This window comes from Nonomuraea sp. NPDC048881, assembly GCF_040649795.1.
Taxonomy (GTDB): domain Bacteria; phylum Actinomycetota; class Actinomycetes; order Streptosporangiales; family Streptosporangiaceae; genus Nonomuraea.
Window position 1 is genome coordinate 1 of the sequence record NZ_JBEZGC010000005.1, and the last position, 53890, is coordinate 53890.

The window sequence follows — 53890 nt, forward strand, 5'->3', positions numbered from 1 at the left end:
AACCAGTCGAACGACTCGGTCTGCAGAGCGAGAAGATCAGGAACTTCGAGGGGCTCCTGGATGCGCGCGAAAGAGACGCGACGGGGACCAGCGGGTACGGCGGAGGCGTTGCGCGAGGCTGCCAACAGATGTCCTTCCGAGGGCTCGCGGCGGACTGACTACACGCACGCCAGACAACCTCGCAACGTGAGCAAGCATCACGGGTCGTCAAAGGGCAGCGCAAAGGGGCAGTGTAGCCGAACGGCACACGCCTGTCCACTTCGCTCTCGCTGCATGCTCCACGTTGGTCGCAGCATCGCCCGTTCAGCCGCAAACGTCAAGCCCGCGAGCCCGACTTTTAGCCGCCTAGAGGCCCGGACGCTGGAGTTTTCTCCCCAGTGTGATCGGGCGCCTACCGCCAGGCCCAAGACGATACCCGCGATCGTGGGCGGTTAACGCTCCGTCACCCCGGGGGTCGAACCCATGCCGACCGCCGGTGTAGCTGTGACTGGAGTACCCCTATCAAGGGCTTCACCAAACCTGATTTTTGGTAACAATTGAAGGTAGCGGCACGCCCGGCGGCTCAAGCCGTTCCCAGCAGCGTGGACAGCCCCTCGACCAGCCATCGCCCGTCTTGCCTGACCATGACGAACCGGGCTCGGTTCTGGGTCACCTGTTGCTGAGGCCTGTCCTGGTTCGGCACTACTTTTACCGTAACCATGTTCACGAACAACAGGACCTCGACCCTGTCGGGCGTGGCGCGCTCGACGCCGGCGTCCACCACGGCCGCCGTGCGCACGGTCTTCTCGGCCTTGGCCTTGGACACCAGCGACGTGGTGAGCTCCTTGTAGTGCCTGGTCAGCTCGCCCGTCGTGTACGCCCCGGCCCTGGCCAGGTCGGCCTCCACCGAGCGGTAGTCGTAGGAGAACATGTCGGGGGCGACCTGGCGGGCCGTCGCCATCGCCTCGGCCCCGGCCCCTTCGGCCCCCCGCAGGTCACGCAGGTCGAACCACATCCTGGGCACCAGCACACCCGCGACGATCACCAGGACGCCGAGCAGCACCACAGTGACGGTTCTCACACCACCTGCACCACCTTCGACACCAGCCACACGCCGCCGGCCTTGGTCACGTCCATCGTCCAGCGGTAGAAGCGCTCCTGGGGCGGGCTCTTGGAGCCGTCCCAGCGGATCTCGGCGTCGGCCACCACCAGCACCTTCGCAGTGCCGCCGGACATCGACACCAGGCCGGTCGCGCGCAGGACGCCGTGCTGGACGACCTTGTTGGCGACCGTGGTGCTCTTGAGCTTGCCCGCGATGGCCTGGTAGCCGGTTCTGGCCCCGCCCGTGCAGGTGTCGAGGATGCGCTGCACGTCGGCGTCGACGGTCCTGTAGTCGAGCGAGACCAGGTTCTTGGCGTGGGTGCCGGCCGCGAGCAGCGCGGCCTGCCGGTCGTCGGCCAGGGCCTGCGCGTCACGCGCCTGGAGGGAGATCCACACGCCGGCGGCGACGAGCGCCGCCAGCGTCACGCTGAGGGCGGCCACGAGGATGCGTGCCGGGCGCGCGGGAAGTGCTCCCACCTGTGCTCACCCCTTCCGGCCGGTCGCCGGATCATAACCCGCGAGCCAGTCCTGAAGCCCTGGAATCGACGGAGGCGGTTGGGGAGCGGGGGCGTTGCGGGCGCCGCGCACGCCGGTCGCACTGCCGCGCGGCTCCCTGCAGAACGCCTCCGGGTCGGGCGGCCGGGTGCGGACGTCGTGGGGCTGCCGCCTGCGTACGCCCTCGTAGCCGCGGGTGCACGGCCTGGGGACGTTGAGGTCGAGGTCGAGGCCGAAGTGCAGGCCGTCCCGGTCGACCACGGAGAAGGCGCCCGCGACGGCGGCCGGGTAGCCGATCAGGAGCTGCCGGAGGGCGGTGACCCGGGCGGAGACCGTCCGGCCGCCGATCACCAGGTGGGTCAGCAGCGGGCGCAGGTGAGGCGCGACGCCGTCGGTCAGGCGTTCGAGCGACTCGGCCGCGCGCGGGGTGCGGCCGATCACGTGGGCGAGGTCGCCGCGACCGTCGCGGAGCGAATCGGTCAAGCTCGCCAGATTCCCGGCGAATGCCTTCAGATGGCTCCCAGAGGCCCGCTGAGCGTCGAGCACGGTCTCCCCGTCGTGCAGCACCGCGACCGTCTCGGGAAGGACGCTCTCGGCCTGTCCGAGCAGCTTCTCGCCCGCGTCGGCCAGCCGTCGCAGGGCCGGCCCGTTGCCGCCGAGCCCCTTGTCCAGCTCGGTCACGACCGTCTCCAGGTCGCGCGGGTCGATCGAGGCCAGCAGGCGGTCGGTGTCGCCGAGCAGCTTGGACGTGGGGACCGGCAGCCGCGTGTGCGCGCGGTCGATCACGTCACCCTCCCGCAGGTACGGCCCCGCGCCCCCGGCGGGCCGCAGGTCCAGGTACTGCTCCCCCACCCCCGACCGGTTGGCCACCACCGCCAGCAGGCCGCGGGCCGGGACCGGGTCGCCGGACCCGAGCCTGACCACGGCCCGCGCGCCGTCGCCCGCCACCGCCAGCGACTCCACCCGGCCGATCGGCACCCCTCGGTAGGTCACCTCCGAGCCGTCGAACAGCCCGCCCGCGTCGGCCAGCTCGACCGTGACCCGGTAGGCGGGGTCGAACAGGTCGGCGCCGACCCGGGCGTACCTGACCAGCGTGTACGCCACCGCCACCACCCCGATCAGCGCGAACGCCACCAGCCTGACGGTCATCGCGCACCGCCGAGCAGGTTGCGCAGCGTGGCGCCGGGCGAGGCGTCGACGGTCAGGTCGGTGTTGGCGTAGTCGCCGCGCAGCATGGACGAGGCCGACCCCGGGAACGGGAACGTGATCGCGGTCGCCAGCCCCGACGCGACGCTGTCGCGCGCCCGGTCGAGGTTGAGCAGGAGCTCGCGCAGGTGGCGGAGGTCGGCGAGGGCGTCGGCCTGGGAACGCTCCACGACGCGGGTGGCGGTGCGGCCGAGCCGGTCGAGGGCGGCGAGCATGGCGGTCAGGCCCGCGCGCTGGCCCTTGAGCAGGGCGACGGCCGGGCCGATCTCGGTGGCGGTGGCCCTGATCGTGGCACGCTGGGCGGCCAGGGTGCCGGTGAGGCCGTCGAGGGCGTCGATCAGCCGGACGATCTGCTTCCTGGAGCCGTCGAGCCCCGCGGCGAACGCGCCGAGCCTGCGCAGCAGGTCCTTCAGCCGGGCCGAGCGGCCGTCGAGCACGTCGGCCAGCTCACGGTCGACGGTCGCGAACTGGTCGAGGCCGCCGCCGTCGACCAGCAGCGAGGCGGCCGACAACACCTCCTCGACCTCGGCCGTCGTGCTCGTCCGGGCCACCGGGATCGGGCCGCTCAACCGCCCGCGCCCGGCGGGCAGCAGTTCGACGAACTTCTCCCCCAGCAGGCTCGTCTGCGAGATCGCCGCCGAGGTGCGGTCGGGCAGGGCGACGTCGCCGCGCACCTGGCAGACCACGTCGGCCCGCCAGTCGTCGCCCAGCTCCACGCCGGTGACCTCGCCCACGGTGACGTCGTCGACCTTGCACGGCGAGCGCGGCACCAGGTCGAGCGCGTCGGCGAACCGGATGGTCACCGCGTACGGCCGCGCGCCCAGGTCGGCGCCGCCGGGCAGCGGCAGCGAGGCCACCCCCTCGAAGCCGCAGCCGGCCAGGGTCGCGAGCAGCAGCGCCAGGACGAGCGGGCCTCTCATCGCACGGGTCCTTCCGGCAGGGGGTCGGGCGGCCGGATCGAGGCGGGCAGCGGGACCAGGTTCTGGATGATCGTGTCGAACCAGCGCCCGTTGCCGGTCGCGTCGGCGAGCTGCCGGGTGAACGGCCCGAGCAGGGCCAGCGACCGGTCGAGGCTCTCCTCCTGGCGGCGCAGCACCGCGACGAACGAGCGCAGCCGTTCGAGCGCGGGTCGCAACGTGGTCCTGTTGTCGGCGACCAGCCCGTCGATCTGCCCGGCCAGCACCACCGTGTTGACCAGCAGCCCGTGGACGACGGCCCGCCGCGCGGAGACCTCGCGCAGCAGCAGGTCGCCGTCGGTGACCAGGCCGTGCAGGTCGGCGTTGCGGCGGGCCAGCAGGCCGGTGACGGTACGGGCGTGGCCGACCAGGTCGTGGAGGCGGGCGTCGCGGGCGGCGACGGTACGCGAGAGCCTGCCGAGCCCGCGGAGGGAGGCCCGGATCTCCGTCGAGGAGCCTTCCATGGTCTGCGACAACACGGTCATGGCCGCGGCCAGGGCCCGCTCGTCGACGCGTCCCGCGGCCGCGCCCAGGTCGGCGACGGCGGGCGCGACCTCGTAGGGGACGCTGGTGCGCGACAGCGGGATCTGCCCCTGGAGCCGGCCGCCGCCCTCGGGGACGAGCATGACGAAGTGGGCGCCGAGCAGGGTCTTGATCCGGATGTCCGCCCTGGTCAGCGAGCCGAGCCGGACGTCGTCGGCCACCCGCAGATCGACGCGGACGTGGTCGCCTTCGAGATCGACGCCGGTGACCTCCCCGACCTTGACCCCGGCGATCATCACGTCGTCGTGCTCGCGCAGGCCCGCCGAGTCGGCGAACGCGGCCGAGTACGTGCTGCCGCGCGGCAGGCCGCCGACCGCCAGGGCCGCCACGACCAGCGCGAGGGCCACGACGATGCCGCCGACGCCCAGCGGCACGGGATCGCGTCTCCTGAAGGGGGTCAGTGGCATCGCGGGCTCCCGTTGACGATCTTCGGAGTGCGCACGCCGCCGCTCCTGACCGTGAGCGAGCAGAGGTAGAAGTTGAACCAGGATCCGTAGGAGGAGGCCCGGACGAGCCGGCCGAGACGGTCGGGGGCGCGGGCGAGGGTGTCCTCGACCAGGGCGCTCCTGGCGTTGAGCGCCTTGAGCAGCCCGTCCGCGTGCCGGACGCTCGCCCGCAGGTCGGGCCGGGCCCTGCGGACGAGGTCGCCGGTGACGGCGGTGAGACGGTCGAGGGTGGCCAGCGAGTCGCCGATGGCCTCGCGGTCGCCGGCCAGGCCGCCGATCAGGGCGCGCAGGTCGATCAACAGGCGGTCGTAGTCGTGCTCCCGGCCGGCGATCTCGCCGAGCACCGTGCCGAGGTTGGTGATCACGCGGCCGATCACGGCGTCGCGGTCGGCGAGCGTGCCGGTGAGGGAGGCGATGTGGCCGAGCAGGGCCTCGACCGTGCCGCCCTCGCCCTGGAGCACCTGGACGATCTGCCAGCTCAGCTTGTTGACGTCCTGGGGGCGGATGGCGTTGAGCAGCGGCCTGAAGCCGTTGAACAGGGCCGTGACGTCGAGGGCCGGGCGGGTGCCGGCCACGCGGGCGCCCGGCGGCAGCAGGCCGGGGCCGCCGGCGCCGGTGGACAGCGTCAGGTAGCGGTCGCCGACGAGGTTGCGCCACCGGACGGCGGCCACGACCGAGCGGGGCAGCGCGGTGGTGCGCCGTACGGAGAAGGCGACCTCGGCCTGGACGCCCGCCAGCGTGACGCTCTCGACCCGGCCGACCCGCACGCCGGCGATGCGCACCTCGTCGCCCTCGCGCAGCCCCGAGGCGTCGGTGAACAGGGCGTGGTAGACGACCGCGGCGGTGAAGCGGGCGCCCGAGATCGTGATCGCGAGGGTGGCCACGCACAGGGTGGTGACGAGGGCGAAGACGGCCAGCTTGAGCGCCGGCCCGAGCGTGGTCATCGCAGCATCAGCCTCGCCAGGTCGGCCGTGCCGTCGTCGAAGCGCACCCCCGGGAAGGGCACGGGCGCGTGGTCGGGCAGGCCGTAGCAGGCCGGGCCCCTGCGGTCGGCGTAACGCGGGGTGTCCCTGCCGGGTTCGTACGGGTGCGCCGGCCGGACGATCTCCAGCACCGCCTTCGCGCTGCCGTGGCCGAAGGCGTCGTCCAGCAGCGGCCGGAGGCGGTCCAGGCCGCGCAGCACGCACGGGATGACGGGCGCGTGATGGGCGGCCACGTCGAGGGCCGGGCGGACGACGTGCGACAGACCGACGATGCCCGGCTCGTCCGTGGTCAGCAGGCGGTCGGTGGCGGTGGCGGCCCGGGTGACGGCCGCGCCGGCCGGGCCGATGGGGGCGGCGGTGAGGGTGCGGCTGATCGCGGCGCTGTTGGCGAGGGTGCGCAGCAGGTCGGGGGCGGCCTGGCCGTACCGGGCGGTGACGTCGGCGAGCTTGGCGATGTCCCGCTTCAGCACCGGCAGGTGGGGCTGGAGGCGACGCAGGTAGGCGTCGGTTCTGTCCAGGGTCGTGCCGAGCCGGGCGCCGCGGCCGTCCAGGGCGGTGGCCAGGGCGTTCAGGACGGCGTTCAGGCGTTCGGGGTGGACGGCGCGCAGGTGGGCCAGCAGGCGGTCGAGGATCTCGGTGATCTCGACGGCGGCGGCCGATGACCTGATCACGTCGCCGTCGCGCAGCGGGCCGTGCGGCGAGCTGGGCGGGATCAGGGCGACGTACTTCTCGCCGAACAGGGTCTTGGCGCGCAGCTCGGCGGTGGAGGCGCGGTCGACGTCGTGGTCGAGGGCCAGGGTGAGGCGGGCGCCGTGGTCGGCGGGCGCCAGGTCGGCCACCTCGCCGACCACGACCCCGTTGACCTTGACGTCGGCCCGGCGGTCGAGCTGCAGCCCGGCGGCCGGCAACAGCAGCGTGACGTGCCGGGCGGTGGAGAACGCCTTCGTGTAGACGGCCAGCGTCAGGGCCGTGAAGGCGGCGATGATCGCCAGGAGCGCGGCGCCGTGTCTCATCCGGCCAGCCTCACCGTCGTGGTCGTGCCCCAGATGGCCAGACCGAGCAGGAGATTGGCGACGTTGACCGTCACCAGCACCGCGCGCACGGCCCGCCCGACCGCCACGCCGACCCCGGCCGGCCCGCCGGTGGCGTGGAAGCCGTGGTAGCAGTGGATGAGGATCACCAGGACGGCGAAGACCATCGCCTTGCCGAAGGACCACAACACGTCGTAGGGCGACAGGAACAGCTCGAAGTAGTGGTCGTAGGTGCCCGTGGACTGGTCGTGCAGCACGGTCACGATCAGACGGGTGGCGACGTAGGAGGCGAGCAGGCCGAGCACGTACAGGGGCATGACGGCGGCGAAGCCGGCGATCAGCCGCGTGGTGACCAGGAACGGCACCGGCGGGACCGCCATGACCTCCAGCGCGTCGACCTCCTCGCCGACCCGCATCGCGCCGAGCTGGGCGGTGAACCCGCAGCCCACGGTGGCCGACAGGCCGATGGCGGACACCAGCGGGGCGATCTCGCGGGTGTTGACGTAGCTGGACAGGAAGCCGGTGAAGGCCGAGCCGCCGATGCGGTCGAGGCCGGTGTAGCCCTGCAGGCCGACCTCGGTGCCGGTGAAGAAGGTCATGAAGGCGACGATCGTCATCGTGCCGCCGATCACCGCCAGGCCGCCGCTGCCCAGCCCGACCTCGGCCAACAGCCTGAGCACCTCGCGCCGGTAGCGCGCGCCGGCCGGGAGGGCCCTGATCGCCCTGGCGTAGAACTCGCCCTGCCGGTCGAGCGCCCTCATGACCGCACCAGCTCGTTGTAGACCGCGCTGATCAGGAAGTTCTCGGCGAACAGCAGCAGGGCGGCGAACACCACGGCCTGGTTGACCGCCTCCCCGACGCCCTTGGGCCCGCCCGCCGCGCCCAGCCCCTTGTACGCGGCGACGAGGCCCGTCGTGACCCCGAAGACCAGCGCCTTGCCCTCCGACACCCACAGGTCGGAGACCTCGGCCAGGGCGTTGAACGACTGCAGGTACGCGCCGGGCGAGCCGCCCTGGACGACCACGTTGAACAGGTAGCCGGCGACCAGCCCGACCGTGACGACCAGGCCGTTGAGCAGCGGCGCCACCAGCGCGCAGGCGGCGACCCTGGGCACGACGAGCCGGTGGAGGGGGTCCACAGCGAGCACCTCCATGGCGTCGATCTCGTCCCTGATCCGGCGGGCGCCGAGGTCGGCGCAGATCGCGCTGCCGGCCGCGCCCGCGATCATCAGCGCGGTCACCACCGGGCCCGCCTCGCGGACGATGCCGAGCACGGCGGTGGCCCCGGTGAAGGACTGGGCGCCGAACTGGCGGATGAGGTTGCCGGTCTGCATCGCGAGCACGGCCCCGAAGGGGATGGCGACCAGGGCGGTGGGCAGGGCGCTCACGCTGACGATGAACCACGCCTGCCGGACGAGCTCGCGCACCTGGAACGGCCGTCGCGCGGCGGCCCTGGCGGTGTCGAGCGACATGGCGACGAACCGCCCGACCTCCGCCGTCACCATGTGCGGCCGATCGAACGCATGCAGTCACCGTCATAGGCCGCGCGGAAGTGCTTCTCGGTCGGATTCATGATCTAGGCGACGCCGTCCGCGTGGGCGGCGACCAGCCTGGGGTACTCCTCCAGCCAGTCGCGGCCGCGTTCGTCCACGAACGAGCCCTGCGGCGGGGTCACGCCGTGGGCCGCCAGCCATCGGCCGGGCGGCTGCTGCGACCGGCGCAGCACGTTGCCGCTCGGCATGAGCTGCGGCGGGATCGGCGGCAGCCCGCCGGGGTCGTGGCCCATCCTGGCCTCGGCCTCCAGCTCGGAGACGTCCTTCTCCTCCGACATGCCGATCGGGCCGTGCCTGCGGGCGTTGAGGAACTGCCGCACCACCGGCTCGTCGCTGGACAGCAGCATCTCGCGCGGCCCGAACATGACCAGCTCGCGGCGGAACAGCAGCCCGATGTTGTCGGGGACCGTGCGGGCGGTGTTGATGTCGTGGGTGACGATCAGGAACGTGGCCTCGATGTCGGCGTTGATGTCGACGATCGTCTGGTTGAGGAAGGCGGTGCGGACCGGGTCGAGGCCGGAGTCGGGCTCGTCGAACAGGATGATCTCGGGGTCGAGCACCAGCGCCCTGGCCAGGCCGGCGCGTTTGCGCATGCCGCCGGAGATCTCGCCGGGCAGCTTGCCCTCGGCGCCGACCAGCCCGACCAGGTCGATCTTGTCCATCACGATCCGGCGGATCTCGGCCTCGGTCTTCCTGGTGTGCTCGCGCAGCGGGAAGGCGATGTTGTCGTAGAGGTTGAGCGAGCCGAACAGGGCGCCGTCCTGGAACAGCACGCCGAACAGCCGGCGCAGCTCGTAGAGCTTGCGTTCGGGGCAGCTCGCCAGGTCGTGGCCGTCGATCCAGATGTGGCCGCGGTCGGGACGCAGCAGGCCGACCAGCGTCTTGAGGAAGACGGACTTGCCGGTGCCCGACGGGCCGAGCAGCACCGAGATCTCACCCGCGGGCAGCGTGAGCGAGACATCCTTCCAGATGACCTGCCGACCGAACGACTTGGTCAACCCCTCGACCACGACCTCGACGCCCACTGGCCACCTTCCCGATCACAGGGAGCACTCAGGGGATAACGTGCCGCACACTTTACTTCCAGGATGGACTCGCGGTGGCGGCGTTCCGAGGAATTGGAACCGGTTCCAATAACTTGTTACTCGGCGCTCAGGAGACGTCGGGTCCGGTAAGAGCGCGCAGGCTCGGGCGCAGCAGCCGGGCGATGCGCTCCGGCGGGGCGTCGCGCAGCTCGGGCAGTTCGAGCAGCTGGTGGCCGACGGTCACGCCGAGCAGGATCGTGGTCATCAGGGCCGCGCGCAGGCGGGCGTCCTCGCCCGGGATCGAGGCGGCGAGCCTGTCGACCTGCCGGGCGAGCGCCTCGCGGGCCGCCGTGCCCGCCTCGGGATGGGTGAGCATCGAACGCATCATCGCCAGCGAGCTCTGGGGCAGCTCGCCCATCTTCACGTCGAGGGTGCCGAGCAGGTGCTCGACCAGTTCCTCGGGGGTGGCGGCGGCCTCGGGGGCGGGCGTGGCGCGCACGGCGGCCCTGAAGAGCTCCTGCTTGTTGCCGAAGTACTGCATGACCAGGGCCGGGTCGACCTCGGCGGACTTCGCGACCGCCCTGATGGTGGCGCGCTCGTAGCCGACTTCGGCGAACAGCGCCCTGGCCGCGTCGAGGATCCTTCCCTCGGTTCTGCGCCGCCGTTCGGCACGGGGAAGCACTCGCTCGCTCACGGTCCGACTCTACCCGTGTTGACCGTTCGACCGAATTCGCTCTACGCTCGTTGAGTCAACGAGTGTTGAGCGAGATGTGAGGGGTTGTGGTCATGACCGTCGAGGAGATCGTCGGCGCCTTCCACGGCGCGATGCTGCACAAGTCGGCCGACGAACTGGCCGACCTGTACGCGGAGGACGGCAGGCACGAGTTCCCGTTCGGCGGGCTGCCGCCGTACGAGGGGCGGGAGGCGGTGCGGGCGGGGTACCGGGCGTCCTGGGGCCTCTCCCCCGCCGTGCCGCAGGAGGTGGAACGGGTCGCGTTGCACCGTACGGACGATCCCGAGGTGGTGGTCGTCGAGCAGAACGCGCACGTCAAGGTGGGCGAGCGGGCGATCGTCATCCCGGGGCTGCTGATGCTGCGGATCAGGGACGGCCGGATCGTCCACTGCAAGGACTTCATGGACGCGAGCGCCATCGCCAAGGTCCGCGAGGCCGCCCACGAAATCGGGATCACTTCCGGCTGAGGTCGAAGACCGCGATGCCGCCGCCGGTTGGCCGGGCGATGAGACGCGGAGGAGAATGTCCCGTTACATGCGAAAAGAGGCGGTCACACCCGGCACCAGGGTGTGTCCGCCTCTTCCGAAGAGCTGTGTGAAGTGGGAAGTTACTTCACGGTCACGGTGGCGCCGGCGCCCTCAAGGGCAGCCTTGGCCTTCTCCGCCTGCTCCTTGTTGACCTTGCCGTCGAAGACCGGCTTGGGAGCGCCGTCCACCAGGTCCTTGGCCTCCTTGAGGCCCAGGGACGTGAGGGCGCGGATCTCCTTGATGACCTGGATCTTCTTGTCGCCGGCGGCCTCGAGGATGACGTCGAACTCGTCCTGCTCCTCAACGGCGGCGGCCTCGCCACCGCCACCGGCGGCGGGGGCGGCGGCGACCGCGACGGGGGCGGCGGCCTTGACGTCGAAGACCTCTTCGAAGTTCTTCACGAACTCGGACAGCTCGAGGAGGGTCATCTCCTTGAACGCGTCGAGCAGCTCGTCGTTGCTGAGCTTCGCCATGATGCTTTTCCTTACGTTTAGGACTTGCAGAAAACTAGGAACGGGACCGCGGAAGTTGCGGCAACCCCCGTGTTACTCGCCCGCTTCTTCGCGCTTGGCACGAAGGGCGTCGGCCAGCTGAGCCATCTGCGTGGGCAGCGCGGCGAAAACCGCGGCGGCAGCGCTCTGCTTCGCCTTGAGAGCACCGGCGAGCTTAGCGAGGAGGACCTCGCGGGACTCGAGGTCGGCGAGCTTGGTGATCTCGGTGGCGTCGAGCGTCTTACCGTCGAGCACACCACCCTTGATCACCAGAAGGGGATTGGCCTTGGCGAAGTCACGCAGACCCTTGGCCGCCTCGACAACGTCGCCGTTGACGAAGGCGATCGCGGTCGGGCCCGTGAGCAGGTCGTCGGGGAACGACAGACCGGCTTCGTTGGCCGCGATCTTGGTCAGGGTGTTCTTCGCCACGGCGAACTTCGCATTCTCACCAAGAGCAACGCGCAGCTGCTTGAGCTGAGCGACGGTGAGACCGCGGTACTCGGTCAGAACGGCGGCGCTGCTGCCTTCGAACTCGCTCTTGAGCTCGGCAACGGCTGTCGCCTTATCCGCCCTCGCCATGGGCCTCCTTCCAGGTGTGCCGCCGGCGAAGGCTCCTGGAAATGAGAACAGCCCCGGGCGCAGGGGCGCACGGGGCTCACATATGGAACTGCACCATATGGGAAACTCGCATCACACCTGCGCGGGCCGTCCACAGAACGTGGATCCTTCGGTCGCCAGGACTGATGCACCTGACGACGACCGGCGGTCTTCGGCAACGACCAGAGTACGTGCTGGTCGCCGAGTTTCCAAATCGGTCCTCAGTTGACGGTCGTCTTCGGCAGCTCACCGACCTGGTCCGCGGGCGGGGCCTCGACCTTGACGGGCTCGTTGAAGCCCTTGAACAGCAGGGTGGCGTCCAGCGTCGCGCCCTCCTTGGAGCCGTTCAGGGTGAGCTTGCGGGGCAGACCGTCGCCGGCCACCCAGATGTCGAACTTGACGTCCTTGAGCTCGGCGAGGTTCGTCCTGGCCTGCTGCTGCTTGTCGGCGGGCAGCTGACCGACGGCGGCGTCCACGGGGAACGTGCCGGTGTAGTGGGTGGTGTCCGCGCCGTTGACGCTCTCGGTGCCGACCTGCTTCACGTCCTTGGACACGGTGACCAGCTTGGTCACGTTGGCGAGGTCGAACTGCTGGATCTGGCTGAGGTACTGGTTGACCTGGTTCTGGTCGCCCACTTCGTTGAGCGCGACCTTGATCCACGGCTTGGTGGCGCCGACGAGCTGCTTGAGTGCCTCGACCTTCACATAGACGGTGTCGCCCTGGAGGACGGCGCGCACGCCGCCCGGCAGGTTCCGGCCGCCCATGTCGACGGTGTCGAGGGTCAGGTCGACGGCGAGCTGGGGCTTGCTCTGGTAGAGCATGCGGCCCTGCACCTTGCCGTTGCCTTCTTGGGGGTGCGTCACGTTCGCGACGGCGTCCACCGTGTAGCTGGTGACCTCTGCGGTCTTCTGCGCGGCCTGCGCAAGCACCTCTGAGGCGGCCAGGTTGACCTGGATGGGCTGCACGTTCGTACCGCACCCGGCGACCGAGGCCGCGATGAGAGCAGCTCCGGCCACGGCGGTGGCGAGACTTATCCTGCGCTTCAGCATGTTTTGACCCTACGGTTGGCTTGTCCCATCGTGGCGACTTCCCCGCATAAATCGGGGAAAACCCAGGGTTCTCCCCCACAGGCTGTGCACGATTTCTGCACAACCCCGCTCACCTGGAGAGATCATCCGGGCCGAAAACCCGGACGAGACGGCTCCGACCCGGTGCCCGGCGGCCCCCGGACAAAGGGAGGCCCGGTGCCCGTCGGCACCCGGACAAAGCGAAAGGCCCCCGCCTGAGACAGGCGGGGGCCTTTCGAAGAACGTGCGGCCGTTACGCGTCGAGCTCGGCGGTCAGGCCACGGGTGAGGTTGGGGTCGACGGGGACGCCGGGGCCCATGGTGGTGGAGAAGGTGACCTTCTTCAGGTAACGCCCCTTGGCCGCCGACGGCTTGAGACGCAGCACCTCGTCAAGGGCGGCGGCGTAGTTCTCGATGAGCTGACGCTCGGGGAACGACGTCTTGCCGATGATGAAGTGCAGGTTGGCCTGCCGGTCGGTGCGGAACTCGATCTTGCCGCCCTTGATCTCCGTCACGGCCTTGGCGACGTCGGGCGTCACGGTGCCGGTCTTGGGGTTGGGCATGAGACCGCGCGGGCCGAGCACGCGGCCCAGACGGCCGACCTTGCCCATGAGGTCGGGGGTGGCGACCACGGCGTCGAACTCGTTGAGCCGGTTGCCCTTGGCGATCTCGTCGATCAGCTCGTCGGCGCCGACGATGTCGGCGCCCGCCTCGCGGGCTGCCTCGGCACGGTCACCGGTCGCGAAGACCAGGACCCGGGCGGTCTTACCGGTGCCGTGCGGGAGGTTGACCGTGCCGCGCACGATCTGGTCGGCCTTGCGAGGGTCGACACCCAGCCGCAGCGCCACTTCCACGGTGGCGTCGAACTTGGTGGTCGACGTCTCCTTGGCCAGCTTCGCGGCGTCGGCGGGCGTGTAGAGCTTGTCGCGGTCGACCTTGGCCGCCGCGTCCTTGTGCGCCTTGCTGCGCTTCATGTCTGTCTCCTTGTGGTACGCGGGCCGGGACCCGGCCCTCCCACGGATCTGGGAAAGGTCTTAGTCGGCGATCGTGATGCCCATCGACCGGGCGGTGCCGGCGATGATCTTCTCTGCAGCCTCGACGTCGTTGGCGTTGAGGTCGGGCATCTTGGTCTCGGCGATGCTGCGCAGCTGCTCGCGCGTCAGCCGGCCGACCTTGTCCTTGTGGGGGACGGCGCTGCCCTTGTCGAGACCCAGGGCCTTCTTGATCAGCTCAGGCGCCGGGGGCGTCTTCGTGATGAAGGTGAAGCTGCGGTCTTCGAAAATGGTGATCTCAACGGGGATGATGTTGCCCCGCTGGGACTCCGTAGCAGCGTTGTACTGCTTGACGAAGTCCATGATGTTGACGCCGTGGGGACCGAGGGCGGTACCGACCGGCGGAGCGGGCGTGGCCTGGCCAGCGGGGAGCTGGACCTTGACGAGCGCCGCGATCTTCTTCTTCGGAGGCATGAGTCCTTCTCCGGGTCCTGATCGTGATGCCGTCCGGACGCGGATGCGCCCGGACATGTCGGAAGGCCACCCTTCGCGAAAGGCGGCCGACCGAACGTCTAAGTGTAGGTGATCGTCTTAGATCTTCGAGACCTGGTTGAACGAGAGCTCGACCGGGGTCTCACGACCGAAGATCGAGACGAGCACCTTGAGCTTCTGCGACTCGGGGCTGATCTCGCTGACCGAGGCGGGCAGGGTGGCGAAGGGGCCGTCCATGACCGTGACGGACTCGCCGATCTCGAACTCGACCGTGGGGCCGCTGGCCGCCTTGGTGGTGGCCTTCTTGGCCTCCTCGGTCGGCTCGGGCGCCAGCAGCTTGGCGACCTCGTCGAGGCTGAGCGGGCTCGGCTTGTTGGACAGGCCGACGAAACCGGTCACGCCGGGCGTGTTGCGCACGGCGGCCCAGGACTCGTCGGTCAGCTCCATGCGCACCAGGACGTAGCCGGGCAGCACGCGCTCCTTGACCGGGACCTTCTTGCCGCTCTTGAACTCCTGGACGGTGTGCGTGGGCACCTCGACCTGGTAGATGTAGTCCTCCATGTTGAGCGACACGTTGCGGCTCTCGATGTTGGACTTCACGCGGTTCTCGTAGCCGGCGTAGGAGTGGATCACATACCACTCGCCGGGGAGCCCGCGCAGGGAGCTCTTGAACTCCTCGACCGGGTCGACGTCGGGCAGGATCTCGGCCTCCGCGTCGGCGGGGGCCTCCTCCGACTCTTCGACCTCGTCGGTCTCGTCGGCCTCCTGGAGAGCCGCCTCGACGCCTTCGTCGCGAGCCTCACCCAGCTCGTCGCCCCATTCGTCGGTGGCCTCTCCCAGCTCGTCGTCGCCCCGCTCGTCGCGGGGTTCCTCGGCCGGAACAGAAGACTCGGACACGTGACCTTTCCTCATTTCCTCGAATCGAATGGTGTCGCCGTCAGCCGACACCACACGGTGTCGAGCTAGGCGGGATCACTCCCCGCCGAAGACGCGGAGGACGGCCCAGCCCAGAGCGGCGTCGAGCCCATAAACGATCGCCACCATGATCAGAACGAATACCAGAACGACCGTGGTGTAGGTGATGAGATCCTTGCGTGTCGGCCAGATGACCTTGCGGAGCTCGTTGACGACCTGCCGGTAGAAAAGGGCAGGTGAAGTGCGTGTCTTCTTCTCGCCACTGGGCTTGCCTGCGGTCTCGCCGCGCGTGTCGATCGCCACAGTCCTCACCTGAATCTGTCGTATCCAACGCAGTTTTGCGGCGCGCTTACACGCCATTATTGCGCGGACCGCACTCGCAGGGCACGAGGGACTCGAACCCCCAACCGCCGGTTTTGGAGACCGGTGCGCTACCAATTGCGCCAGTGCCCTATGTCGTCAACCACACTACCCTGATTGACTCACTGCCTGGACCGAACCGCTCGCCGACATGCGGCGGAAGGACCAGGCGAAAGCATACGGGGGATTGCCCGGTACGTCGAACCCAAACCTGATCGCCCAGGTCACGCCCGCGTGGGAGCATGGGAGGCATGTCCACGCGACCCCGTATCTCCGCAAGAATCTCCGCGATTTCCGAGTCCGCCACGCTCGCGGTGGACGCCAAGGCGAAGGCGATGAAGGCCGCCGGCCGCCCGGTCATCGGCTTCGGCGCCGGCGAGCCCGACTTCCCGACGCCCGGCTACATCGTCGAGGCGGCGGTCGAGGCGGCCCGCGACCCGCGCAACCACAAGTACACGCCGGCGGGCGGCCTTCCCGAGCTGAAGCAGGCCATCGCCGACAAGACGCGGCGCGACTCCGGCTACTCCGTCGAGCCGTCCCAGGTGCTCGTCACCAACGGCGGCAAGCAGGCCGTCTACGAGGCGTTCGCCACGCTGCTCGACCCGGGCGACGAGGTCATCGTGGTCGCCCCCTACTGGACGACCTACCCCGAGGCGATCAAGCTGGCCGGTGGCGTGCAGGTCGACGTGGTGACCGACGAGTCCACGGGCTACCTGGCCGGCGTCGGGCAGCTCGAAGCGGCCCGTACCGAGCGTACGAAGGTGCTGCTGTTCGTCTCGCCGTCCAACCCGACGGGCGCGGTCTACTCGCGCGAGGAGACCGTGGCGATCGGCCGGTGGGCGGCCGAGCACGGGCTGTGGGTGGTCACCGACGAGATCTACGAGCACCTGGTCTACGGCGGCGCCGAGTTCACCAGCATCGCCACGGCCGTGCCCGAGCTGGGCGACCGGGTCGTGATCCTCAACGGCGTGGCCAAGACGTACGCGATGACCGGATGGCGGGTGGGCTGGCTGATCGGCCCGGCCGACGTGGTCAAGGCCGCCGCCAACCTGCAGTCGCACGCCACCTCCAACGTGGCCAACGTGTCGCAGAGGGCCGCGCTGGCCGCGGTCTCCGGCGACCTGTCGGCCGTGGCGGAGATGCGGTCGGCCTTCGACCGGCGGCGCCAGACCATGGTGCGGATGCTCAACGAGATCCCGGGCGTGTTCTGCCCGGAGCCGAAGGGGGCGTTCTACGCGTACCCGTCGGTCAAGGGGCTGCTGGGCAAGGAGCTGCGCGGCCGGCGGCCCGGGTCGTCGGCGGAGCTGGCCGAGCTGATCCTGGAGGAGGCCGAGGTGGCGGTCGTGCCGGGCGAGGCGTTCGGCACCCCCGGCTACTTCCGGCTGTCCTACGCCCTCGGTGACGACGATCTGGTCGAGGGCGTCAGCCGGATGGCCAAGCTGCTGTCCGAGGCTCACTGAGCGACTCAGGAAGCGGCTCAGGGAAGCGGCTCAGGAGGCGGCGGGTCTGACGGCGGCGGCGGTCTGGCGGAGCTGGGCGGTCATGCCGGGCGTGGCGGCGAGGTAGACGGCCGTGCCGGGGCTCTCCAGCCACATGAAGTTGCGCAGGCCGTCGCGGCTCGTCCAGCGCAGCGCGGGTTTGCCGCGGTAGGCGGTCAGGGTCGAGCGGGCCACCAGCGTGGCGAACTGCTCGGCCGTCCGCACGCCGCACACCACGCCCACCCGTAGTTGCTCGTCCTCGTCGTCGCGCCACATCACGCCCCTGACCGTGAGCCGCCTGGCGAGCGCGCCCAGTCGGCCGAAGGTGCCGGCGCGGGCCAGGGGCGGGGGCGCGCCGGGGATCTCCAGCCTGGTCGATCCGCAGGCCAGCGTGACGGGTTTCCCGGTCGCCGGCTCGCTCGCCGACGGCGGCGGCGGGGTGGTGCTGGGCGGTCGCGGCGTGTCGCCGCCGCACCCGCCCGTGCCCGCGGCCAGCGCGAACGTGATGAACACCGCTGCCGGGCGCCGCATCGTCCCCCCATGACTCGTGGGATCAACCAGGGAAAAGGCTCCTAGTCTCCTACAGGAGCGCGGGCCGAGGCGGCAATAGGCAGCAGCTCGTCGCCGAGTGAGTCGCTCACCCGGATCCAGGCGCCCGTGCCGGGGCGTTCCAGCCAGGCGATCACCCTGCCGCCGCGCGGATGCGCGCCGACCACCGCGGGCCGGCCCCTGATCGTGGTCTCGCGGGGGTCCAGCACGCCGGCGTGCGCGCGGTAGGTGTCCCAGTCGGCGGCCACCGTGCCGTGCTCGACCTGGGCCTCCACGTAGCGCTTCGCGGTGCCGTACCTGGCCCGGACGCCGTCGGGGGCGACCGGGCCGCCGCCGCTGCGGCGCAGGCCGCGGGGCAGGTAGGTGAGCCAGAGGTCGTCGGAGACGACCGCCAGCGGGGCCCCGGCCCGCGCCGCCGCCGCGGCGCCGGAGCCGGACGGCGCCTTCAGGGGCGGCGGGGGCACGTACGACGAGCCCGCAGAAGGCGGGTGCGGACGGCCGAAACCCGAATGGAACAGGGCGTAGATGGCGAGAGCGGTCACCGCGAACGCCAAGCCGGCGAGCAGCGCGCGCCGGCCCTGCCCCGCGACGCCCGCACCCTCAGGGATCATGGACGGTTGATCCCCCGATCCGGCCGATCTCTACCGTGCCGATGCCGGACCCGCAGCCTTGGGCGACATGCGAATCCGCACCTGGGGCCAGTGGCAAAATATGGAAATGCACCGGCCCCTGCACACGCTGCCCAAAGCCCATCTCCACCTGCACTTCACCGGCTCCATGCGGCACTCGACGCTGATCGAGCTGGCCAGGGAGCAGGGGCTGCACCTGCCCGACGCGCTGGAGCAGGACTGGCCGCCGCGGCTGCGGGCCACCGACGAGCGCGGCTGGTTCAGGTTCCAGCGGCTGTACGACATCGCCAGGTCCGTGCTGAGCCGTCCCGAGCACGTCTACCGGCTGCTGCGCGAGACGGCCGAGGACGAGGCGGCGGCCGGTTCCCGGTGGCTGGAGATCCAGGTGGACCCGTCCGGGTTCGCCGCGCGGTTCGGCGGGCTCACGGCCACGCTGGAGCTGATGCTCGACGCGGCGCGGCAGGCCGCCGAGCACGCCGGGGTGCACATGCCGGTGATCGTGGCGGCCAACAGGACCAGGCATCCGCTCGACGCGAACACCCTGGCCAGGCTCGCCACCCAGTACGCCGACCGGGGCGTGGTGGGCTTCGGCCTGTCCAACGACGAGCGGCGCGGCGCGGCGCGCGACTTCGAGCGGGCCTTCCGCATCGCCAAGCGCGGCGGGCTGCTGGCCGTGCCGCACGGCGGCGAGCTGCTCGGGCCGCGCAGCGTGAGCCAGTGCATCGACGACCTGGGCGCCGACCGGGTCGGGCACGGCGTGCGGGCGGCCGAGGACCCGTGGCTGATGCAGCGGCTGGCCGACCGGCAGATCTGCTGCGAGGTGTGCCCGACGTCCAATGTGGGGCTGGGGGTGGCCGAGCGGGCGGCGGACGTGCCGCTGCGGCGGCTGTTCGACGCCGGGGTGCCGATCGCGCTGGGCGCCGACGACCCGCTGCTGTTCGGCACCCGGCTGCTGCGCCAGTACGAGCTGGCCAGGGAGGTCTACGAGTTCTCCGACGCCGAGATCGCCGAGCTGGCCCGGCAGTCGATCCGGTCCTCGACCGCGCCGGAGGCGGTGCGCAAGGAGCTGCTCAAGGGCGTGGACGACTGGCTGACCGGCTCACCGGAGTGACCCGGCGATGCGCACCGCCCGTTCCCTGGTGCCCGCGCCCTCCAGGCGGTAGGTGAGCGCGTCCCGCTGCCAGACGAGGGTGGGGGCGGCCTGGCGCAGGGGGATCTCGGTGCCGTCCTGGCGGCGGATGTAGCCGAGCGGGTGCGCGCCGGGGATCCACCAGGCCGTGGTCCCGGCCATCTCGACGTAGTCGGGCCAGGGCGGGCCGAGCTTCTTGAAGAAGAACGGGTCCACGCCGCCCTGGAACTGGTCGAGCCGGACGCCGTCCGGCCAGAACATCGACACCAGCCGGCCCTGGTCGGCGACGGTGGCGCGGGCGGGGGGCCCGAGCTCGGCCGGGGTTCTGACCTGGAACCTCACCAGGCCGGGCAGGTCGTCCGGGGCCACCGGGTGCTCGCCGGGGAGGTTCGCGGTGGTCCGTACCGGGGTGGGTGGTGTGTCGCCGAGCTGCAGTTCGACGCCGGCCAGGCGGAGGACCCGGGCCACGGCGGCGCGGCCCTGGGGGGTGGCGGCCGTGACGGCGACGACGGCCAGCACGACGGCCGCCACGATCCGCCACCGCGCCCGCCGAGTCCGCCGTGTCGGCCGTGTCCGCCGCCCGCGCTTCTCAGGCTGGAGCTCCAGGCGGGCCCGGACGGCGGCGGCGACGTCGTCCGGCGGCGGGGACGGGGTGTCGAGGAGGGGGCCGAGGGCGGTCAGTTCGGCTTCCAGGTCGTCGAAGGGGTCATGCGAGTTCACCGCCCACCTCCTCCCTCAGCCGGGCCAGCCCCCGATGGGTGCTGGACTTGACGGTACCGACCGGCCAGCCGAGCACCTGGGCCGTCTCGGCCTCCGACAGTTGCAGGAAGTACCGGCACACGACCGCCTGGCGTTCCCGCTCGGGCAGGCCGCGCACGGCCGCCAGCAGCCGGGCCCGCCGGTCGGTGGCGACGGCCGCGCCCGCCGGGTCGTCGGGGGCCACCGGACCTGCCGGGTCGGCGGCGGTGAGCCGTACGGCGAGGTCGGAGCGGCGCCCGCGGGCCCGGGTCAGGTTGTGCGTCTCGTTGGCCACGATCCGCAGCAACCAGGGCCGGAAGGGCGCGTCCCGCCGGAACTTGGGCAGATGGCGGAAAGCCTTGACGAACGCCTCCTGCACGACGTCCTCGGCCTCGTCGCCCGCGCCGAGCATGGCGGCGGTGCGATGGGCGAGCGCGCTGTACCTGGCGACCAGGACCTCGTAGGCCCCCAGGTCACCGTCGAGCGAGCGGGCGATCGCCTCGTCGTCGTCCATGGCGTGTCAGATTCCATCGCATCCGCCCGCGCCCGGGGAAGGGTGTTTCACGCATCAGGTCATCCTCAGGGGCATTAGACTCGTGCAATCCGTCTGCCCCTCAAAGGAACGGGACTATGTCTTCTGGGTATGACCGTGTAGTGCAACCGGCGGCCGGTGACGAGGCCCTGGAGAACCACCTGGGTGGGGACGAGGCCAAGAACTATCGGCAGTACGAGTTCGACATGGTCGCCCCGCACGTCGGCCGTTCGATGCTGGAGATCGGCTCCGGGCTGGGCCACTTCGCCGAGCAGTTCCTGCCGCGGCTCGACCGCCTGGTCGTCAGCGACTTCGACCCCTACTGCGTCGAGCAGCTGGAGAAGCGCTTCGAGGGCCGCGACGACATCGACGTCCTGCAGTTCGGCCTGCCGACCGAGATCCCGCTGAAGGACAAGGTCGACACCGTCGTCATGATGAACGTGCTGGAGCACATCGAGGACGACGCCGAGGCGCTGCGCTCGCTGGCCCGCGTCACGCTGCCCGGCGGCCGGATCATCATCTGGGTGCCCGGCTACATGCAGCTTTACGGAGACTTCGACCGCAAGGTCGGGCACGTCCAGCGCTACACGCCGAAGACCCTGCGCGCCACGGTGGCCAAGGCGGGGCTCGACATCGACGTGCTCAAGCCGATCAACTTCCTGGGCGGCATCGCCTGGTGGGCGGCGGTCCGGCGGGGCGGCGTGGGCTACCCCGACCCGCGGCTGGTCAAGATCTACGACCGCACGGTGGTCCCGGCCACGCGGCTGATCGAGCGGTTCATCACCCCGCCGTTCGGCCAGACGGTGTTCTGCGTGGCCCGCGTCCCGCAGAAGTAGCCCGCGGAAGTGGGCCCGGCCGCCACCCGGTGGGTTGGTGGCGGCCGGACGTCTTCTACTTGATCGAGCCGGCGGTCAGTCCGCCGACGACCTTCCGCTCGATCAGCGCGAACAGGATGATCACCGGGATGGTGGCGATCACCGAGCCCGCGAAGAGGTTCTGCCAGTCCACCTGGTACTGGCCGATGAACGAGTTCAGCGCGACCGTGAGCGGCTGGTTGGCCGGGGTCGTGGTCAGGGTCAGGGCGACCACGAACTCGTTCCACGCCGCGATGAACGTGAAGATCAGCGCGGTGATCACGCCCGGCATGGCCAGCGGCAGCGTGATCCGGAACAGCGCGCCGAAGCGGCCGTTGCCGTCGATGAAGGCGGCCTCCTCCAGCTCACGCGGGATCGAGGCGAAGTAGGCGTTCAGGATCCACACCGCGAACGCCAGGTTGAACCCGCCGTTGACCAGGATCAGCGACCAGATCGAGTCCACCAGGCCGAACTGGTAGAACTCGCGGTAGATGCCGACGAGCATGGCCGTGGGCTGGAACATCTGGGTGATCAGCACCAGGATCAGGAACGCCGTGCGCCCCCGGAACTTGTGCCGGGCCGAGTAGTACGCGGCCGGCAGCGCCACGAGCAGCACCAGGATCGTCGAGCCGCCGGCGACCTTGAGCGTCACCCACAGGTTCCCGGCCAGGCCGCTGGTCCAGAAGTTGGCGAGGTTCGACCACACCCACTCGTCGGGCCAGAACGTCACCTCGCGCAGCGAGTCCTGCGACCGCAGCGAGGTCAGCAGCATGACGAGGTACGGGAACAGGAAGACGAACGCGACGAGGTAGGCCGCGGCCGCCACGATCACGGTCTTGAGCCTGGGCATGCGGCGCTGCGCCCGTCCGCGGTGGCCGGGCTGGTGGCGTGTGCCGGCCTTGGACATGGTCTGCACGGCCATCACGCCACCTCCTTGTTCCAGCGCGACACCTTGAGGAAGATCATGGTCAGCACGATGACCATGCCGAAGTTCACCACGGACATCGCGGCCGACTCGCCGATGTTCGAGCCCTTGAGGATGAACATGAGGATGGTCGAGGTGGCCGTCGAGTAGCCCGGCTGGCCGTGGGTCATCGCCCAGATGATCGGGAAGCTGTTGAAGACGTTCATCACGTTGATCAGCGCGGCGACGGTGAGCGCGGGGCGCAGCAGCGGCAGCGTGATCGACCAGTACGTCCTGAGCTTGGTGGCGCCGTCCATCTTGGCCGCCTCGTAGACGTCGGCGGGGATGGTCGCGAGCCCGGCCAGCAGCGCGTACGTCGTGAACGGCACCGAGACGAAGACCGCCACGAACACCAGCCACGGCATCGCGCTGGAGGCGTCGCCGAGCTGGTCGGCGGAGGCGCCGCCCATCGCGTCGATGAACCCGAGCTTGACCCTGATCTGGTTGATCACGCCGACCTCGGGGTCGAGCATCCACTTGAAGATGATCGCCGTCATCAGCACCGAGGCCGCCCAGGGCGCGATGAGCGCCCAGCGGGCGATCTTGCGACCGGGGAAGCGCTGGTTGAACAGCTGGGCGAGGGCGAGCGAGATCAGCACGGTGAGCGCGACGACCGCGACCACCCAGATCACGCTGCGGATCATGATGTCGGCGAAGTCCTTCTCACCGAACAGCTTCGTGTAGTTGTCCGGGAAGTTGTCTCCCTGGACCACTCCGAACCGGCTGATCTTGAGGAACGACGACCGGATCATCTCGATCACGGGCCAGAGCACGACCAGCGCGATCAGCACCACGGCCGGCCCGATCCAGGCCAGGGGTTCGAAGGCGCGCAAGCTTCTCATGAGGAACCTTCCATGACGGTGGAGCCGGCGCGGGGACGCGACCCGCGCGCCGGCTCCACAGACACCCGCTGGATCAGCTGGCTTCGGCGGTCTTCTGCAGCTCGCCGAGGACCTTGGCAGGGTCGTCCTTGACGGCGCCGCCGATGGTCTGCTTGATCGCCGGGTTCACCTCGGCCCACTTCGGGTCCTGGAACGGGTAGAAGCTGGCGTTGGGCAGCGCGTCGAGGAACGGCTTGAGCTTCTCGTCACCCGACAGCTTCTGGATGCCGCCGTTGGTGACGGGCAGCAGCTTGTAGGTGTCGGAGATCTTCTGCGCCGCGTTGCCGGTGTAGAAGAAGTCGAAGAACTTCTTGATCTCGGCGGCGTGGCCGTTCTTGTTGAACGCCATGATCCAGTCCATGACGCCGAGGGTGGTGTCGAGCGGGCCGGACTTGCCGGGGATCGCCGTGACGCCGTAGTTCTTCAGGCCGGCCGCGTCGAAGATCGGGATGGACATGGGTCCGCCGTTGACCATGCCGACCTTGCCGGCGCCGAAGTCCTCCCAGACCGTCTTGCGGTCCTTGGTGCCCGGGTTCGGGGTGGTGAGGCCGGCGTCGACCAGGCCCTTCATGTAGGTGAAGGTCTCGACGTTCTGCGGGGAGTTGATGGCCCACTTGCCGGAGGCGTCCTTGTAGCCGCCGCCGTTGCCCAGCATCCACAGGAACGACTCGCCCTGAGCCTCTTCCTGGCCCAGCGGGAGGCCGAACGGCTGGCTCACGCCGGCCTTCTTCAGCTTCTCGGCGGCGGCCTTGAGCTCGTCCCAGGTCTTGGGCGGCTCGGCGATGCCGGCCTTGGTGAACAGGTCCTTGTTGTAGAACAGCGCGCGGGCGGAGGAGACGAACGGGATGCCGTAGCCGGTGCCGTCCACCTTGCCGAAGTCGGCGAACTTCTGCAGCATGTCGCCGGAGACGTTCGGGGACAGGACCTCGTCGACCTTGTAGAGCAGGCCGTCCTTGACGAAGCCGGAGTAGTCGCCGGTCTGCAGGATGTCGGGCACCTGGCCGTTCTGGACCATGGTGGCGACCTGCTTGTCGATGTCGTTCCAGTTGATGACCTGGACGTCGACCTTGATGTTGGGGTTGGCCGCCTGGAACTCGTCCACGACGCCCTTCCAGAACGTCTCGCCCGAGTTCGGCTTGCCGGGGCCGTCGCCGTAGTCGGCGGCGACCATCTTGAGGGTGACCTGGCCGCCGCCCGAGGCCTGGGTGTCGTTCCCGCCGCCACCCGAACCGCCGTCGGAGCCGCAGCTGGACAGGACCAGCATGGTGGCAAGGCCGAGAGCGGCGCCGCCCACAAGCTTCATGTTCACTGGTGATACCGCCTTCTCGTCGGACGGGTCGCTGGTCCGTACCAGCCACCTGACCCCGTCCAAAGGGATGAGGGGTGCGAGAGCCACAGCTCAACGCGTTTGCGCCAGAGTAAGCCCGTGTTCAGCAGCCGGTCTATACCGGCTGGTATCGGTTTGAAAACACTCAGGGCAGAAAAAGCTCACAACCGGTCTAGACCGGGCGTCACAGGATCTTTCTCCGCACGTTCTCGCCGCCGTCCGGCGTGCCGATCCACGGGCCCTCGATGGACGGGTCGAGGATGCCCTCCTCCAGGAACTCGTAGCGGCCGTCGAGCACGTACCGGGCCAGGCGCGCGTCCTGCTCGTCGCTGTTGTCCCAGAGCTCGTCGAACAGCGTGCGGACGCGGCGCCGGGCCTGGCGGCAGAAGGTGTCGGCCACCTCGTACGGCCTGCGCCCGAGGTCGTCGGCGTCCTCCTCGGCCTTCACGCAGACGGCCGTCATGGCGAACAGCTCGGCCCCGATGTCGACGATCCGCCCGAGGAAGGACTGCTTGTGCTCCAGCCTCCCCTGCCACCGGGACATGCCGTAGAAGGTGGACCGGGCCAGCTTCCTGCTGGTCCGCTCCACGAACCGCAGGTGCTGGGCCAGCGGGCCGAAGGCGGTGTAGCCCGTGGGCAGGCTGCCCGAGCCGGCCACCAGGGTCGGCAGCCACCCGGCGTAGAAGCGGCTCGCCCGGCCGAGCGCGCGGGCGCGTTCCTGAGGGGACGCCTCGGGGTTGATCAGCTCGCCGGCCGCGGTCAGGTGCGCGTCCACGGCCTCGCGGGTGATCATCAGGTGCATGATCTCGGAGGAGCCCTCGAAGATGCGGTTGATGCGGGAGTCGCGCAGCATCTGCTCGGCGGGCACGCCGCGCTCGCCGCGGGCGGCCAGCGACTCGGCGGTCTCGTAGCCGCGGCCGCCCCTGATCTGGACCAGTTCGTCCAGCGCCCGGTACGACAGCTCGGTGGCGTACAGCTTGGCGAGGGCGGCCTCGATCCTGATGTCGTTGCGCCGGTCGTCGGCCAGGCGGGCGGTGAGCTCGCTGACGGCCTCCAGCGCGTACGCGGTGGCTGCGATGAAGGCGATCTTGGTCGCCACGGCCTCGTGCCGGCCCACCTTGCGCCCCCACTGCTCGCGGGCGTTGCCCCACTCACGGGCGATCTTCACGGCCCACTTGACGCTGCCCGCGCAGGTCGCCGGGAGGGACAGGCGGCCGGTGTTGAGGGTGGTGAGCGCGATCCGCAGCCCTTGGCCCTCCTTCCCGATCAGGTTCTTGGCCGGCACCCTGACCTGGGAGAACTCGGTGACGCCGTTCTCGATGCCGCGCAGGCCCATGAAGCTGTTGCGACGCCTGACCGTGATGCCCGGACTGTTCCCCTCGACCACGAACGCGCTGATCTTCTCGCCTGTCCTGGCCATGACCACCAGCAGGTCGGCGACGACGCCGTTCGTCGTCCAGAGCTTGACGCCGTTCAGCACGTAGTCGTCGCCGTCGCGCACGGCGGTCGTGGACAGGCGGGCGGGGTCGGAGCCCACGTCCGGCTCGGTGAGCAGGAAGGCGGAGATCTCGCCGGCCGCGCACCGGGGCAGGTACTCCCGCTTCTGCTCCTCGGTGCCGAACTGCTTGAGCGGCTGCGGCACGCCGATCGACTGGTGCGCCGACAGCAGCGTGGCCAGGGCGGGGCAGTAGGAGCCGACCAGCGTGAGGGTGCGGCAGTAGTACAGGTAGGGCAGGCCGAGGCCGCCGTACTCGGTGCCGATCGTGATGCCGAACGCCCCGAGGGCGGCCAGGCCCTTGACCACCTCGTCCGGCACCTGCGCGGTGCGCTCGATGAGGGCCGGGTCGACCTGGGTCTCCAGGAAGCGCCGCACCGCCCGGACGAACTCCTCGCCCCGCTCGGCGGCCTCGGCCGGCAGCCCGGGCGCCGGATGCACCAGGTCCAGCCGGAGATCGCCGAGGAACAGCTGCTTGGCGAAGCTGGGAAGCGTCCATTCCCGCTCCCTGGCCTGCTCGCCGACCTGCCTGCTCTCCGCGTACGTGGTCTGCTCAGTCATGGCACCCTCCCGACGGTGCGCCGTCATGTGCTGGGAGTACTGCCCGCCTGAGGGCTTTAAGCACGCCGAGCGCGACGACGGCCAGCACGGCCGGCACCGCCAGGAAGACTCCGCAGCACGCCAGCGCGACCGCCGACATGCCGGTCGCCACGACGGCGGTGACCCGCAGCCGTCCGGCGGGCAGCACCCGCACCGCCGCCGCCACGCCCGCCGCCGTGACGGCCGCCAGGCACGCCGAGGTGGCCCGCATCAGCAGGTCCAGGTCCACCGCCCACACCACGACCGGCACCGTCAGCACGGCCAGCGCCCCGAGGCTCCGGTACGGCGCCCGTCCCCCGGCGAGCCAGGCGGGCATGGCCCCGTCCCTGGCCAGCGCCACCCCCAGCCGCGCCGCCCCCGCCAGGTACGCGTTGACCGCCCCGAACGTCAGCAGCACCGCCAGCACGCCGGTCACCGGCCGCGCCACTCCCCCGAGGCCGGCCTCCAGCAGCGCGCTCAGCGGCACGCCCGGCATGTCCGCGCCGAGCACGCCGACCGAGGTGACGCTGACGCCCAGGTACAGCACGCCGACCACGACGAGAGTGACCACGGTGGCCCTGGTCAGGCCGTGCCTCCCGCGCCTCCCGCGCCTCCCGCCCCTCCCTACGGCGAACTCGGCCGACAGGTGGCTGGCCGCCTCCCAGCCCACGAAGGCGAACATGAGCACCCCGGCCGCGCCGGCCACCCCGGCGAGCCCGTACGGGGCGAAGGGGGTGAAGTGGTCGAGGTCGGCCCGCGGGGCGGCGGTGACCACGGCGACGGCCAGCAGGGCGACGAGCAGCGCGACGGAGACGAGCTGCAACCGCCCCGAGGTACGCAGCCCCGCGGCGTTGGCGGCGAACGCCGCGGCCAGGATCAGCACGCCGGCCAGGGTGCCGTCCACGCCCAGGCACGCCTCGACGTACCTGCCGCCCACCAGCGCGCCCGCCACGGTCCCGACCGGCACGGCCCCGTAGAACCACCAGCCGACCACGGCGGCGGCCCGCGGCCCGAAGGCCAGGCCCGCGAAGCTCGCCACCCCGCCCCCGCCGGGATGCCGGACGCCGAGCGCCGCGAACGTCAGCGCCACCGGCACGCTCAGCGCGAGCAGCCCCGCCCAGGCCAGCACGGAGGCCGGCCCCGCCGCCGCGGCGGCGAGCTGCGGCAGCACCAGCATCCCCGGCCCCAGCACCGCGCCCACCAGCAACGCCGCGCCCTGCCCCGCACCCATCCGGCCCTGTTCAGTCATGCCCGCGAAAGTAGCCCGATCGTTCGGCCCCAGCCCGGCTCCACCGAACGTTCGATCGGAGAAAGGAGCAGAATCGCGTCATGGACGAACTTGATTCGGCGATCATCCGCCTCCTCCAAACGGATGCGCGGCAGTCCAACCGGGAGCTGGCCCGCCGGCTCGGCATCGCCCCCTCGACCTGCCTGGAACGAGTCAGGGCGCTCACCCGGCGCGGCGTGATCCGCGGCTACCACGCCGACATCGACCCCGCCGCGCTCAACCGGAGCACGCAGGCGATGGTCTCGGTCCAGGTCCGCCCGCTGAGCCGGGCCGTGATCAACGCCTTCAAGCAGTCGGCCGCCGAGCTGCCCGAGGTGCTGAGCGTGTTCGTGCTGGCCGGCGGCGACGACTTCCTGCTGCACGTCGCGGTCCAGGACCTCGACCACCTCCACTCCTTCCTGCTCGACCGGCTCAGCAAGCGCAAGGAGATCGTCGGCTTCCGCACCTCGGTGATCTTCCAGCAGGTGCACGACGCGGTGCCGGAACGGCTGCCGTCCGCCTCGGAGACCTGACTTTCGTCGGGGGTGCCACTAGACCGTCGGCAGATTCGGCGGTGGGGGCGTTCTCCGTACGTTTGCCTGCATGAGCTTGAAGATCGCCCTCGCCGGGCTGGCCGCGGCCCTGACCCTCACCCCCGCCGCGGCCCCGGCCCTCGCCTCGGCCCCCGCCGAGCCGACCCCCGCCGCCGTGGACGCCTACCTGCGCGAGGCGCTGGAGGCCACCGGCGTGCCGGGTCTGTCCGTCGTGGTGACCCGCGGCGACAAGGTCGTGCACGCCGCCGGCTACGGCGAGGACTCCGATGGGCGTCCGGTCACCGCGGCCACGCCGATGCGGGTGGCCTCGGTGAGCAAGTCGTTCACCGCGATGGCCGTGATGACCCTGGTTGAGCAGGGAAAGATCGCGCTGGACGAGCCGGTGGCCGGGCAGCTGCCCGGTTTCCGGATGGCCGACCCGCGCCACACCAGGATCACCGTGCGCCAGTTGCTGAACCAGACCTCCGGGCTGTCCGACAGCTCGCTGGACATCGGCGACCTGGAGTCCGCGAGCTCGCTGGCCGACTACACCGCCCGCCTGGCCGAGGGCCGCCTGGCCGCCGACCCGGGCAGCCGGTACGCCTACTGCAACGTCAACTACGACCTGGCCGCCCGCCTGGTCGAGACCGCGAGCGGCCGCCCGTTCGACGCCTACATGAAGGACCGCGTCTTCGGCCCGCTCGGCATGACCGGCAGCGCCGTGAGCGCCCAGGCCGTCCGGCCGGCGGACGGATTCGTCTCGGTCTACGGCATGTGGCTGCCCCGGCCGGAGGCGTCCGGGTTCCTCGACGGCAGCGGCTCGGGCGCGGTCATCACGACCGCCGCGGACATGGGCAAGTGGCTGATCGCCCAGAACGACGCCGGCCGCCCGCTGGTCAAGAAGCAGAGCCTGGAGACCATGCACAAGCCCGGCGTGCACGGCTACGGCATGGGCTGGAACCTGGAGGAGGAGTCCGGCCTGCTCGTGCACTCCGGCAACCTGTTCACCTACAACGCCGTCGAAGCCGTCTCGCCGAAGAACGGCTACGGCTTCGCCGTCATGACCAACGGCGCCTCGCTCTACGACCCGACCTACGACATCATGCGGGGCCTGGCCGCGATGAGCGAGGGCCGCGCACCGGCGGCCCTGGGCGGCGACCGGCAGCTCTACGACCTGGTGCTGGGGCTGCTCGCCGTCGTGGCGGCCGGCCTCGGGGTCATGGGCGTGCTGCGGGCGCGGCGGTGGGCGTCCCGGCGGTCGGGGCGGCCGTGGTGGCGGATCGCCCTGCGGCTGGTGCCGGTGCTGCTGCCGGTCCTGCTGTTCGCGTTCTACCCGAACTGGGTCTCCGTGCTGCTCAACGGGCGGTACGTGACCTGGGAGCAGCTCACCTACTTCCCGGCTTCGTTGTCGGTCACCCTGCTCGCCGCGGCTCTGGCCGGGCTCTCGACCGCCGTCGTCCGAATTTGTGTACTGTGTAAGCTTACCAAGTAAGCAAATTCGAGGAGTACCCAATGATCGCGGTCGCCGTCACCGTCCCGCTCGTGTGGCTCGCCTGGCTCGTCCTCACCGACTGGGTGCCCATGTTCCCGCTCAACGACCTCAACGGCGCGAACGTCAGAGGCCGGGCCCTGGCCGCCGCGATCAACTACCCGTTCCCGCTGCTCATCGCGGCCGGCATCGCGCTGCACCGCACGTGGTCGCTCATCGCCGCGACCGTCCTGTGCGTCCTGGTCGTGGCCGGGCACGTGCGAAGCTGGTGGCTGCCCTACTTCGGCCCGGCCACGGCCGAGCAGCGCGAGCTCTACCGGCGCGAGTACAGCCGCACCTGGAAGGTCCTGCCCACCGCGGGCCACGACGTGGTCATCGACGTCCAGCACATGGTGGTGGGCCTGCTGTCCCTGCTCATGCTGGCGGCCACGATCGTCGTTACGCTGACCGCATGACTCAGGCACCCAGGCGGGCGGGGCGTCCGGCCGTGCTCACCGTCGAGCGCATCGTCGCCGCGGCCGTCGGCATCCTCGACGCCGAGGGCCCCGACGCGCTGACCATGCGCCGCCTGGGCGCCGACCTCGGAGTGGCCGCCATGTCGCTCTACCGCCACGTCCCCAACCGGGACGCGCTCGTGTCCCTGGTCGTCGACCGGCTGTTCACCGCGGCCATGGCCGGTTACACGCCGGTCCCCGACTGGCCGCGGGCGCTGACCGGGTTCGCCGTGGCCTACCGCCGCTTCCTGCTCGCCCACCCGCGCGCCGTCCCGCTGCTGGCCACCCACCCGGTGGACGTACGGCTCGGCACCGAGCTGATCTCCGGCCTGCTGGCCCGCTTCGAGGCGGCGGGCGTGCCGTCCGGCGACACCGTCAACGCGGTGCAGTCGGTGGCCGTCTACGTGCTCGGCCACGCCCTGGCCCAGGTCGGCTCGACCGCCGAGACCCACGACCCCGACACGCTGCGCTTCTACGACCAGTGGTTCGACGCGGGCCTGCGAGCCATGGTGTCGGGCTTCGAGCAGCAGCTCGCGGCGCCGCGTTAATTCGGTTGCCCGGCGTCACGGACAGGCCGTAGCTTGTCGGACATGCGCCTTTACCTGTGACAGCAGCCACCTCAGTCCATCGTCCGACAGACGCGGCCACGCTGTGCTCGTCGACGCCCGGCCCTCACCGAGCCGCGTCCTGAGTTCGCGTAAAGGAGCTTCGCATGCGAGTTCGCTCAGCCAAGAAGAAGACCGCCACGCCCGTGCCGCCCCGGCAACTGCCCAAGATGCCGCAGCGCCCGGTCGTGCCGCCCCGGCGGATCATCCCGCCCAAGGGCCGCTAGACAACTACCGGGATGGTAGTTAGCGAGCGCCGCCTCCCCTCTTACGCCCGGGAGGCGGCGCTCACCCTTTTCCGGTCCGGTTCTGCTAGAGCCGCTCGATGATGGTGACGTTGGCCTGGCCGCCGCCCTCGCACATCGTCTGCAGGCCGTAGCGGCCGCCCGTGCGCTCCAGCTCGTGCAGCAGCTTGGTCATCAGGATCGCTCCCGTGCCGCCCAGCGGGTGGCCGAGCGCGATGGCGCCGCCGTTGGGGTTGACCTTGGCCGGGTCGGCGTCCAGCTCCTTGATCCAGGCCAGCGGCACCGGGGCGAACGCCTCGTTGATCTCCACGACGTCGATCTCGTCGATCGACATGCCCGCCTTCCGCAGCGCCCGCTGCGTGGCCGGGATCGGCGCGGTCAGCATGTAGACCGGGTCGTCGCCCATGAGCGCGAGCTGGTGGATGCGGGCCCGCGGGGTCAGGTTGTGCTCGCGCACGGCCTGCTCGGAGGCGATCAGCACGGCGCCGGAGCCGTCGGAGATCTGCGAGGAGGTGGCCGCGGTGATCTGGCCGCCCTCCTTGAGGGTCTTGAGCCCGGCCATCTTCTCCAGCGTCGTGTCGGGCCGCGGGCCCTCGTCGTCCTCGACGCCGTTGACGGGGGCGATCTGGTCCTTGAAGTAGCCGTTCGCGACGGCCTTGGCGGCCCGCTGGTGGGACTCGTAGGCGAACTGCTCCAGCACGTCGCGCTGGAGGCCCCACTTCTCGCACATCAGCTCGGCTCCGCGGAACTGCGAGATCTCCTGCTTGCCGTAGCGCTCGACCCACTTGTCGCCGAACGGGAACGGCATGCCCTTCTCCAGCGCGGCGGTGATCGACGCGCCCATCGGGACGATGCTCATCGACTCCACGCCCGCGGCCACCACCAGGTCCTGGGTGCCCGACAGGACGCCCTGGGCGGCGAAGTGGATCGACTGCTGGGACGAGCCGCACTGCCGGTCGATCGTGACGCCGGCCGTCGTCTCGGGCAGACCCGCCGACAGCCAGGCGTTTCGCGCGATGTCCATGCTCTGGGGGCCGAACTGCATGACGCACCCCATGATGACGTCCTCGACCGCCGCCGGATCGACGCCGGTGCGGTCGATGAGCGCCTTCAGCGTGTGGGCGGCCAGGTCGGTGGGATGGACGGTGGAAAGCCCGCCCTTCTTCTTGCCGACCGGGGTACGGACCGCTCCGACGATGTACGCCTCTGCCACAGTGCCTCCTGGAAACCGAGCATTATTCGGTTATTGAGGAGAGACTACAACAGAACGACGTTCTGTGGCTCGTCACTCCGGGGCCAGAAGGTCCTCCGCGGCGTCGATCCTGAACCGCCACCGGTCCACCACCAGGCCGTTCAGCGATTCTGCCAGCTCCAGCGCCAGGCTTCCGAGCTTGACGGGCTCCTCGCCGCGCAGCTCGATCGCGGTCAGCTCGGTGGCGAACGGCAGCAGCTCCCGCACCGCCGGCGGCTGCCCCTTCTGCGGCACGAGCGCGGCCCGGATGTCGCCCGACGTGTAGGTGAACTCGTCCTCACCCTGCTCCAGCAGCGGCGCCAGGTCGTCGGCGGACGGGCGTACCGGCAGGATGACGGCGGGCCCGCCCTCCTCGCCGTCGGCCGGATCGCTCACCTCGCCCCGGCACACCGCGAGCCCCTTGAGCCGGAAGGCCAGCCCCTCGGCCAGGTAGCGGTCGAAGAAGTCGAACGGCAGCGGCCCCTCGGCGGTGACCCGGCAGGCCCATGCCTTCTCCAGCACCCCGCCGGTCAGCTCGGCGTCGGCCTCGACCGGCGCGCACACCCGCACGTCGGCCGCCACGATGTCGTCGCCCTCGCGCCGGGCGTCCGGGTCGGCCAGCTGGACGATCCGCAACAACTCGGCAGGGTCCGGTCTGGCGGGCAGGGCCGCCGTCGGGCCAGTACGCAGTTTCCGCTTCGCCAGCCAGCCCATGCCCGCCTCCGCCAATCAGCTTCGATAGGAGCTCGTCATCGTCGCGTAGACGATGATGTTGTCGTTGTAGTGACCGATGGTGCGATCGTAGGCACCACCACAGGTGATGAGGTGGAGCTGGGCGTTCTCCCGGCTCCCGTAGACGCGCTCGGTCGGGAACGTCTTCTTGCTCGCCTGCTCCACGCCGCCGACCGTGAACACGGCGGTCGTCTTGTCCTGGCGCTTGACCTCGATGGTGTCGCCGTGCTTGAGCTCGCCGAGGCGGCTGAACACGGCGCTGCGCGTCCGGGTGTCCTTGTGCCCGAGCAGCACCGCCGGGCCCTCCTGGCCCGGCGTGGACATGTTCCGGTACCACCCGACCAGGTTGGGATTGTCGGACGGCGGCACCTCGATCGTCCCGTCCTTGGCCAGCCCCACCGACTTGATCGGCGCGTTGACGCCGAGCCGCTTGATCACGATCCGGATCGGCGTCGAGGGCAGCATCGGCGGCGCCGGCGTGATCTCCGGCAGCGGCGGCGGCTGGTCCGGCGGGGCCTGGAACAACGCCTGCTGCGGTTGCCCGGACGCCTGCGTCTGCACGGCCACGGGCAGGGCGTCCCTGTCCATGCCGTACTCCTCGGGCGACTGCAGCACCATCAGCATGCCCGCCACGACCGTGACGACCCCGGCGATGGCCGCGCCGATCAGCACGGTCCTGAGCGCGGTGCTCCCCCGGTCCCGCGGTGGCGGGCCGCCGTACGGATACTGCCCGGCCACGCCGCTCAGCCCCTGCCGGCGGTACGCCGGCGCAGCACCAGCCCACCGGCCGCCGCGGCCGCGATCAGAACGGCTCCGGTCAGCACGAACAGCCGCCCGTCAGGCCCCGCCATACCCCCGGCCCCGGTGTCGGCCCCCGCCTTGGGCGTCTTGGACTTGTCGGGCGGGGTCACGGTCACGGTCGCGGTGCTGGTCTTGGTCGGCTTGGGGGTGGGGGTCGGCGTGGGCGTGGGGGTCGGCGTGGGCGTCGGCGTGGGGGTCGTTCCCGAGCCCGCGACCACCTGGAAGGTGTGGTTCTTGACGCCCGTCGTGGGAGCCACGCACTTGATCGCGCTGCCGGTGGTCGCCGTGGCCGAGGTGCCGAGGATCAGGTCGCCGGGGGTGAGCGTCACCGTGCCGGTCGTGGTGGGCTTCACCTTGAGGGTGACGCTGGGCAGCGTGGTGATGTCCTGCCCGACGACGACGTTGGTCAGCGCGCCCTCGGCCGCCGCGGGCTGGGTGACCCCCGCACCGGACGCCTTCACGTTGAGGAAGTACTTGCCGCCGCTCGCGGGGAAGCCGGTGGGGGCCTTCAGCGTGTCAAGGCTGCTGGTATCGATGGTGCTGGTCCACGAGATGCTGACTTCCTCGTTCGCCTTGGCGTTGGTGGGCAGGGTGCCGGGGGTGATCTTGATGTCCACGTCGGCCGGATAGGCCGGATCGTTGATCGTCGTGTCCACCAGGTCACACTTGTACTGGACCACATCGGTCCCGGTGCCGCCACCGCCGGTCTGAACCGGGATCGAGACGGTGGTGGGGGCGGACGACGCGGAGGCGCAGGTCGTCGTGTCCTGGCCGATCTTGATGCTCAGCAACGGCGTCGTCCCGGTCGCCGTCGCGAGCGGCGCGAGGACGAGGTTCCCGCCCGTCGTCGCGGTCACGCTGACCGACGCCGACATCTTCGGCGGCGTGTAGGACCCGCCCATCGCGACCGCCGTGGTCGTGCCCGTGCCGGTGCCCTTGAGCGGGGTGGGCGTCCCGCCGGTCACCGTGAGGTCGCCGCCGCCGGTGGTGACGGTCTCACCGGCGGTCAGGGCCTTCGTCACCGGGATCGCCGGGAACGTCCAGTCGATCGTCGTCGACTTGGCCGGTTCCACCGACGCCGGGGGCGTGATCGTCACGATCACGGGACCAGCCTGCAGGGCGCCACCCGTGCAGTTATAGGTGATCTTCAGGGGGTCCACCATCGCCGCTTCGGCGGGGGAGGACAGGCCGACCAGTGAGCCGACGGAGACGGCGAGTGTGCCCATCAATCCCAAGGCGGAGGTCTTGTGGGCGAGGCGGCGCCACGCCTGGGACGTAAGCACGGGTCCATCTCCGTTTCAGCGCAGTGTCAACAGTCGTGCCAGAATTCCAGCCGATGGTCACGGTTCGGTTGAGATCCTACGAACTGTCCCTGTCAACTTCCCGTAAAACCCAAAATCCGCCCCAAAAACCCCATCAGCCCTTCTTCTTCGACAACGTCGCGTACACCACGATGTTGTCCGTGTAGCTGTGCGCCTCCTTGTTGAAGACGCCGCCACACGTGATCAGCCGGAGCTGCGAGTCCTTGGTGTTCCCGTACACCCGGGACGTCGGGAACGCCGACTTGCTGACCTGCTCGATCCCGCTCACCGTGAACCGGGTGACCTTCCCGTCCGACCGGTACACGTAGATCTGGTCGCCCTTGGCCAGCTCGCGCAGACGGTCGAAGACGGCGGGGCCCTTGCGGGTGCTGACGTGGCCGTTGATGATCGCGGGCCCGAGCTCGCCGGGCACCGGCGAGAAGCGGTACCAGCCGGTCTGGTTGGGCCGGGTCAGCGGCGGAGTGCCCAGGTTGCCCTTGATGTCCACGGTGACGCCGCCGATGGGGGCGTTCACCTTGATCTTGGGGATCTTGATCCGGCTGGGCTTCGCCTTGGCCTTGGCGGCCTTCGTCCTGGCCTTGGGGATCGGCGGCACGGTCGGGGCCGCGGCCAGCGGCGGCGGCGCGTCCGGCCGGGCCGGGGTCAGCGTCGCGCCCTTGCCGCCCGGTCCCACGGTCGCGGGCAGCACGAACGCGCCCGCGTTCTCGATCTGCACGGCGGTCGGCCGGTCGGCGGCGGCCAGCGTGCCGGAGCCGTCGTCCACCTTGGGCGCCACGGAGAGCAGGCCCACCATGATCGCGCCGACGCCGGCCAGCGAACCGGCGATCAACAGTCCGGGCATCGCCCGCTGCATCGGAGTCTTCTGCTCGGCCATCACTTCGTTCCTCCCGCGTGCGCGGCCCTGCGGCGGCGCAGGGCGAGCCCGCCGCCCGCGCTGCCCATGAGCAACATCGCCCCACTGGCCATCAGCCCGTACGGCCGGTCCGGCTCGTCGGGCGCCTCACCGGTGTCCACCCCGCCCTTGGGGACCTTGGCCACCTGCGCCCTGACGTACGTGGTCGCCGTCGGGCCGGTCGCGGTGGGCGTGGCCGTGCTCGTCCCCGTGACCGCCGGCACCACGACCACGTGCCCGAGCCCGCTGCTCGGCGTGGGCCGCGAGTGGTTCCGCGTGGGGGTGCTGGTCGCCGTGGACGTGCCCGTGTTGGTGGGAGTGTTCGTCGGCGTGTTCGTCGGCGTGTTGGTGGGGGTGTTCGTCGGCGTGTTGGTGGGGGTCTGCGTGATCGTCGGTCCCGACTTCTCCCGTACGGTCACCGTCACCGAGACCGGCCCGCCGATGAGCTTGCACTTCGCGCCGTGGTAGCCCGTCGGGATCTTGGCGGTGTTGGTGGACACCTTGAACGCGTCGAGCCAGGCAGGCTTGCTGGAGGCGTTCACGATCCTGATGGTGTGCTTGCCGTACTTCAGCTCCGGCGACTTCCAGATCGTGAAGCCGCCGTCGAGGTCGTCGTTGACGGGCAGGTCGTCGTCGGAGCGCGAGGGGTCCTCCGTGGCCACCTTGCCGCCGTCGATGTAGATGTCCACGGGGCCGGCGTCCTTGTCGTGCGGCCCGATGTACTCCACGCCGGTGCCGGTGAAGCTCAACTCGGCCCAGGCGCCGAGGTCGTTGGTCTCGTGCAGGTCGTTGTGCACGTGGTTCTCGGAGCCCGGACGGTCGTCGATCGAGGTCCAGCCGGGGCCGTAGGTGACCTTCATGTCGGTCGGGTTGTCGGCCTCGTTGCCGTCGTTGGCGACGACCGTGCCGTCCGGCGGGGTGAAGTCGAGCTCGATGTCCTTCGGCGTGACTCTGATGTTCCCGACCTTGTCGATCAGGCCGGGGTCGTTCAGGGACTCGGGCAGCGACAGTTCGCCGTCGGGGCGCAGCTTGCCCTTCTGCTCGGCCGAGCCCTTCGGCTGCAGGATGCCCTGCCAGCTGCTGCTCAGCTCGACGTTGCCGGTGGCGTGCACGTTGGCGCCCGGAGCGAAGTAGCCGGGCGACTGGAGCCGTCCGTGGTCGGCGTAGTCGAGCTTCCAGGTGAAGTTGAGCGGGTCGCCGACCACCAGGTCGGTGGCGAAGGTGAGATGGGTGTTCAGGCGTACCGGTGCGTGCCGCACGATGCTGTCGGCCCCGGAGGGAACGCATTCGTACTGCACGTCCAGGTCGGCCGGTGCGGCCGAGGCCGGGACGCCGGGCAACGCGACGACCCCGACGGCCGCCACCGATGCGATCGACGCGGCGAGCAACGACTTGCGCCACCGACTCACGGGACACTCCGATCATCACAAATAGACCGAGGGTAGATCTTAGAGTCGAAAACACCCGCAACGCAGGCGGTTTCCCCCAAGTTCCAGCACTTGTGATGAAGCCGTGTCCCCTGCCGTGTCCCCTGCCGTGTCCCCTGCCGTGTCCCCCGCCGTGTCCCCCGCCGCCTCCCCTGCCGCGAAAGCGGGTATACCTCTGGGTAACAGAATCGTATTCTGTCGTGCACGACACCTGCTGGGAGGCGAATCGATGCAGCGAGACCTCTTCGACGAGGAGCACCTGCTCTTCAGGGAAACCGTGCGCGAGTTCATGGCCCGCGAGGTCGTGCCGCACCACGGCCAGTGGGAGAAGGACGGCATCGTGCCCCGCGACGTCTGGAAGAAGGCCGGCGAGATCGGCATGTTCGGCTTCGGCGTCCCCGAGGAGTACGGCGGATCCGGCATCACCGACTTCCGCTACAACGCGGTGATCGTCGAGGAGATCATCAGGACCGGCGCCTCCGGCCTGGGCTTCTCACTGCACAACGACGTCATGGCCCCGTACGTCGTCGAGCTCACCGACGACGAGCAGAAGCAGCGCTGGCTGCCCGGCTTCGCCTCCGGGGAGCTCATCACCGCGATCGCGATGACCGAGCCGGGCGCCGGCAGCGACCTGCAGGGCATCAGGACCACCGCCGTCCGCGAGGGCGACCACTACGTGGTCAACGGCCAGAAGACGTTCATCACGAACGGCGTCAACGCCGACCTCGTGGTCGTGGTCGCCAAGACCGACCCCGAGGCCGGGGCCAGGGGAACGACGCTGATCGTGGTCGAGCGCGGCATGGAGGGCTTCAACCGCGGCCGGAACCTGGACAAGGTGGGCATGAAGGCCCAGGACACCGCCGAGCTGTTCTTCGAGAACGTGCGCGTGCCCGTCGCCAACCGCCTCGGCCCGAACGAGGGCGAGGGCTTCTTCCACCTGATGAACAACCTGCCCCAGGAGCGCCTGTCGATCGCCGTGGCGGCGGTGGCCGCGGCGGAGACGGTGCTGGAGCAGACGATCGAGTACTGCAAGACCCGCCAGGCGTTCGGCCGCAACATCGGCTCGTTCCAGAACACCCGGTTCGTCCTGGCCGAGCTGGCGACCGAGACGGAGATCGCCCGCCACTACGTGGACAAGTGCATCCTGGCGCTCAACGCCCGGCAGCTCACCGTCGTGGACGCCGCCAAGGCCAAGTGGTGGACGACCGAACTGCAGAACAAGGTCATCGACCGCTGCCTCCAGCTCCACGGCGGCTACGGCTACATGATGGAGTACCCGGTCGCCAAGGCGTGGCTGGACAGCCGCGTCCAGACCATCTACGGCGGCACCACCGAGATCATGAAGGAGATCATCGGCCGGTCCTTCGGATTCTGACGGCGGGCGCGCGCCCGGCCGGGCCGCGCCGCATACTGTCACCATGGACGGCGGCCTGATCCTCCTCGTTTTCCTGGCGTTACTGTTCGCCTGGGGGCTCAACCGCGTGCGCAGGGCCTTCCGGCTCGGCCCCGTCGGCTACGCGGGCGTGATGATCGTGTTCATCATCGCCATGCTGCTCGTCTGGGGCCAGACGATGCGCTGAGGCCGGGAAGGCTCACCCCGGCATCCCCTGCACGAACCGGGTCAGCAGCCGGGCGAACTCGGCCCGCTCGGCCGCCGACCAGCCGGCGGTGGCCGACGCGAAGGCCGCCTGCCGGGCCTGCCGGGCCTGCGTGAGCGCGGCGGCGCCCGCGTCGGTCAGCACCAGCCACGCCCGCCGCCCGTCGGCCTGGTCGGCCTCCCGCCGCACCAGCCCCGCCGTCACGGCGGCCGTCACGAGCCGGCTCGCCCGCGGCTGGTCGACGTTGAGCGCCTCGGCGACCGCCGACACGGTGAGCCGTCCACCGGCGGCCTCGATCACGTCGAGCACCTCGAACTCGGGGCCCGCCGCGCCGTGCTGCCGGGCCAGCGCCCGCCTGCTCTGCCTGCGCCTGATCGCGACCATCGCCCGCTCGATCGCGGCGATTTCCTTGTCTTCATACATATAGTTGCTATTGTACATGCATGGACAGACCTATCGGATATTGGGTGAAGCACCTCGACAACCTGCTGGAGAACGCGTTGGGCCAGGCCCTGGCCACCCACGGCGCCTCACGCAGGGAGTGGCAGCTTCTCCACGCCACCGCCCAAGGGGAGAGCGCCGCCGCGCTGGCGCCGTTCGAGGGGGTGGAGGAGGCCGTACAGAGCCTGACGTCGAGGGGATGGCTCGCGGACGGGCGGCTGACCGACGAGGGCCGGGCCGTGCACACGGCCGTCTCCGAGCGGGTCACCCGCTTCCGGCAGCAGGTCACACAGGGCGTGAGCGCGCGGGAGTACCGGACCGCCGTCGAGGTGTTGCGCCGCATGGCGGCCAACGCCGAACGCTAGGAGGCCGCCCGGTCGGCCTCCAGCACGACCCGGGCCACCAGCTCCGGATCGTCGCTCATCGGCACGTGTCCGCAGCCCTTGAGCAGCTTGACCCGCTGCCCCGACCAGCGCGCCGCGCGCACGGCCTGGCGGCGCGGCAGCAACCGGTCGCGCTCGCCCCAGGCGATCGTGATGGGCGACTTCGGCGGGGCGGGCGGCATCAGCCCGCCGAACGACTCCAGCGTCTCGTCGAAGCCCGCCGCCCCCGCCAGCGCCTGCGTGGCCGCGACCAGCCCGGCGGGGTCGAGCCGGCTCGGACGGGCCACCAGCACCCCGCTGGACGCCGCCCGCATGACCGGGTTCCCGGCCGCCCTGACCGCCTGCTCCGGCGACATCGCGCGCGCCGAGTTCCGCAGGGCCTTCAGCGTCGTCTGGCAGTAGAGCAGCTCGGAGCGCGACCAGAAGCCGGCCGGCGACAGCGCGGTCGCCGCGCGCACGACGCCGCGCGAGGCCAGTTCGAGCGCGATGTAGCCGCCGAGCGAGTTGCCCACCACGTGCGGCTCCCGGATGCCGAGCAGCGCGCAGAACGACTCGACCGCGTCCGCCAGCGACTCCGCGGTGTACGGGATGCCCGCGGGCAGCCGCGGCGACACCCCGAAACCGGGCAGGTCGATCGCGATCACCATGTGGTCGGCGGCCAGCCGGTCCATCACCGGCAACCACGCCTGCCAGTGGTGCCCGATGCCGTGGACGAGGATCAGCGGCTCGCCGCTGCCCCGGCGTTCGAAGGCCAGCTCCATGCGGCCCAGTGAACCACTCACCTGCTCCGGGTGGGAATCTCGAACCAGACCGCTTTGCCTTCCCTGGTGGGACGGGATCCCCAGCGCTTGGCCAGCTGGTCGACCAGGTAGAGGCCGCGGCCGCCCTCGTCGTTCTCCCCGGCGCTGCGGATGCGGGGCAGGCGGAGGTCCTGGTCGAAGACCTCGACCCAGACCGACTCCTCGCCCCTGCGCAGCCTCAGCGTGAACTCCTTGTCGCCGACCGGCTCCTCCTCGAAGCCCGGCATGTCCCAGGACTCCTCGAACGGCAGCGGCGGCCCCTCGACGACCAGTTCCCGGCGCGGGGAGTTGGCGGTCGAGGCGTGCAGCACCACGTTGGTGACGACCTCGGAGACCAGCAGGCAGGCCAGCTCGGCGCGTTCCTCGGGCACGTTCCAGCCGGAGAACGCCTCGGAGGCCATGCGGCGCGCCTCGCCGACCATGATCGGCTGGGCCGGGAAGGTGCGCTCCTCGACGTCGAGGTCGACGTCGCTGGAGCGGACGACCAGGATCGCCATGTCGTCGTCGATCTCGCCGGGCACCGCGATCGTGGCGGCGTCGGCGATGCGCTCGACGTCGGCGTCGGCCATCTTGGCGAGCTTCTCGCACAGCACGCCGAGCGTCTCCTCCTCGCTCGGCATCCTGCCGTCGCGGCCCGGACGCCGGTCGACCAGGCCGTCGGTGTAGAGCAGCAGCGCCGCGCCCGGCGGGAGGGTGCGGGTCTCCTCCTTGTAGACCAGGTCGGCGTGCAGGCCCTTGGCCCGGACGCCGAGCGGCTGGCCGACCTCCTCTATGTCCATCTCCAGGCACTGGCCGTCGACCACCAGCAGCGGCGGCGCGTGCCCGGCGTTGGCGAAGGAGAGCTGCCGGGACCAGGCGTCGTAGACGAGGTACTGGCAGGTGACGATGGGCGGGATGCTGACATCGGCGCCGTTGTCGTCCTGCTCGGGGGTGGCGATGATGCGGGTCCACTCGTCGAGTCTGGCCAGGATGTCGGCGGGCGACTTGTCGTCTTGTGCGAAGGCCCGCAGCGCCGCCCTGAGCTGGCCCATGATGGCCGCGGCCTTGGCGCCCCTGCCCTCGACGTCGCCGATCACGATGCCGACCCGGCCGGCCGAGAGCGGGATCACGTCGTACCAGTCGCCGCCGACCTGGGTCTGGATGCCCTGGCCGTGGGAGGCGAGCGGGGCCGCCGGGTAGTAGCGCACCGCGATGTCGAGGCCGTCGAGCTGGGGCAGCGCCCTGGGCAGCAGGTGCTTCTGGAACGACTCGGCGGTGTGGCGCTCCTCCTCGAACAGCAGCGCGTTGTCGATCGCGAGGGCCACGCGGGTGGCGATGGCGCCCACGAAGTCGCGGTCGAAGGCGTCGTAGTGGGGGCTGCGCCGGTCGGTCAGGTTGGACAGGCCGAGGTACATCAGGCCCAGCGTCTCGCCGCGCACCAGCAGGGGGGCGACGATGGCCGAGGTCATGCCGATCTCACTGGCCAGGCGCGCGCTGCCCTCGTGCGGCGACGGGTAGCTGGTGGTGGAGAAGTCCTCGACGAGGATGGTCTCCTGGCGGCGCAGCGCGGTGTCGGCGTAGTGGCCGGAGGGGTAGCGGATCTCCGCGCCCACCGGCTTCCACGTGCCCGCGGGCGGGGTCCAGCCCTGGACGTGCTCCGAGACCCGGCGGACCAGCCGGTCGCCCTCCATGAGCTCGATGAAGCAGTGGTCGGCGAACTGCGGCACGAGCATCTCGGCCACCCGCTTGAGCGTCTCCTCGACGTAGAGGGAGCCGGCCAGCCGCTCGCCGATGCGTTCGAGGAGCCCGAAACGGTCTTTCTCGCGTTCGTTGCTGCGCAGGGCCTCGCGGGCCAGGATGACGATGCCGGTGACCGACCCGGACGGGTGGCGCAGCGGCACGGCCTGGGCGCGGACGTAGACGATCGTGCCGTCGCCGCGCCTGACGTCGAACGTGCCCTCCCACACGCCGCCCTTGAGCACGTGCTTGGCCAGCTCGATCGCCAGCGGGTGGTCCTTCTCCATGATCCCGAGGGACAGGACGGACGCGTCACGCCCCGGCGCGTTGCCGGGACGGCCGAACAGCTGCTCGGCGAAGGGATTCCAGTAGAGGAGATTGCTGAAGCGGTCTGTCACGACCACTGCCATTTCGGCATGGTCCAGAACGGACCCGGCACCAAGGTGATCAGCCGTTTCTTGTGACAGATCCCCCCATCGCTTCATCCGGAGACCACTCCTTGGGGTGGCTTGTGCGCACAGCGGACCACGGGTGCTCCTGCAACTGTCTTGGCCAGGGGAGAGTGGAGGGCCTCCCAAGAGGGATTCAACCAAGTGGCTGCGCGCGCGTCAGCGCTTGGAGACAAAAACGTGCGCGGCAACGTCACGCGGAAGCTCCGCGGGAGTGTCGTTCGCGTCACCGTCACCTGTCACCCGCACACCGTCGTCGCTCGCCGCGAGCGTCACCTCGCGTCCGGGTTGTATCCCAACTTGCTTGAGTTTAAGCATCACAGCAGGATCGCTTTGCACTTGTTCGCTGATCCGGCGCACCACGACCGGGATGTCACGCGGCCCGGCGGCCTCGGACATCGAGGTCAGGACGTTGGCCGCGCCCTCGGTCACCTCCTGCGCCCCCAGCTCGGCCAGCCCCGGGATGGGGTTTCCGTGCGGGCAGACCGTGGGGTTGTCGAGCAGCGTCACCAGCCGCGCCTCGACCGACTCGGACATGACGTGCTCCCACCGGCACGCCTCGATGTGGACCTCTTCCCAGGGAAGGCCGATGACCTGGGTGAGCAGGCATTCGGCCAGGCGGTGCTTGCGCATCACGCGGGTGGCCAGCGTGCGGCCCAGGTCGGTCATCGACAGGTGCCGGTCGCCCTCGACGCGGACGAGGCCGTCGCGCTCCATGCGGGCGACGGTCTGGCTCACGGTGGGGCCGCTCTGCTGGAGGCGCTCCGCGATGCGGGCGCGAAGGGGGACGATGCCCTCCTCTTCGAGCTCATAAATCGTACGGAGATACATCTCCGTCGTGTCGATCAGGCCGTGTGCGGTCAAGGCTCCTCCCAACTGAAATGCTACGCCGGTCGTGGCGGGGACTGAGCCCGTCCGCTACGGGCACAGAAGTCATCAGGAACCCTATTGGGAGAACGACCGACGATGGTTAAGGACGGCAACAACGGAGCGGCCGAGTTCCTTCCCGCCCGGCGCGACCTCGGCTCCCTGCGGACGGCGGCCGCCCGTTGCGAGGGCTGCGACCTGTACGCCAACGCCACCCGGACGGTGTTCGGCGAGGGTCCCGAGCAGGCCCGTTTCATGCTGGTGGGCGAGCAGCCGGGAGATCGCGAGGACCGCGAGGGTCATCCGTTCGTGGGGCCCTCTGGACGCGTGCTGGATCGGGGTCTGGAGGAAGCGGGAATCGAACGGGACGCGGTTTATCTGACGAACGCTGTCAAACATTTCTCCTTCACTCCCAGGGGGAAGAGAAGGATTCATCAGAAGCCGACGGTCGCCGAGATCGAGGCGTGCCAGCCGTGGCTCGGCGCGGAACTGGAGCTGGTGCGTCCCGACGTGGTCGTGGTGCTCGGCGCGACGGCGGCCAGGTCGCTGCTGGGCAGGGCGTTCCGGCTGACCGAGCACAGAGGCGAGCCGGTGCCGCTGGGCGACGCGCTCGCGGTGGCCACGATCCACCCCTCGGCGGTGCTGCGCGCGCCCGACCGGGACGCGGCCTACGCGGGCTTCGTCTCCGACCTCAGGGCCGCGGCGCGAGTGTCGGAGCGGTAATTGCGGAACCCGGCCACCGACAGGCCGACGACGAGCACGGTGACCGCGCACGCCAGTCCCCCGCCCACCCAGGCGCCGGTGAGCCCGAAGGCGGTCGCGGTCGCGCCGGCGCGCAGGTCGCCGAGGCGCGGGCCGCCCGCCACGACCACCATGAACACGCCCTGCATCCGCCCGCGCATCTCGTCGGGGGCGTAGAGCTGCAGGATCGACTGCCGCCACACCGACGAGATCACGTCGGCCACGCCGCCGACCGCCATGAACGCCACGACCAGCCACAGCTCGCGCACCAGCCCCGCGGCCGCGACGGCGAGCCCCCACATGGCGATGGCCAGCACGAGCGCGACGCCCTGCCGCGAGATCCGGCCCACCCAGCCGGAGAACAGCGCGCCGGCGACCGAGCCGATCGCCATGGCGGAGGTCACCCAGCCGAGCGCGGTCATCGAGCCGCCGAACCGATCGGCGGCCAGCTCGGGGTAGAGGGCGCGCGGCATGGCGAACACCATCGCGATGATGTCCACGACGAACGACATCAGCAGCACCGGGCTCCTGGCGATGAAGCTGAGGCCCTCCCAGACCGCCCGGGCTCCCGGACGTGTCACCTCGCCCAGCGGGGGCAGGGCGGGCAGCCTGAGGGCCGCGTAGAGGCCACCGCTGAACAGCAGGGCGTCCACCGCGTAGGCGGCGGCGTAGTCGGGGTGGTCGCCGCCGGTGGCCAGCAGCACGCCGCCGAGCATCGGGCCGACGACCGCGCCGAGGCTGTAGACCAGCGAGTTGAGCGCGTTGGCGGCCGGCACCAGGTCGGGGTCGAGGATGCGCGGGATCACCGAGCCCCTGGTCGGGCCGGTGATCGCGAACCCGGTGGCGTTGACCGCCGTCGCCGCGAAGATCAGATACACGTTGCCCAGCCCGAGCAGGGCCTGCGCCAGGATGACCAGGGTGGCCGCCCAGGTGATGAGCGAGCCGATGACGAGCAGCCTGCGCCGGTCGAAGGCGTCGGCGACGGCCCCGCCCCACAGCCCGAAGACCAGCAGCGGGACGAGGTTGGCCATGCCGAGCAGGCCCACCCAGAGCGAGGAGTGGGTCAGGTCGTAGACCTGCTGGCCGACCGCCACGACGGTGACGGCGACGCCCACGTTCGAGACGGCCTGGCCGGACCAGATCCGCCGGTACGCGGGCACGGCCAGCGGCCTTGTGTCCACAAGATGACGTTTGACCAGTTCCCCGAATGCCACCTAAGGCAATTTAAGGTGCAAGTCTCTCCAAAGCCCAACCGGGTCGGGTGCGCCGGTAGCGCAGCCTGTCGTGCATCCGGTCGAGCTGTCCCTGCCAGAACTCCACCTCGGTCGGCGTCACCCGGAAGCCGCCCCAGAAGTCGGGCACCGGCGGATCCTCCGGCCAGCGGGCGGACAACTCCTCGTAGCGCTCGTCGAGCTCCTCGCGCGAGCGCACGACCGCCGACTGCCGCGAGGCCCAGGCCCCGATGCGGGAGCCGTACGGGCGGGAGTTGTAGTAGTCGGCCGACTCCTGGTGGGAGATGCGGGCGACGGTGCCCTCGATGCGGATCTGGCGGCGGATGGCGTGCCAGGGGAACAGCAGCGAGGCGCGTCCGTTCTCGGCCAGGTCGCGGCCTTTGCGGGACTCGTAGTTGGTGTAGAAGACGAAGCCGTTCTCGTCGTAGCCCTTGAGCAGGACCGTCCTGGCGCTCGGCCGGCCGCCCGCGGAGGCGGTGGCGAGGACCATGGCGTTGGGTTCGGGCAGGCCGGCGTCGAGCGCGTCCTGGAACCAGACGGTGAACTGCGCGACGGGGTCGGACGCGAGGTCGGTCTCGAGCAACGGCTCGCCCTCGTACGTTCGGCGTAGCGCCGCCAGCAGGGGCGGGCGCGGGGTGGCATCCACGAGACGGTATTCTTGCGCGCTCATGTGGCAGATCCCACGCTAGGGCGCGTTCGGCGGCCTGACGCAGGTCGCGGGACACGTGCCCACAGCAGGCTCCCTACCAGCGGGTTTGACGTTTCGGCGGGTCCCGAGACCGACCATGACCTGGGAGGGGGTTAAATTGACCCGCCGGTATCTCGACATCAAGGCATTGCCGTTACATGGCAAGAAAGGGAGGCGGCCGAGCATGTCCGACTTCAAACCCGGCCTCGAAGGCGTCGTAGCTTTCGAGACCGAGATCGCGGAACCGGACAAAGAAGGGGGCGCCCTTCGATACCGGGGCGTCGACATCGAGGAGCTGGTCGGCCGTGTCCCGTTCGGGCACGTTTGGGGCCTGCTGGTCGACAACAAGTTCCAGCCGGGCCTGCCCCCGGCGGAGCCGTACCCCATCCCTGTCCACTCCGGTGACATCCGCGTAGACGTGCAGAGCGCGCTGGCCATGCTGGCTCCGGCCTATGGCTTCAAGCCCCTGCTCGACATCAGTGACGAGGAGGCCCGCGACCAGCTCGCGCGCGCCTCCGTGATGGCGCTCTCCTTCGTCGCGCAGTCCGCGCGCGGCCTCGGCCTGCCGATGGTGCCGCAGAGCCGGGTCGACGAGGCGAAGACCATCGTCGAACGCTTCATGATCCGCTGGCGCGGTGAGCCTGATCCCAAGCACGTCAAGGCCATCGACGCCTACTGGACCTCGGCCGCCGAGCACGGCATGAACGCGTCCACGTTCACCGCCCGCGTCATCGCCTCCACCGGCGCCGACGTGGCCGCGGCGCTCTCCGGCGCCGTGGGCGCGATGTCGGGCCCGCTGCACGGCGGCGCCCCCGCCCGCGTGCTCCACATGATCGAAGGCGTGGAGCAGCTGGGCGACGCCAAGAAGTACGTCCAGAGCGAGCTCGACAAGGGCAACCGGCTCATGGGCTTCGGCCACCGCGTCTACCGCGCGGAGGACCCGCGCGCCCGCGTGCTGCGCCGCACCGCCAAGGAGCTCGACGCGCCCCGCTACGAGGTCGCGGCGGCGCTGGAGCAGGCCGCCCTGGAGGAGCTGCACGCCCGCAAGCCCGACCGGGTGCTCGCCACCAACGTCGAGTACTGGGCGGCCGTGGTGCTGGACTTCGCCGAGGTGCCCTCGCACATGTTCACCTCGATGTTCACCTGCGCCCGCACGGCCGGCTGGGCCGCGCACATCCTGGAGCAGAAGCTCACGGGCCGGCTGGTGCGTCCGAGCGCCAACTACATCGGCCCGGCCTCGCGCCCGCTGAGCGACGTCCCCGGCGCCTCCGAGGTTGTCGGCACGATCTGACACGTTCTCACCCGTGTCATGAACGGCCCGCCCGCTCAAGGGCGGGCCGTTCCGCGTCTCATTCGGCGGACCCGTGCGACGTCACCCGGACGGCCTCAGTACGCTTGGCACGTGGCTGACATCGTGATTCCCGCTGACATCAAGCCCGCCGACGGCCGCTTCGGCTGCGGGCCCTCGAAGGTTCGCACCGAGCAACTGGCCGCGCTCGCCGCCTCCGGCGCGAGCCTCATGGGCACCTCCCACCGCCAGAAGCCGGTCAAGAACCTGGTCGGCCGCGTGCGCTCCGGCCTCGCCGACCTGTTCTCGCTGCCCGAGGGCTACCAGGTCGTGCTGGGCAACGGCGGCACCACCGCGTTCTGGGACATCGCGGCCTTCGGGCTGATCAGGGAGAAGTCCCAGCACCTGTCGTTCGGCGAGTTCTCCTCGAAGTTCGCCGCCGTCGCCAAGAAGGCGCCCTGGCTGGCCGACCCGAGCGTGATCAAGTCCGACGTCGGCACCCACCCCACCGCGGTGGCCGAGGACGGCGTCGACGTCTACGCCCTCACCCACAACGAGACCTCGACCGGCGTCGCCATGCCGATCTCCCGCGTGGGCGGCGACGACTCGCTGGTGCTGGTCGACGCCACCTCCGGCGCGGGCGGCCTGCCGGTCGACATCGCCGAGACCGACGTCTACTACTTCGCCCCGCAGAAGAGCTTCGCCTCCGACGGCGGCCTGTGGATCGCGATCATGTCGCCGCGCGCCCTGGCCAGGGTCGAGGAGATCGCCGCCTCCGGCCGGTACGTGCCCGAGTTCTTCAGCCTGCCGATCGCGATCGACAACTCCGGCAAGGACCAGACCTACAACACGCCCGCCGTGGCCACGCTGTTCCTGCTGGCCGACCAGCTCGACTGGATGAACGGCAACGGCGGCCTGGCCTGGACCACCGCCCGCACCGCCGAGTCCAGCCAGCGCCTGTACACCTGGGCCGAGAAGTCGTCCTACGCCACGCCGTTCGCCGCCCCGCAGTTCCGCTCGCAGGTGGTCGGCACGATCGACTTCAACGACGACGTCGACGCCGCCGAGGTGGCCAAGGTGCTGCGCGCCAACGGCATCGTCGACACCGAGCCCTACCGCAAGCTGGGCCGCAACCAGCTCCGCATCGCGATGTTCCCGGCCATCGAGCCGTCCGACGTCGAGGCGCTGACGGTCTGCGTCGACCACGTGGTCGAGCGTCTCTAGCCCGGCGCCCGCCGGCCCGTCCGGCGGGTCAGCTCGTCCAGGAGCGCCAGGGCGTCCGCCTCCTCGACGCTCTGCGCGAACCTCGTCAGCACCGGCAGCCTGTCGGTGCTGACGGCGAGGGCCTCCAGCATCAGGCGGCTGACGTGCTCGGCCCTTGAGCAGGCGGCCGCGTAGCGGAAGGCGTTGCGCGCGGGCGTGCGCACCAGCAGGCCCTTGCGCACCAGCCGCTCGGCGACGGTCTGCACGGTCGTGTACGCCAGGTCGCGGTCCTCGTTGAGGCTGCCCAGGAGCTCCCGCACGCGCATGGCCCTGCCGGCATCCCACAGCACGTTCATGATCGCGCGTTCCAGGGATCCCAGGTTCGCCAACTCAACCAGTCCTCCGGCTCGATCAGTAGGAAACATTCTTGCCCGAACAGCCCCCGATCGGCCAGGGGCGAGCGCTGCCCCGCAGCCTCGGCTACCTCATGTTCGCCAGCCGCTGGCTTCAGGTCCCGCTCTACCTGGGCCTCATCGTGGCGCAGGCGGTGTACGTCTGGCAGTTCATGACCGAGCTGTGGCACCTGCTCAGCAGCGTCTTCCTGCACCCGGCGACCGGCGACGGCACCTCGGCCGAGGTCGTCGTCATGCTGACGGTCCTGGCGCTGATCGACGTCGTGATGATCTCCAACCTGCTGATCATGGTGATCATCGGCGGCTACGAGACGTTCGTCTCGCGGATCAACCTCAACGACCATCCCGACGAGCCCGAATGGCTCTCCCACGTCAACGCCAACGTGCTGAAGGTCAAGCTGGCCACGGCCATCGTGGGCATCTCGTCGGTGCACCTGCTCCAGACGTTCATCCGGGCGCGTGACGTGCCCAACGACAAGATCATGTGGCAGACGATCATCCATCTGGCGTTCGTGGCCTCGGCGATCGGCCTGGCGCTCATCGACCGCATGCTCGCCGGCTCACCGGCCGAGCGCACCAAGCCGCACCTGTAGGGCTCAGACGCGGGCCGGCAGCTCTTTCCTGCGGCGCAGCACCCAGGCGGCCACCACGCCGCCCAGGAGCCCGAACAGATGGCCCTGCCACGAGATGCCCTGCTGGTTGGGGAGCAGGCCCCACAGGATCGAGTAGTAGGCCACGCCCACGCCGATGCCGATCAGGACGTCCACCAGGCGGCGGTCGAACAGGCCCCGGGCCAGCACGAAGCCGAAGTAGCCGAAGACCAGGCCGCTCGCGCCGATGGTGATCACGCCGGGGCTGGACACCCACGTGCCGAGGCCGCCGATCAGCACGATCAGCAGCGTGGCCCAGAGGAACTTGCGGATGTCGCGCACCGCCGCCAGGAAACCCAGCACCAGCAGCGGCAGCGAGTTGGCCATGAGGTGGCCGAAGCCGCCGTGCAGAAACGGCGCGAACAGGATGCCCACCAGGCCGTCGGCGTCCCAGCCAGCGATGCCGTAGGAGTCGAGCGCGCCGCCCATCACGTAGTCGACGCCTTCCAGGACCCACATCACGGCGAGCATGGACCCGAGGATGACGATCGCCTTGATCGCGCTCGACAGGAAGGTGCCGGCGCCGCGCTTGGCCGACTCGAACCTGGAACCCGAATGGTCGCTCATGCGCTCTCCTGGTGGTGGTCTCCTCCCTTTACCGTACGCAGGAAAGGTCACGCACGCGCGTTGACGCGGCCCCTTCCGGACGTGCGGAAGGGGCCGGCGTACGGGTGAGGGTTACTCGCCCTTCCACTGGGGGGCGCGCTTCTCGGCGAAGGCCGCCGCGCCCTCCATGGCGTCCTTGGAGCCGAACACCGGGTTGATGATCGCGCCCTGCCTCTTGAACATCTCCTCCAGGGGCCAGTCCTGGGACTCGATGATCACCTTCTTGGTCGCCGCGAGCGCCAGGGGCGCGTTGGCGGCGATCTTGCGGGCCAGCTCCAGCGCGCCCTCCAGGGCGGCCCCCGGCTCGGTGATCCGGTTGACCAGGCCCAGCTCGTACAGGCGGGAGGCGGGGTAGTGGTCGCCGGTCAGGGCGATCTCCATGGCCACGTGGTACGGGATCCGCCGCGGCAGCCGCATGATCCCGCCCGCGCCCGCCACCAGCCCGCGCTTCGGCTCGGGCAGCCCGAACGTGGACTCCGACGAGGCCACGATGACGTCGCAGGACAGGGCCAGCTCGAAGCCGCCCGCCAGGGCGTACCCCTCGACCGCGGCCACCAGCGGCTTCTTCGGCGGCGCCTCGGCGATGCCGCCGAAGCCGCGCCCCTCGACCAGCGGGACGTCCCCGGACAGGAACCCCTTGAGGTCCATGCCCGCGCAGAACGTGCCCCCGGCGCCGGTCAGCACGTACGCCGAGATCTCGGGGCGGGCGTCGAAGGCGTCCAGCGCCTCGGCGATCCCCCGGGCCACCGCGCCGTTGATCGCGTTACGCGCCTTCGGCCGGTTGATGGTGATGACCGCGACGTTGCCGGACTCCTCGACGAGCACTTCGTCAGACACGGGACCTCACTTGGGCTGGAAGCGGATGCCGCCGTCGAAGCGCACGACCTCGGCGTTCATGTAGTCGTTCTGGACGAGCGAGTGCACCAGGTGGGCGAACTCGTCGGCCCGGCCCATGCGCTTGGGGAAGACCACGGGGGCCACGAGCTTGGCCTTGAACTCCTCGGCGTTGCCGGAGAAGCCGTAGATGGGGGTGTCGATGATGCCGGGGCAGATCGTGTTCACGCGAACGCCGATGGCCGCCAGGTCGCGCGCGGCGGGGACCGTCATGCCCACGATGCCGCCCTTGGAGGCCGAGTAGGCGAGCTGGCCCGTCTGGCCCTCCAGGGCGGCGACGGAGGCCGTGTTGATGACCACGCCGCGCTGGCCGTCGGCGTCGACCGGCTCGGTGGCGGCGATGGCGGCCGCGGCGATGCGCATGAGGTTGAAGGTGCCGATCAGGTTGACCTCGATCACCTTGCGGTACGTGGCCGGGTTGTGCGGCTTGCCCTCGCGGTTGACCGTGCGCTCGGCCCAGCCGATGCCCGCGCTGTTGACCACGACGCGCAGCGGCTTGCCCGTGGCCACGGCCGCGTCGACGGCCGCCTGCACCTGATCGTCGTCCGACACGTCCGTCCTGACGAAGACGCCGCCGAGCTCGTCGGCGACGGCCTTGCCGCGCTCCTCGTTGAGGTCGGCGATGACCACGGTGGCGCCCGCGCGGGCGAGCTCGCGGGCCGTCGCCTCACCGAGGCCGCTGGCACCGCCGGAGATGATTGCTGCAGATCCGTTGACGTCCATATCCCGGACCTTAACGCGCCAACCGAATGAAGTTCTACTCGGGGCCGGTTAAATTCCGCCCACGGCGCTGTCGACGTCGGAGTACACCTTGATCCGCCGGTCGAGCCCCGTGGTCCGCAGGATGCGCGCCACGGGCGCCTGGGGCGCGGCGAGGGACACCCCGCCCCCTTCTCCCGTGGCCAGCCGCCAGGCCTCGATCAGCACCGAAAGACCGCTGGAGTCCATGAACGACAGTTGCTGCAGGTCGAGCACGAGCCTGGCGCTGTCCTGCTTGATGGCGTCGCGGACCTCGTCGCGGAGGAACGGTGCGGTGAACAGATCGAGCTCTCCCTCAACGGCCACCACCACGGCGTCACCCAGGGCGTGTCGCGCAAGCCGCAGCTTCATTTGGCCCCTCCTCGATGAGCCACTGTACTTCGACATCCCCGGATAGCGGGCATGCACAAACTACGAAGAGCCGGATACAGAAGGACTAGACCGGACCAATCACGCGCTGGACGCGGCGCTGAGGGTTCTTACCCAGCCGGCCGCCCGGCCCGCGACCTGGGGACCAGGTTGCCTCATCCGGCCGGGACGGCGAAGCCGTACGGGAGCTCCAGGCGGTGCCCGGCCAGCAGCTCGGCGTCGGCCAGCAGCTCGCGCGTGGGCCCGTCGGCGGCGATCACGCCTCCCGACAGGATCAGCGAGCGCTCGCACAACTCCAGCGCGTACGGCAGGTCGTGGGTGACCATGAGCACCGTCACGTCCAGCGAACGCAGGATCTCGGCCAGCTCCCTGCGCGCGGCCGGGTCGAGGTTGGAGGACGGCTCGTCGAGCACCAGGATCTCCGGCCGCATCGCCAGCACCGTGGCCACCGCCACCCGGCGCCGCTGGCCGAACGACAGGTGGTGCGGCGGCCGGTCGGCGGCCTCCAGCATGCCGACCCGGTCGAGGGCGTCGCGGACCACCCGGTCGAGCTCGGCGCCCTTGAGGCCGGCGTTGGCGGGGCCGAAGGCGACGTCGTCCCGGACCGTGGGCATGAAGAGCTGGTCGTCGGGGTCCTGGAAGACCAGGCCGACGCGCTGCCTGATCTCCTTGAGCGTGTCCTTGCGCACCGGGACGCCGCCCACGGCCACGCTGCCGTGCCCGGCGGTGAGGATGCCGTTGAGGTGCATGACGAGGGTCGTCTTGCCGGCGCCGTTGGGGCCGAGCAGCGCCACCCGCTCACCGCGGCCGATCGCCAGGTTCACGCCGAACAGCGCCTGAGTGCCGTCGGGGTAGGCGTAGGCCAGGTCACTGACCTCCAGAGAGTTCACCATGAGAGCCCCAGAACCGCGAGTGCCACGACGGGCAGGGCGAGCGCCGCCGCCCACTGCCCGATGGATGCCGAAATATCTTGAATTATCGGCATCCGTCCAGCGTAGCCGCGACTCAGCATCGCCAGATGCACCCGCTCACCCCGCTCGTACGAACGGATGAACAGCGCCCCGGCCGAACGCGCGATCACCGGGATCTGCCGGAAGTTGCGCGCCTCGA

The 53890-nt window shown here is 70.4% G+C and carries 61 protein-coding genes and 1 tRNA gene (1 of these 62 cut by a window edge); 15 read left to right on the forward strand and 47 right to left on the reverse strand.

Features of this window, described 5'->3' with window-relative positions; translation table 11 throughout:
- Positions 1 to 562: 562 nt before the first annotated feature.
- The 11 genes from AB0C33_RS18425 to AB0C33_RS18475 all read right to left on the reverse strand — a co-directional run bounded on the left by AB0C33_RS18425 (position 563) and on the right by AB0C33_RS18475 (position 10011).
- The gene (locus AB0C33_RS18425) at positions 563 to 1060 is read right to left on the reverse strand and encodes a hypothetical protein (protein WP_352325416.1); all 498 of its coding nucleotides are present in this window, start codon (positions 1058 to 1060) and stop codon (positions 563 to 565) included.
- Positions 1057 to 1557: a hypothetical protein gene (locus AB0C33_RS18430; RefSeq protein ID WP_358289098.1), complete on the reverse strand. Its 501-nt coding sequence runs from the start codon at positions 1555 to 1557 to the stop codon at positions 1057 to 1059. The genes AB0C33_RS18425 and AB0C33_RS18430 overlap by 4 nt, the downstream gene beginning before the upstream one ends.
- 6 nt (positions 1558 to 1563) lie before the next feature.
- Positions 1564 to 2724, reverse strand: coding sequence for an MlaD family protein (locus AB0C33_RS18435; protein ID WP_358289101.1), 1161 nt, complete (start codon positions 2722 to 2724; stop codon positions 1564 to 1566).
- The gene (locus AB0C33_RS18440) at positions 2721 to 3701 is read right to left on the reverse strand and encodes an MCE family protein (protein ID WP_358289104.1); all 981 of its coding nucleotides are present in this window, start codon (positions 3699 to 3701) and stop codon (positions 2721 to 2723) included. The genes AB0C33_RS18435 and AB0C33_RS18440 overlap by 4 nt, the downstream gene beginning before the upstream one ends.
- The gene (locus AB0C33_RS18445; RefSeq protein WP_358289107.1) at positions 3698 to 4687 is read right to left on the reverse strand and encodes an MCE family protein; all 990 of its coding nucleotides are present in this window, start codon (positions 4685 to 4687) and stop codon (positions 3698 to 3700) included. Before AB0C33_RS18445 ends, AB0C33_RS18440 begins: the two co-directional genes overlap by 4 nt.
- On the reverse strand, positions 4678 to 5670 hold the full coding sequence (locus AB0C33_RS18450) for an MCE family protein (RefSeq protein WP_358289110.1): 993 nt from the start codon (positions 5668 to 5670) through the stop codon (positions 4678 to 4680). Before AB0C33_RS18450 ends, AB0C33_RS18445 begins: the two co-directional genes overlap by 10 nt.
- Entirely contained in the window at positions 5667 to 6722 is a 1056-nt protein-coding gene (locus AB0C33_RS18455; RefSeq protein WP_358289113.1) for an MCE family protein, read from the reverse strand. Before AB0C33_RS18455 ends, AB0C33_RS18450 begins: the two co-directional genes overlap by 4 nt.
- Positions 6719 to 7501: an ABC transporter permease gene (locus AB0C33_RS18460; RefSeq protein WP_358289115.1), complete on the reverse strand. Its 783-nt coding sequence runs from the start codon at positions 7499 to 7501 to the stop codon at positions 6719 to 6721. Before AB0C33_RS18460 ends, AB0C33_RS18455 begins: the two co-directional genes overlap by 4 nt.
- On the reverse strand, positions 7498 to 8244 hold the full coding sequence (locus tag AB0C33_RS18465; protein ID WP_352325424.1) for an ABC transporter permease: 747 nt from the start codon (positions 8242 to 8244) through the stop codon (positions 7498 to 7500). Before AB0C33_RS18465 ends, AB0C33_RS18460 begins: the two co-directional genes overlap by 4 nt.
- 71 nt (positions 8245 to 8315) lie before the next feature.
- Complete coding sequence (locus tag AB0C33_RS18470; protein ID WP_358289118.1) at positions 8316 to 9317, reverse strand: ABC transporter ATP-binding protein; 1002 nt, start codon at positions 9315 to 9317, stop codon at positions 8316 to 8318.
- A 127-nt stretch (positions 9318 to 9444) separates the two neighbouring features.
- Positions 9445 to 10011 carry a TetR family transcriptional regulator gene (locus AB0C33_RS18475; protein ID WP_358289121.1) on the reverse strand — a complete coding sequence of 189 codons (567 nt, stop codon included), beginning with the start codon at positions 10009 to 10011 and terminating at the stop codon, positions 9445 to 9447.
- 92 nt (positions 10012 to 10103) lie between these two features.
- Here AB0C33_RS18475 and AB0C33_RS18480 point away from each other — a divergent pair, with 92 nt between their 5' ends.
- Entirely contained in the window at positions 10104 to 10517 is a 414-nt protein-coding gene (locus AB0C33_RS18480) for a nuclear transport factor 2 family protein (RefSeq protein ID WP_358289124.1), read from the forward strand.
- A 140-nt stretch (positions 10518 to 10657) separates the two neighbouring features.
- Here AB0C33_RS18480 and rplL read toward each other — a convergent pair whose 3' ends face one another.
- The 8 genes from rplL to AB0C33_RS18520 all read right to left on the reverse strand — a co-directional run bounded on the left by rplL (position 10658) and on the right by AB0C33_RS18520 (position 15583).
- A complete protein-coding gene (gene rplL / locus AB0C33_RS18485) occupies positions 10658 to 11050 on the reverse strand; it encodes a 50S ribosomal protein L7/L12 (RefSeq protein WP_357967396.1) in 393 nt (130 codons plus the stop codon).
- A 72-nt stretch (positions 11051 to 11122) separates the two neighbouring features.
- Entirely contained in the window at positions 11123 to 11647 is a 525-nt protein-coding gene (rplJ, locus tag AB0C33_RS18490; protein ID WP_125642941.1) for a 50S ribosomal protein L10, read from the reverse strand.
- Positions 11648 to 11886: 239 nt separating this feature from the next.
- Positions 11887 to 12714 (reverse strand): DUF1396 domain-containing protein, encoded by an 828-nt coding sequence (locus tag AB0C33_RS18495; protein WP_358289127.1) that lies wholly within the window; start codon positions 12712 to 12714, stop codon positions 11887 to 11889.
- 271 nt (positions 12715 to 12985) lie between these two features.
- Positions 12986 to 13705 (reverse strand): 50S ribosomal protein L1, encoded by a 720-nt coding sequence (rplA, locus tag AB0C33_RS18500; RefSeq protein ID WP_352325431.1) that lies wholly within the window; start codon positions 13703 to 13705, stop codon positions 12986 to 12988.
- A gap of 60 nt (positions 13706 to 13765) precedes the next feature.
- Positions 13766 to 14197 carry a 50S ribosomal protein L11 gene (rplK, locus tag AB0C33_RS18505; RefSeq protein ID WP_125642947.1) on the reverse strand — a complete coding sequence of 144 codons (432 nt, stop codon included), beginning with the start codon at positions 14195 to 14197 and terminating at the stop codon, positions 13766 to 13768.
- 117 nt (positions 14198 to 14314) lie between these two features.
- Positions 14315 to 15112: a transcription termination/antitermination protein NusG gene (gene nusG, locus AB0C33_RS18510; RefSeq protein WP_358289131.1), complete on the reverse strand. Its 798-nt coding sequence runs from the start codon at positions 15110 to 15112 to the stop codon at positions 14315 to 14317.
- Between the two features lie 75 nt (positions 15113 to 15187).
- On the reverse strand, positions 15188 to 15433 hold the full coding sequence (secE, locus tag AB0C33_RS18515; RefSeq protein ID WP_125642950.1) for a preprotein translocase subunit SecE: 246 nt from the start codon (positions 15431 to 15433) through the stop codon (positions 15188 to 15190).
- 77 nt (positions 15434 to 15510) lie between these two features.
- Positions 15511 to 15583: transfer RNA gene (locus tag AB0C33_RS18520), tRNA-Trp, on the reverse strand.
- A gap of 158 nt (positions 15584 to 15741) precedes the next feature.
- Between AB0C33_RS18520 and AB0C33_RS18525 the strand changes: the two genes are divergently transcribed.
- Positions 15742 to 16950, forward strand: a complete 1209-nt coding sequence (locus AB0C33_RS18525; RefSeq protein ID WP_358289134.1) for a pyridoxal phosphate-dependent aminotransferase — start codon at positions 15742 to 15744, stop codon at positions 16948 to 16950.
- 30 nt (positions 16951 to 16980) lie between these two features.
- Here AB0C33_RS18525 and AB0C33_RS18530 read toward each other — a convergent pair whose 3' ends face one another.
- Entirely contained in the window at positions 16981 to 17499 is a 519-nt protein-coding gene (locus AB0C33_RS18530) for a hypothetical protein (RefSeq protein WP_358289138.1), read from the reverse strand.
- Positions 17500 to 17540: 41 nt separating this feature from the next.
- Positions 17541 to 18128 (reverse strand): hypothetical protein, encoded by a 588-nt coding sequence (locus AB0C33_RS18535; RefSeq protein ID WP_358289141.1) that lies wholly within the window; start codon positions 18126 to 18128, stop codon positions 17541 to 17543.
- Positions 18129 to 18234: 106 nt separating this feature from the next.
- Here AB0C33_RS18535 and AB0C33_RS18540 point away from each other — a divergent pair, with 106 nt between their 5' ends.
- Entirely contained in the window at positions 18235 to 19257 is a 1023-nt protein-coding gene (locus AB0C33_RS18540; protein ID WP_358289143.1) for an adenosine deaminase, read from the forward strand.
- Here the strand turns inward: AB0C33_RS18540 and AB0C33_RS18545 are convergent.
- Positions 19246 to 19995, reverse strand: a complete 750-nt coding sequence (locus AB0C33_RS18545) for a hypothetical protein (protein ID WP_358289146.1) — start codon at positions 19993 to 19995, stop codon at positions 19246 to 19248. The two genes, AB0C33_RS18540 and AB0C33_RS18545, sit on opposite strands and share 12 nt — an antisense overlap.
- Complete coding sequence (locus AB0C33_RS18550; RefSeq protein WP_358289149.1) at positions 19982 to 20527, reverse strand: RNA polymerase sigma factor; 546 nt, start codon at positions 20525 to 20527, stop codon at positions 19982 to 19984. The genes AB0C33_RS18545 and AB0C33_RS18550 overlap by 14 nt, the downstream gene beginning before the upstream one ends.
- Before the next feature lie 116 nt (positions 20528 to 20643).
- Here AB0C33_RS18550 and AB0C33_RS18555 point away from each other — a divergent pair, with 116 nt between their 5' ends.
- The gene (locus tag AB0C33_RS18555; RefSeq protein ID WP_352355331.1) at positions 20644 to 21381 is read left to right on the forward strand and encodes a methyltransferase domain-containing protein; all 738 of its coding nucleotides are present in this window, start codon (positions 20644 to 20646) and stop codon (positions 21379 to 21381) included.
- A 55-nt stretch (positions 21382 to 21436) separates the two neighbouring features.
- On the opposite strand, the gene AB0C33_RS18560 is transcribed toward AB0C33_RS18555, so the two are convergent.
- From AB0C33_RS18560 to AB0C33_RS18580, 5 genes are all read right to left on the reverse strand, one after another.
- Positions 21437 to 22321 (reverse strand): carbohydrate ABC transporter permease, encoded by an 885-nt coding sequence (locus AB0C33_RS18560; protein ID WP_358289153.1) that lies wholly within the window; start codon positions 22319 to 22321, stop codon positions 21437 to 21439.
- Entirely contained in the window at positions 22321 to 23205 is an 885-nt protein-coding gene (locus tag AB0C33_RS18565; RefSeq protein ID WP_358289156.1) for a sugar ABC transporter permease, read from the reverse strand. Before AB0C33_RS18565 ends, AB0C33_RS18560 begins: the two co-directional genes overlap by 1 nt.
- Positions 23206 to 23278: 73 nt before the next feature.
- Positions 23279 to 24547 (reverse strand): extracellular solute-binding protein, encoded by a 1269-nt coding sequence (locus AB0C33_RS18570; protein WP_358289159.1) that lies wholly within the window; start codon positions 24545 to 24547, stop codon positions 23279 to 23281.
- A 208-nt stretch (positions 24548 to 24755) separates the two neighbouring features.
- Positions 24756 to 26627 (reverse strand): acyl-CoA dehydrogenase family protein, encoded by a 1872-nt coding sequence (locus tag AB0C33_RS18575; protein WP_358289162.1) that lies wholly within the window; start codon positions 26625 to 26627, stop codon positions 24756 to 24758.
- On the reverse strand, positions 26620 to 27894 hold the full coding sequence (locus AB0C33_RS18580) for an amino acid permease (protein ID WP_358289164.1): 1275 nt from the start codon (positions 27892 to 27894) through the stop codon (positions 26620 to 26622). The genes AB0C33_RS18575 and AB0C33_RS18580 overlap by 8 nt, the downstream gene beginning before the upstream one ends.
- 80 nt (positions 27895 to 27974) lie before the next feature.
- Between AB0C33_RS18580 and AB0C33_RS18585 the strand changes: the two genes are divergently transcribed.
- From AB0C33_RS18585 to AB0C33_RS18600, 4 genes are all read left to right on the forward strand, one after another.
- Complete coding sequence (locus AB0C33_RS18585; RefSeq protein WP_358289167.1) at positions 27975 to 28445, forward strand: Lrp/AsnC family transcriptional regulator; 471 nt, start codon at positions 27975 to 27977, stop codon at positions 28443 to 28445.
- A 70-nt stretch (positions 28446 to 28515) separates the two neighbouring features.
- The gene (locus tag AB0C33_RS18590; protein WP_358289170.1) at positions 28516 to 29937 is read left to right on the forward strand and encodes a serine hydrolase domain-containing protein; all 1422 of its coding nucleotides are present in this window, start codon (positions 28516 to 28518) and stop codon (positions 29935 to 29937) included.
- 20 nt (positions 29938 to 29957) lie between these two features.
- The gene (locus tag AB0C33_RS18595) at positions 29958 to 30389 is read left to right on the forward strand and encodes a hypothetical protein (protein WP_358289173.1); all 432 of its coding nucleotides are present in this window, start codon (positions 29958 to 29960) and stop codon (positions 30387 to 30389) included.
- A complete protein-coding gene (locus AB0C33_RS18600) occupies positions 30386 to 30976 on the forward strand; it encodes a TetR/AcrR family transcriptional regulator C-terminal domain-containing protein (RefSeq protein ID WP_358289176.1) in 591 nt (196 codons plus the stop codon). Before AB0C33_RS18595 ends, AB0C33_RS18600 begins: the two co-directional genes overlap by 4 nt.
- A 369-nt stretch (positions 30977 to 31345) precedes the next feature.
- Here the strand turns inward: AB0C33_RS18600 and AB0C33_RS18605 are convergent, their stop codons facing one another.
- The 6 genes from AB0C33_RS18605 to AB0C33_RS18630 all read right to left on the reverse strand — a co-directional run bounded on the left by AB0C33_RS18605 (position 31346) and on the right by AB0C33_RS18630 (position 37665).
- Complete coding sequence (locus AB0C33_RS18605) at positions 31346 to 32491, reverse strand: acetyl-CoA C-acetyltransferase (protein ID WP_352355351.1); 1146 nt, start codon at positions 32489 to 32491, stop codon at positions 31346 to 31348.
- Positions 32492 to 32563: 72 nt separating this feature from the next.
- Complete coding sequence (locus tag AB0C33_RS18610; RefSeq protein ID WP_358289180.1) at positions 32564 to 33223, reverse strand: hypothetical protein; 660 nt, start codon at positions 33221 to 33223, stop codon at positions 32564 to 32566.
- 15 nt (positions 33224 to 33238) lie between these two features.
- Positions 33239 to 33979 (reverse strand): class F sortase, encoded by a 741-nt coding sequence (locus tag AB0C33_RS18615; protein WP_358289183.1) that lies wholly within the window; start codon positions 33977 to 33979, stop codon positions 33239 to 33241.
- A gap of 5 nt (positions 33980 to 33984) precedes the next feature.
- The gene (locus tag AB0C33_RS18620; RefSeq protein ID WP_358289186.1) at positions 33985 to 35268 is read right to left on the reverse strand and encodes a hypothetical protein; all 1284 of its coding nucleotides are present in this window, start codon (positions 35266 to 35268) and stop codon (positions 33985 to 33987) included.
- Positions 35269 to 35458: 190 nt separating this feature from the next.
- A complete protein-coding gene (locus AB0C33_RS18625) occupies positions 35459 to 36238 on the reverse strand; it encodes a class F sortase (protein ID WP_352322264.1) in 780 nt (259 codons plus the stop codon).
- Positions 36238 to 37665, reverse strand: a complete 1428-nt coding sequence (locus tag AB0C33_RS18630) for a hypothetical protein (protein WP_358289189.1) — start codon at positions 37663 to 37665, stop codon at positions 36238 to 36240. Before AB0C33_RS18630 ends, AB0C33_RS18625 begins: the two co-directional genes overlap by 1 nt.
- Positions 37666 to 37912: 247 nt before the next feature.
- Between AB0C33_RS18630 and AB0C33_RS18635 the strand changes: the two genes are divergently transcribed.
- Together AB0C33_RS18635 and AB0C33_RS18640 are read left to right on the forward strand one after the other, a co-directional pair.
- On the forward strand, positions 37913 to 39058 hold the full coding sequence (locus AB0C33_RS18635; RefSeq protein WP_358289192.1) for an acyl-CoA dehydrogenase family protein: 1146 nt from the start codon (positions 37913 to 37915) through the stop codon (positions 39056 to 39058).
- 43 nt (positions 39059 to 39101) lie between these two features.
- Positions 39102 to 39263, forward strand: a complete 162-nt coding sequence (locus tag AB0C33_RS18640) for a hypothetical protein (protein WP_352322270.1) — start codon at positions 39102 to 39104, stop codon at positions 39261 to 39263.
- 12 nt (positions 39264 to 39275) lie between these two features.
- Here AB0C33_RS18640 and AB0C33_RS18645 read toward each other — a convergent pair whose 3' ends face one another.
- The gene (locus AB0C33_RS18645; protein ID WP_358289195.1) at positions 39276 to 39704 is read right to left on the reverse strand and encodes a MarR family winged helix-turn-helix transcriptional regulator; all 429 of its coding nucleotides are present in this window, start codon (positions 39702 to 39704) and stop codon (positions 39276 to 39278) included.
- A gap of 20 nt (positions 39705 to 39724) precedes the next feature.
- Here AB0C33_RS18645 and AB0C33_RS18650 point away from each other — a divergent pair, with 20 nt between their 5' ends.
- Positions 39725 to 40087: a MarR family transcriptional regulator gene (locus tag AB0C33_RS18650; protein ID WP_358289198.1), complete on the forward strand. Its 363-nt coding sequence runs from the start codon at positions 39725 to 39727 to the stop codon at positions 40085 to 40087.
- Here the strand turns inward: AB0C33_RS18650 and AB0C33_RS18655 are convergent.
- From AB0C33_RS18655 to AB0C33_RS18665, 3 genes are all read right to left on the reverse strand, one after another.
- Complete coding sequence (locus AB0C33_RS18655) at positions 40084 to 40887, reverse strand: alpha/beta fold hydrolase (RefSeq protein WP_358289201.1); 804 nt, start codon at positions 40885 to 40887, stop codon at positions 40084 to 40086. The two genes, AB0C33_RS18650 and AB0C33_RS18655, sit on opposite strands and share 4 nt — an antisense overlap.
- Positions 40884 to 43106, reverse strand: coding sequence for a SpoIIE family protein phosphatase (locus AB0C33_RS18660; protein ID WP_358289204.1), 2223 nt, complete (start codon positions 43104 to 43106; stop codon positions 40884 to 40886). The genes AB0C33_RS18655 and AB0C33_RS18660 overlap by 4 nt, the downstream gene beginning before the upstream one ends.
- Positions 43107 to 43229: 123 nt before the next feature.
- The gene (locus AB0C33_RS18665) at positions 43230 to 43934 is read right to left on the reverse strand and encodes a metal-dependent transcriptional regulator (protein ID WP_352322278.1); all 705 of its coding nucleotides are present in this window, start codon (positions 43932 to 43934) and stop codon (positions 43230 to 43232) included.
- 102 nt (positions 43935 to 44036) lie between these two features.
- Here AB0C33_RS18665 and AB0C33_RS18670 point away from each other — a divergent pair, with 102 nt between their 5' ends.
- A complete protein-coding gene (locus AB0C33_RS18670; protein ID WP_358289207.1) occupies positions 44037 to 44660 on the forward strand; it encodes a UdgX family uracil-DNA binding protein in 624 nt (207 codons plus the stop codon).
- On the opposite strand, the gene AB0C33_RS18675 is transcribed toward AB0C33_RS18670, so the two are convergent.
- Positions 44606 to 45892: an MFS transporter gene (locus AB0C33_RS18675; RefSeq protein ID WP_358289210.1), complete on the reverse strand. Its 1287-nt coding sequence runs from the start codon at positions 45890 to 45892 to the stop codon at positions 44606 to 44608. The two genes, AB0C33_RS18670 and AB0C33_RS18675, sit on opposite strands and share 55 nt — an antisense overlap.
- A 10-nt stretch (positions 45893 to 45902) precedes the next feature.
- A complete protein-coding gene (gene pdxH, locus AB0C33_RS18680; RefSeq protein WP_358289213.1) occupies positions 45903 to 46580 on the reverse strand; it encodes a pyridoxamine 5'-phosphate oxidase in 678 nt (225 codons plus the stop codon).
- Between the two features lie 202 nt (positions 46581 to 46782).
- Between pdxH and AB0C33_RS18685 the strand changes: the two genes are divergently transcribed.
- Positions 46783 to 47889, forward strand: a complete 1107-nt coding sequence (locus AB0C33_RS18685; protein WP_352322285.1) for a citrate synthase 2 — start codon at positions 46783 to 46785, stop codon at positions 47887 to 47889.
- A 111-nt stretch (positions 47890 to 48000) separates the two neighbouring features.
- Complete coding sequence (serC, locus tag AB0C33_RS18690; RefSeq protein ID WP_352322287.1) at positions 48001 to 49110, forward strand: phosphoserine transaminase; 1110 nt, start codon at positions 48001 to 48003, stop codon at positions 49108 to 49110.
- Here serC and AB0C33_RS18695 read toward each other — a convergent pair.
- Entirely contained in the window at positions 49107 to 49478 is a 372-nt protein-coding gene (locus AB0C33_RS18695) for a BlaI/MecI/CopY family transcriptional regulator (RefSeq protein WP_358289217.1), read from the reverse strand. The genes serC and AB0C33_RS18695 overlap by 4 nt on opposite strands.
- 38 nt (positions 49479 to 49516) lie before the next feature.
- On the opposite strand from AB0C33_RS18695, the gene AB0C33_RS18700 reads away from it, so the two are divergent.
- Positions 49517 to 50095 carry a TIGR00645 family protein gene (locus AB0C33_RS18700; RefSeq protein WP_358289220.1) on the forward strand — a complete coding sequence of 193 codons (579 nt, stop codon included), beginning with the start codon at positions 49517 to 49519 and terminating at the stop codon, positions 50093 to 50095.
- A gap of 3 nt (positions 50096 to 50098) precedes the next feature.
- On the opposite strand, the gene AB0C33_RS18705 is transcribed toward AB0C33_RS18700, so the two are convergent.
- The 6 genes from AB0C33_RS18705 to cbiQ form a co-directional block, all read right to left on the reverse strand.
- Positions 50099 to 50719: a rhomboid family intramembrane serine protease gene (locus tag AB0C33_RS18705; RefSeq protein WP_358289223.1), complete on the reverse strand. Its 621-nt coding sequence runs from the start codon at positions 50717 to 50719 to the stop codon at positions 50099 to 50101.
- Positions 50720 to 50830: 111 nt separating this feature from the next.
- Positions 50831 to 51595, reverse strand: a complete 765-nt coding sequence (locus AB0C33_RS18710; RefSeq protein WP_358289226.1) for a crotonase/enoyl-CoA hydratase family protein — start codon at positions 51593 to 51595, stop codon at positions 50831 to 50833.
- A 6-nt stretch (positions 51596 to 51601) separates the two neighbouring features.
- The gene (locus tag AB0C33_RS18715; RefSeq protein ID WP_352322296.1) at positions 51602 to 52375 is read right to left on the reverse strand and encodes an SDR family NAD(P)-dependent oxidoreductase; all 774 of its coding nucleotides are present in this window, start codon (positions 52373 to 52375) and stop codon (positions 51602 to 51604) included.
- 48 nt (positions 52376 to 52423) lie between these two features.
- A complete protein-coding gene (locus AB0C33_RS18720; protein ID WP_138689510.1) occupies positions 52424 to 52762 on the reverse strand; it encodes an STAS domain-containing protein in 339 nt (112 codons plus the stop codon).
- Between the two features lie 173 nt (positions 52763 to 52935).
- Positions 52936 to 53673, reverse strand: a complete 738-nt coding sequence (locus AB0C33_RS18725; RefSeq protein WP_358289230.1) for an ABC transporter ATP-binding protein — start codon at positions 53671 to 53673, stop codon at positions 52936 to 52938.
- Positions 53667 to 53890, reverse strand: the 3' end of a protein-coding gene (cbiQ, locus tag AB0C33_RS18730) for a cobalt ECF transporter T component CbiQ (protein WP_358289233.1). Its footprint extends 532 nt past the window's final position; only the last 224 of its 756 coding nucleotides appear in the window; its start codon lies off the right edge, out of view; the stop codon is at positions 53667 to 53669. The genes AB0C33_RS18725 and cbiQ overlap by 7 nt, the downstream gene beginning before the upstream one ends.

Bases quoted from the DNA above. Each gene is read 5' to 3' on its own strand.
- AB0C33_RS18460 (WP_358289115.1), bottom strand. From the start codon at position 7,501: ATGAGGGCGCTCGACCGGCAGGGCGAGTTCTACGCCAGGGCGATCAGG.
- AB0C33_RS18720 (WP_138689510.1), bottom strand. From the start codon at position 52,762: ATGAAGCTGCGGCTTGCGCGACACGCCCTGGGTGACGCCGTGGTGGTG.
- AB0C33_RS18530 (WP_358289138.1), bottom strand. From the start codon at position 17,499: ATGCGGCGCCCGGCAGCGGTGTTCATCACGTTCGCGCTGGCCGCGGGC.
- AB0C33_RS18495 (WP_358289127.1), bottom strand. From the start codon at position 12,714: ATGCTGAAGCGCAGGATAAGTCTCGCCACCGCCGTGGCCGGAGCTGCT.
- AB0C33_RS18525 (WP_358289134.1), top strand. From the start codon at position 15,742: ATGTCCACGCGACCCCGTATCTCCGCAAGAATCTCCGCGATTTCCGAG.
- AB0C33_RS18480 (WP_358289124.1), top strand. From the start codon at position 10,104: ATGACCGTCGAGGAGATCGTCGGCGCCTTCCACGGCGCGATGCTGCAC.
- AB0C33_RS18670 (WP_358289207.1), top strand. From the start codon at position 44,037: ATGGTTAAGGACGGCAACAACGGAGCGGCCGAGTTCCTTCCCGCCCGG.
- AB0C33_RS18440 (WP_358289104.1), bottom strand. From the start codon at position 3,701: ATGAGAGGCCCGCTCGTCCTGGCGCTGCTGCTCGCGACCCTGGCCGGC.
- rplL (WP_357967396.1), bottom strand. From the start codon at position 11,050: ATGGCGAAGCTCAGCAACGACGAGCTGCTCGACGCGTTCAAGGAGATG.
- rplJ (WP_125642941.1), bottom strand. From the start codon at position 11,647: ATGGCGAGGGCGGATAAGGCGACAGCCGTTGCCGAGCTCAAGAGCGAG.
- AB0C33_RS18725 (WP_358289230.1), bottom strand. From the start codon at position 53,673: ATGGTGAACTCTCTGGAGGTCAGTGACCTGGCCTACGCCTACCCCGAC.
- AB0C33_RS18610 (WP_358289180.1), bottom strand. From the start codon at position 33,223: ATGGGCTGGCTGGCGAAGCGGAAACTGCGTACTGGCCCGACGGCGGCC.
- AB0C33_RS18435 (WP_358289101.1), bottom strand. From the start codon at position 2,724: ATGACCGTCAGGCTGGTGGCGTTCGCGCTGATCGGGGTGGTGGCGGTG.
- AB0C33_RS18560 (WP_358289153.1), bottom strand. From the start codon at position 22,321: ATGGCCGTGCAGACCATGTCCAAGGCCGGCACACGCCACCAGCCCGGC.
- AB0C33_RS18580 (WP_358289164.1), bottom strand. From the start codon at position 27,894: ATGACTGAACAGGGCCGGATGGGTGCGGGGCAGGGCGCGGCGTTGCTG.
- AB0C33_RS18555 (WP_352355331.1), top strand. From the start codon at position 20,644: ATGTCTTCTGGGTATGACCGTGTAGTGCAACCGGCGGCCGGTGACGAG.
- AB0C33_RS18640 (WP_352322270.1), top strand. From the start codon at position 39,102: ATGGACGGCGGCCTGATCCTCCTCGTTTTCCTGGCGTTACTGTTCGCC.
- AB0C33_RS18685 (WP_352322285.1), top strand. From the start codon at position 46,783: ATGTCCGACTTCAAACCCGGCCTCGAAGGCGTCGTAGCTTTCGAGACC.
- AB0C33_RS18590 (WP_358289170.1), top strand. From the start codon at position 28,516: ATGAGCTTGAAGATCGCCCTCGCCGGGCTGGCCGCGGCCCTGACCCTC.
- rplK (WP_125642947.1), bottom strand. From the start codon at position 14,197: ATGCCTCCGAAGAAGAAGATCGCGGCGCTCGTCAAGGTCCAGCTCCCC.
- AB0C33_RS18625 (WP_352322264.1), bottom strand. From the start codon at position 36,238: ATGGCCGAGCAGAAGACTCCGATGCAGCGGGCGATGCCCGGACTGTTG.
- AB0C33_RS18660 (WP_358289204.1), bottom strand. From the start codon at position 43,106: ATGAAGCGATGGGGGGATCTGTCACAAGAAACGGCTGATCACCTTGGT.
- AB0C33_RS18540 (WP_358289143.1), top strand. From the start codon at position 18,235: ATGCACCGGCCCCTGCACACGCTGCCCAAAGCCCATCTCCACCTGCAC.
- AB0C33_RS18595 (WP_358289173.1), top strand. From the start codon at position 29,958: ATGATCGCGGTCGCCGTCACCGTCCCGCTCGTGTGGCTCGCCTGGCTC.
- AB0C33_RS18570 (WP_358289159.1), bottom strand. From the start codon at position 24,547: ATGAAGCTTGTGGGCGGCGCCGCTCTCGGCCTTGCCACCATGCTGGTC.
- AB0C33_RS18565 (WP_358289156.1), bottom strand. From the start codon at position 23,205: ATGAGAAGCTTGCGCGCCTTCGAACCCCTGGCCTGGATCGGGCCGGCC.
- AB0C33_RS18585 (WP_358289167.1), top strand. From the start codon at position 27,975: ATGGACGAACTTGATTCGGCGATCATCCGCCTCCTCCAAACGGATGCG.
- AB0C33_RS18635 (WP_358289192.1), top strand. From the start codon at position 37,913: ATGCAGCGAGACCTCTTCGACGAGGAGCACCTGCTCTTCAGGGAAACC.
- AB0C33_RS18650 (WP_358289198.1), top strand. From the start codon at position 39,725: ATGGACAGACCTATCGGATATTGGGTGAAGCACCTCGACAACCTGCTG.
- rplA (WP_352325431.1), bottom strand. From the start codon at position 13,705: ATGAAGCGCAGCAAGGCGCACAAGGACGCGGCGGCCAAGGTCGACCGC.
- AB0C33_RS18575 (WP_358289162.1), bottom strand. From the start codon at position 26,627: ATGACTGAGCAGACCACGTACGCGGAGAGCAGGCAGGTCGGCGAGCAG.
- AB0C33_RS18550 (WP_358289149.1), bottom strand. From the start codon at position 20,527: ATGGACGACGACGAGGCGATCGCCCGCTCGCTCGACGGTGACCTGGGG.
- AB0C33_RS18705 (WP_358289223.1), bottom strand. From the start codon at position 50,719: ATGAGCGACCATTCGGGTTCCAGGTTCGAGTCGGCCAAGCGCGGCGCC.
- AB0C33_RS18600 (WP_358289176.1), top strand. From the start codon at position 30,386: ATGACTCAGGCACCCAGGCGGGCGGGGCGTCCGGCCGTGCTCACCGTC.
- AB0C33_RS18465 (WP_352325424.1), bottom strand. From the start codon at position 8,244: ATGGTGACGGCGGAGGTCGGGCGGTTCGTCGCCATGTCGCTCGACACC.
- AB0C33_RS18620 (WP_358289186.1), bottom strand. From the start codon at position 35,268: ATGGGCACACTCGCCGTCTCCGTCGGCTCACTGGTCGGCCTGTCCTCC.
- AB0C33_RS18645 (WP_358289195.1), bottom strand. From the start codon at position 39,704: ATGTATGAAGACAAGGAAATCGCCGCGATCGAGCGGGCGATGGTCGCG.
- AB0C33_RS18535 (WP_358289141.1), bottom strand. From the start codon at position 18,128: ATGATCCCTGAGGGTGCGGGCGTCGCGGGGCAGGGCCGGCGCGCGCTG.
- AB0C33_RS18450 (WP_358289110.1), bottom strand. From the start codon at position 5,670: ATGACCACGCTCGGGCCGGCGCTCAAGCTGGCCGTCTTCGCCCTCGTC.
- AB0C33_RS18445 (WP_358289107.1), bottom strand. From the start codon at position 4,687: ATGCCACTGACCCCCTTCAGGAGACGCGATCCCGTGCCGCTGGGCGTC.
- pdxH (WP_358289213.1), bottom strand. From the start codon at position 46,580: ATGAGCGCGCAAGAATACCGTCTCGTGGATGCCACCCCGCGCCCGCCC.
- AB0C33_RS18455 (WP_358289113.1), bottom strand. From the start codon at position 6,722: ATGAGACACGGCGCCGCGCTCCTGGCGATCATCGCCGCCTTCACGGCC.
- AB0C33_RS18715 (WP_352322296.1), bottom strand. From the start codon at position 52,375: ATGGACGTCAACGGATCTGCAGCAATCATCTCCGGCGGTGCCAGCGGC.